The organism is Parabacteroides sp. Marseille-P3160, assembly GCF_900162725.1.
Taxonomy (GTDB): domain Bacteria; phylum Bacteroidota; class Bacteroidia; order Bacteroidales; family Tannerellaceae; genus Marseille-P3160.
The window spans coordinates 2,693,770-2,751,440 of sequence record NZ_LT799418.1 but is presented as its reverse complement, the minus strand read 5'-3'; the positions used below and the strand labels follow the sequence as shown (position 1 = coordinate 2,751,440).

Genomic DNA, 57,671 nt, shown 5'->3' with positions numbered 1-57,671 from the left:
TCTCCTTCTTTATAAAAGTTGGCCGAAACGAAATCACCGTTTTTATCTAACTGGTAAATTATTCTTTCCGTAGGAACATCGAATTCCTTTTTACGGTCGTTCCAAGTCGAATAGGAAACATCCATTGTTCCGGTTCTATTATTATACTCCCGGTCGATGCTGGACTGAGGAATCCACTTCTCCTTCTTATCGTCCCAACGGTAGGTTACCTTACGCGTCAAACGTCCGTCCGCATCATAGGAGAAATCGTTTTTTAACTGTTTCACATAATTTCCGTCATCTCCTATGACATATTTCATGGATTCAACTACTTTCCCGTTCACTTCCTTCTTGTCAAAGAAGAAATTTTCCGCATTTACGGATATTGCACTTGTCATTGTGAACGCTAAAACTGCGATTAACATTTTAATTCCTCTCGTTTTCATATTCGTTTTTTTATTGATTGAGATATTGTTTTTCTTATCACACCACAAACATAAGAATAAATATGGTACTATGCAACACATAGTACTAATATTTTATATATTCTTTGCATTGGAATGTTCTAAGCATAATACAATAGTCTATTTTTCATGTATTTAATCATTAAAACAAAAAGTAAATAAAAGAATAAAATGCGCATTTCTACATTCTTTGTACTATTATTAAGACGAAATAAAATGAGAATCGTTGCAAAATCGTTCTGTCATTTATACAAAAAATATTAAAACTAAGATTCGATGAGAAAGGAGGATTGATAATAATAAACAATAAAGTATAAACGATGAACAATAAACGATGAACGGTTTTAAACAAATGACTTACAAAAACTGAAAGTGTGTCAAAGTGAAGTGACCCCCCGAAAGTTTTTTGTCTAACTTTTTGGGGGCAGTACAAAGGCCTATGGAGAGGATGTGCAGGTGCGCATCACATCTGAAAGAGAATAATGATTAATAATTATTAACCAAGGAAAGGCATGTCAAAAGACCATAGGCGTGACTTGCCGGTTGCAAGAAATTGGTGGATGATGCTTAGGTTTTGGTTTTCGGTAAATCCGATTGAGTGTTTGACAGTAGTGAAACAGGTGTTCTACGGCTGTGAAACACGTGTTTGACGGCTGTAGAACACGTGTTCTATAGCCGTCAAACACTCAATTGCGTGGATAAGGAAAACGCATTTAAACTCCAGTTATGTTCGGTGTGGGGGGTAAGGGAAAAAGTTAATATAAGATATATATAGAAATACCTTTTAATTGCTTTATTCATAATGGTTTGATAGGTTTTTTGTTGTTTTGAATATGGACAGTCAAATTGTTAATACACTTGAATTAAAGGTGCATTTTCATGCCCTTTTGAGGGTAATAACGGGTCTATATTTTAATTTGAGGTTAATTTTTTGCTCAAAATAGTCTTATTTTAGATATGAATGTGTACATCAAGGATGCATATTGATGGCGCATTAAAGAGGTATCTACTATCTTATAGGATTATCTAATCCTTTGTTTTTAAAATATGCTTAACCGCATTTTCCATTAGAGGGTTATTAGTGGCTGCTAAAACTATAATTTCATGTATTGTCGGAATATATTTCTGATATTCATCATATACTTTTTTGTATTTTTCAATAATTTCATTCTCGCTTAAATCCATTGTTGTGATTGGATTACGCCCTTTACTTTTTAATAAAGATTCTATACTTTTTGATTCAAGTTCTCTCTTCATCCCTTCTCCTAAAAGGTTGAAAAAATTAGCAGCCAATGTGAGTTCTTCTGAAATGTTTTGAAACAAATCAACACTGAAATTAGTGTTATGTTCTATATTATATCGACTAATGGCGTATTTAGCAAGTGTATTTGCAATATCCACCATATTTATAATTCCTTCTTTATATAGAGGCTCAATATCTACTATTGAGTTATATCCTCTATTCTGATTGGACATATTGTTGACGTTTTTTGTGTACATATCTAAATTAGAATCAAAAGAAGGTAATTCGTCTTGAGATGGCGAGTAATACCAATCGGCAGGTACACCAATAGAAATTAATGAGTTGACGACTGTTGAACTTGCATTCTTCTCACCTCTCTCTATGGCAGAGTAATAAGATTGCTTTATTCCGAGCAAGTCTGAAAATTCCTTTTGTGTCATTTTCAAATGTTCTCTCACCTTTTTAAACTTAGCACCTTTTGCGTTATTTTTTGTGTCCATATTATTGCTTATATCAATATTAGCGTTATATTTGCGCATGAATAAACTATATATAACGCAAATATAAACAAAATCGTTATGGAAAGAACTGAATTGAGAAAAATGCTTTATAGAGGATGCCTCAAAGAAGTTGCTATTGAAGCTGGTGTTACAACCGTTTCAGTCTCCAGGTTTTTCAAAGGAGAGTTTGATAGCATAAAAATAGAATTAGCGGCTCTTAAAGTAGCTAAAAAATATAACGACCAAAAAAAAGAGCTGGAAAAGGGCTTATGGAATTATGCAAAATGAAATAATAAACAATAATAATGGATTATTTATTAGCCATTTGTATATTATAAAGGCTTTTAATATAAATAGGAACAGAGTATATAAATGGATAGAGAGAGGAGTTAATCACATTCCTTTGAATGGAAAAATCTACATAGAATATAATTCTATTCCCAATAATACACGGCGTAAACTCCCCTCTAAAGAAAATCTAATAGCCTTAACAAAGGAGCAGGAATTTAACGAGACAACACAGCAATACTATCGTCAATTAGAGAGAGCGTATCTAAAACAGTATTCTTCTTATTTGCCAGTATATAAGGATTTAAATATAGATTTAGAAAAGGCCATAGACTATGCCCGGCACCATGCCGTATGGGCTGAAATCCTGAATATTCACGGAGATAAAGGCGTACGACCCCAACTGCGTAACCTATGGGAAGCCTACAACCGCCTTTACCCCAGAAAATATGCTTACAACCGAATGAACCCATGTATCAATACATGTAAGAAAGAAGGGATTCAGAGACTCTTGGTACATCAATACAAGATTGATGGGTCTCATAATAAATATGATGAAATTTATACTTATTGGGTTGCTGAGTTACTTCGCAGCGGAAAAAAATACAGCCGTGCGTATATTCATAAGTTTATTTGTGAACTGGCTCGTGAAAACAAGAAAAAAGAACCCTCCCTTTCATCAATAAAAAATTGGGTTCGTCAACTTATGCCAGTTGTTGCTTCCGATCGCTATGGAAGTGATGCTTATAACTACGGTAAATTGCCTTATACATCAATGGAGAGAGCGACGGAATCGGATATCCAATGGCAGGTAGATGGATGGGATTTGCCTTTCTATATGGAAGGATTCCGGCGGCTTACTCTTTTCTGGGTGATAGATGCCTGTAGTGGTAAAGTGGTCGGTTATCAGATCGCACCATCTGAAAACACAGAAACGATATTGAAAGGTCTTGAAAATACTGTTGAAAACACATCCGTTTTGCCTTTGGAGATCGTTTCTGACTGTCACTCATTCAACAAAACAAGCGAGGCCGATTATTTTAAGGATATGCTCGAAAAAACAGCCGGAACGCAATGGACGGCTTCAAGTAACCCACGTTATAAATCATTGGTTGAGAGAAGTTTTAAAACCTTTGGTGAACAATACTGTAAAGATATGCCGGGCTATATCGGGGAAGGTGTAAAAACTAAAAATCCGGACGGCCGTACCTCTCAGGAATTACTGGATCAGTATCAGAAAGCCGGGAACTGGCTGACAGAAGAACATATCCGAATGATAGCCATCAAATGTATCACAGAGTATAACAACGCCAAAGGGAAAGACGGTTTAACCCGGAATGAAAGGTATGAGGCCAAGAAAAGCAAAAACGCAATTAAGATTGACATGCTCGACCGTTTACGTCTGTTTACCCGGACAGCAAAATATAAAGTAAGCCGGGGACAAATCAATATTATTCGTGAAGGCGTACTGTATGAGTTCCAATTAAGAGCATCCCTGTTCAATCAATGGAATGACAAATACGTGCATGTACGTTATGTTGATTTTGATGAAATCTACCTGTTTGAGGTTGAGAATGACCGGTATATAGGAACTGTTCCACGTAAACAAAAGATACACGGGGCATTAGCCGACCAGACGGAAGAGGACAAAGAAAAATTATTCAAGCATAAAGGCCGTTTAAACGGTATTAAAACCGGGAATAAAAAGACTTTCGAAGGCATTGCGAAAGATGCTTTTTCGAGGGATAAGGATGCCGCCTATTCCATCAACCCAAAGTTGAATAATAAGGACTTAATAAAAGAATTTGAGCGTGACGGGGAACTACGCCGGGAGTTGGAGAGACAGGGGGTTTCACTTGAAAATGTAACCAGTTTTCCGAAAGTAAAAGAGGTTAAAACCTATGACCCTGAAGAGGCGGACAGGAAAGCGGTTAAACGCCGTGAATCCCCGATGCTGGCAACAGAAGAGGAAGTAAGAAACTTTGATATTAATAAATACCTGGAGGAAGAATAAACCCGGTGTTACCGTTAATAACACCGGGTAAAGCTTTCCCATTAAAAACGTGAGCATTTATGAGAAATGAATTGACAAATTTACCTGAAAAGGTTGAGATTAAAAAGGCCGTGAACCTGTATTGCAAAGAAAAAACGATCAGTAAAGCTGAATTTGCTGTAAAATCCGGTATCAGTGATGCGACTTTGTCCAATCTTGAGGCGGAGCGCTGGGATAAGTTATCTAATCCTATGCTGATGAGAATCTGGAATTTCTGTAATCGGAATATGGTAGATGATCTATTCTCCACGACAGATTTTGTATCAACATTTAAAATCTGCGATAAAGCAAGAAAGTATCATTTTATGATCGGATTGACTGCTGATACCGGAATGGGCAAGACGACGGCTATCAGCGCATACAGTCGCCGAAAAAACGTTTTTTATGTCTGCTATGACAAAACGATGAATCCCCGGCAGTTCTTCCTGGCCTTGCTTCGTGAGTTGGCCTATCCCTTTGAAAGCAATTTGAATGAAATGATCAACCGGGCGGCAGATGAACTGAATAAGTTGGAAAATCCTTTGGTTATCATTGATGAAGCTGGGAAACTAAATCAGACAATGATCCTGTATCTGCATGTACTCCGGGATAAGGTTTCCGGTAATTGTGGTATAGTGCTGGCCGGGATGCCTTATTTCAAAGATAATATGGTAAAGATGGCGGCTAAGGAAAAAGAGGGCTACGCAGAGTTTTTACGCCGGATCAACCTTTGGCATTCATACGTAGGCCTACAGCCAAAGGAAATAGAGGAAATATGTAAGACACACGGGATCACTGATCCTGAACGTATAAAGGACTTGAAACGTAAACGCCGTTTCGGAGACCTGATGAATGAGATTTATTTGGAAAAAGTAATGAAGGAGGAAATTTGATCATGGAACATAAAGGAGTTGTCTTTAGTAAGAATGGAGTACTTGAAACATTTACTATAACTGTAAATGGCGGCAGTGTTGAATATTTAGATACAATAGATGTCTTATTACAGGCCTTGCATTCCGCCGTGGAAGGATTACAGGATGATAAAGAACGCTATTATATATGCAATATAATCAGGGCTATGCTACCATCAGATGAGCAAGTTGAGCTAATCCGGCAAAATTGTTTAAAATCCGAAACGAAATGAATATGAAAAGAAGCGATCTGAAGCCTACGTTATTCTTAATCCTGGCGATTATAGGAGTACCTATAATGATATTTTCTGTAATTCTGGAAGTTTTGGCGAAATGTATCAGAGCGTTGTCATACGTAATTGTGTCCGATACAGTTAGAGCTAAACGAGAAATTGATGATTTGCTGTATAATTTAATAGATTGACAAATAAAAATGAGACCGATAACATCCGCACAATTAAAGATTATCCATATGCTTTTAGGTCAATTAGATCTTATGGCCCGTAAGCCGGAAATTGTATACAGCTTCACCGATGGGCGAACGGAAAGTAGCCGGGAGATGACTTTAATAGAAGCAAAGTCCCTGATTGAATACCTGAAAGGATCACAGGAAAAGACAACCATTATACGGCGTATATGGCATTTGGCCTATGAATCCGGAATTATTGTACCCGGCGATCATGACGAAAGGTCTATGAATGCCGCCAAACTGGATAGTTTCTGTAAACAGTATGGAACGGTAAAGAAAGCCATCTCCATGCAATCCCTGAAGGAGCTCAAACGCACAGTAAAGCAGTTTGAAGCTATGTATCACAAAAGAAAAGACAAACAAGAGACTTTAGATCAGATAGAAGCATTAAAAGGATATATAAACATTTTCATAAAGCATGAAGACTATGAACGGGCGGCAGAGGCGAAAAAGTTTCTTGACAAACTTACAGAAGAAATCGCACCGAAGCGAAAGAAGGCCGCTAAGGCCGTTTGATTTATCCAAACAAGGCAGACCTCCGCCCGGATAATGATAATTGATTAGAAACGAGTTCAAACAGTGTTTAAACAGTACAAAGATAAAGAGATGAATAATGAAACTAAAAAGAGAACCGTTCGGCTATTTGGAAGTATAGGTAATGATATTGATGGTAGTCGGTTTGCTAATGATCTGGCTGAATTAGACGGAAAAGTAGATCAGATTGATCTACATATCAACAGTCCGGGCGGCAGTGTTGATCAAGGTTATTCCATTGTATCGGTTATGTTATCAATGAAATCAAACGTTGATGTATATATAGTAGGAATAGCTGCCAGCATGGCCGCTGTTATTGCTGTATGCGGAAACCGGGTTAAAATGTATGATTATTCAAAACTAATGATACATGATCCGTATTTTGAAGGAACTGCTTATGAAAAGCTAACGGATAAACAAAAAAAGAGTTTAGACAATATAACGGACAGCTTAAGAACGATTCTTTCCAGACGTGGAAAAACGAAAGAAGAAATAGCAATGTTAATGCGGGAAGAAACTTGGTTTTCTGCGCAGGAGGCTAAAGCTGCCGGATTAATTGATGAAGTCATATCTACTAAGCGCAAAAATGAATTTTCAGGATTATCCAGTGATGATATATATAGTCGTATATCCGCTGAATATCCTTTTAACAAATCAAAAAACAACAATATGGATTTACTAACAGAACTGGCCTCTTTGCTGGGATTAAACAATCCGACAGAGGAAGAAATTATTCAGGCGGTAAAAAAACTTATAGATGGTCAACCGTCCGAAGGTGTGGAAGAAAAATTAGGCAGTGCCCTACGACGAGGCATTATCAATCAAGATTCTTATGCTGATTTATTGGAGATGGGAAACAAAACGCCGGATTCTCTAAATATTTATTTAAGTAAACTTGAAAAGGAATATGAATCCAAATTAAACGAGAAAGTAGATAACTACTTTAAAGAAATCAGATCGAAATTGTATTATGTCAATTACAAGGATAAAGAGGAACTTAAGATACTGGCAAAAAACAACTTTGATTTATTTGTCCGACTAACAAATATCCTGCCCGACAGGAAACCTCTTTCAGAAGAAATTAAAGACACAGAAAAGTCTGGGAAAAACAGCTCCGTTTGGACTTTGGATGATTACCGGAAATATGCACCGGAAGAATTAAAAAAGAATCCTCAACTTTATGAGAGGTTGATAAATAAAGAGATTAAATAACATTTACAAACAATTAAAAAATCATTTAAAATGGAAACTTTACACAAGCAAGTCTGGATCAAACAAATATTAGAGGGTTTCTACCCGGACAGCTCATTTCTAAAATATACGCTTAACTTATCCAGTTTGGTAGAAAATGATGTTATAAATTTGGCAGAAGCCGGCGTTGATCCTAATGTCTTAATAAACAATACTACCTATCCTATAGGAATAATCCAGAGGGTGGATACGCCAATCTCTATTGAATTAGACAAGTTTGAAACAGAGAACACACTGGTTCGTAGGCCCGAAGTTATAGAATACTCATACGATCAGTTAGAAAGCGTCATCAAGGGTCATCGGGCGGCACTAAGATCAAAAACAGCAGAAAAGGCCGCACATGCATTCGCCCCCGGTAATGACACAATATTCACTCCGGTAATAAAAACGACAGGGGATGCGTTCCAAGGAAGGAAGAGGCTTATTTTTGAAGATATTATCGAACTCAAAAACAGATACGATATAGCCGAAATCCCATTAGAGAAACGTTATTTGGTTTTAGCCCCGCAACATGTTTCTGATTTGCTTTTACAAGACGTTAAGATGTTTAAGGATATTACCAACCTAAAGGATGGGAAGCCTTACAATTTTGCCGGATTTAACATGTTGCAGTTTTCCCGGATGCCCGTATATGAAATAGTTGAAGGAAGCTATAAAAAAGTCGCTTTTGGGGCAACGACAACCTCTACCTGCTTTTGTTCATTTTCCTTCCACGCAGATGAAGTGATGAAGGCTGATGGGGAATTATATATGTATGTTACGCGCGATGATCCTAAGGAACGTGGTACAATTATCGGTTTTGATAAGCGATTCATTGCCGTACCATTAAGAAACAAAGGTTTAGGAGCTATCGTTTCGGATAACGCCTAAGTATCTCACCACATATATGCTGACAGTTTGGAGAGAGGTTGATAATATTGACCTCTCTCTTTTGCTTGCATCTGTTGTAAGCATACCTTTGTGAAAAATAAATGGCAAATGGCTTTTGATAACGTAAATGTATTAAGGAGGATTATTGAAGTACAATCTATTGTATTGGAAAATAAGAAAAGGGGAAGAACCCAGAAATGGGTATATAATAACCTGATCAAAGATCAATTTTTCATTTCATTTTCAACCTTTAACCGGTATTTATCTTTAAACGCCAAAAGACTGATGAAAGAAAAGCAATTAAAGTGTAGGTAGATATTTACGTTATCCAGAGGAACCCTTAATTGCTTTTCGAATCAACTCAAAATATGATGCAAAAAAATATTGCATCGTTACGACAAAGGTAATCAAAGATTTATTTCAACCCAAAATCAAATAATAATTAGACGTAACCTTATTAACAAACCTGATTGCCCAATCTTAACTGTTTCGTTTGCCGCTTACATCGGCGGAAGCTCCAGCTTCCGTCGGTGATAAAAGCGAGGCTCCCGCCTCGCAATGATTCTTTTTTTTAAATGATAGGCAAAGCAAGAGCTTTGCTTCCAACACGACTTCATTTGTTCTGCCCCCTACTCCGTGTAAAATAAAAGGAGAAATTATATACCCTTCATATGGTATATGGATATACCTTATTTATGGGATTTCGGATTTATGATAAATAACTACTTTTGCAGCTACGGGAGTTTTCCGTAAAACATAAACCAAAATAGGATGTGATATGGGTATATCCATCAGGGAAGAAAACAGTAAACACCAGATTGATGAAAAAAGGAATCCTTTTATTAATGAGCGTACTTACGCTCCTGACTTCTTGCTCAAATAAGGGAAAACAGGAACAGGCCCCGGTGGGCGACGGATTGACCGGGGAAATACAATTATCCGGCGCATTTGCCTTATATCCGATGATTGTCAAATGGGCCGAAGAGTTTAAAAAATTGCATCCCCAGGTAAAAATCGATATTTCGGGAGGCGGAGCCGGAAAGGGAATGACTGATGCCTTGGCCGGCGTTGTCGATCTCGGCATGGTTTCACGCGAAATCTATCCGGAAGAAGTGGGAAAAGGCGCATTTGCCATACCCGTTGTAAAAGATGCGGTGGTCATAACAATCAATGCAAAGAACCCGGAAATCGAAGCGATCCGTAAAACCGGGCTGAAGCAGGAAGTTGCCCAACGCCTCTGGAACGAGGAAATCAAGACTTGGGGCGAACTGCTGGGAACGGGCAGCAATATCCCCGTACATGTTTTCACACGCTCGGATGCCTGTGGCGCGGCGGAAACTTTTGCCAAATGGCTCGGAAAAAAGCAGGAGAATCTGAAGGCGACGGCGGTTTACGGCGACCCGGGCGTATCGGGAGCCGTGCAGAAAGACCGTGTCGGCGTAGGCTTCAACAACATCGCCTATGCTTACGACCAGCAGAAAAAAGTTCCTTTTGAGAATCTGGATATCTTTCCAATAGACTTTAATGAAAATGGACAGGTAGACCCGGAAGAGAACTTTTACCAGAATACCGATTCGCTGATTCAGGCCATCAAGGACGGCCGTTACCGTTCGCCGCTGGCGCGCGAATTATATGTTGTATCCAAAGGAAAACCGGCAAAACCGGAAGTCATTGAATTCCTGCGTTACATCCTTTCCGAAGGGCAACAATATGCCGGGGAGACAGGATATATCTCCCTTCCGGCGGAGACGCTAAAAACCGAGACAGAACGGCTCAACCCTTAATCCCATCTTGACAAATGTCCATAAACCTACTTAAATTCAGAGTCCTCAAGGACAAGTCTGCCAGAGGGATCATGCTTATCCTGACAGGATTGTCCTTGTTTATCCTCGTCGCCATGGGCGCCGGGTTATATTGGAAATCCACGACCATCCTGTCCGACCAGTCACTATGGAAACTTTTATCCAGTTCGGAATGGAGCCCGATGAAAGGAGAGTTCGGCTTTTTCTCATTCATTGCCGGTTCGATCTATGTGACGGTATTGTCGGTATTGATCGCCCTACCCATATCGCTCCTCACAGCACTTTATGTGACGGAAAACGCGAAAGCGTGGGTAAAGAAACTCCTGTTTCCCGTACTCGACATTCTGGCAGGCATACCGCCGGTCGTTTACGGCGTATGGGGAACATTGGTGATTGTTCCCTGGATTGCCGACTCTGTGGGGCCGAAGTTTGTAGAGTATACGAACGGATATACGGTGCTGGCCGGTGGAATCGTGCTCAGCATTATGATTATTCCCCTACTCGTCAGCCTGTTTGTCGAGATATTCTCCACGGTTTCGAAAGACTATAAAGATGCGTCCGCCTCTTTGGGGGCGACACGCTGGCAGACCTCCCGGTTCATCGTTTTACGCAAAGCTTTGCCGGGGATCATCGCAGCTATTGTACTGGCTATCTCCCGCGCCTTTGGCGAAACGCTGGCCGTTCTGATGGTTTGCGGAAATGTGATCAACATTCCCCGCAACCTTTTTGAAGGTTGCTATCCCCTTCCGGCGCTGATTGCCAACAATTACGGGGAAATGCTTTCCTTGCCGCTCTATGAATCGGCTTTGATGTTTGCCGCGCTGGTTTTATTCGTCATCATTTTTATCTTTAATCTCCTCTCGCGGATTCTCCTGCAGGAGGTTGAAAAACAATTCAAACTATGAAATTCAAGTTTATCGAGGAAAAATTCTTCCATTTTCTCATGTTGGCGGCTACGTTATGCGTATTTGCCTTCTTCGGAAGCATCCTGTGGACAATCATAACCAATGGGATGAAGGCGATGAATTGGGAAATGATTTCGCAGGTACCCGGCGGAGGATTTTATTTAGGCAAGGATGGAGGCATACTGAATGCAATCGTCGGTTCCCTCTATATCGTCGGAGGATCAACGGTTTTGGGACTACTGATCAGCATCCCGGTCGTTTTTTTCATGAATGTATATTTAAAGAAGAAATCGAAACTGGCCTATCTGACGCGGCTCTCCTTCGATGTTCTTTTCGGCATCCCCTCGATCGTTTACGGGGCGTTTGCCTTTACCATCATGATTTTCTTCGGATTGAAAACCTCCCTGTTGGGCGGTATTATTGTCGTGACTTTTCTGATCATTCCGATTTTTATCCGGTCGATGGATGAAGTGGCGCAGTCGGTTTCCAAAGACCTGCTGGATGCCACCTATTCCCTGGGAGCGACCAAACTGGAAACGGGCAAAGTGATCATCCGCCAGATCGCGCCGGGTATTGCTACGGCGACCCTACTGTCCATCGGACGTGCGATCGGGGATGCGGCAGGAGTCATGTTCACCGCCGGATTTACCGACAGTATCCCGACATCTCTGACCCAACCGGCCGCCACGCTCCCCCTTTCCGTATTCTTCCAGCTGAGCAGTCCGATACCGGAAGTGCGCGAACGTGCCTATGCAGCCGCTTTATTGCTTACCATTATCGTATTAATAATAAGCATTATAAGCCGGTTTATCATGCATAAATTCTCTAAGAACAAAATAAAATAGGAATTATTCGTTTCTTTTATAGGGGTAAATATACCCTTTTTATGGTATTGGCGGTCTTTATAAGAGAGGCTAACTTTACAGGCGTAAACAGAATTCATACATGAACCAACAAATTGATCGAATATCGCCGCTTCGTGTGATAAGTCGTAAAAGTAAATTATCTTTGCTGCAGGTAAAAGAGGCATTTTCTTTTTTTCCCAATTTGGATTATCAGCTTGAGGCGATCGAATCATATGGAGATAAGCATAAGCATATTTCGCTAATGAGCAGGATTTCACCCGATTTCTTTACTCGCGAATTAGACCTCGCCGTGATCGGGGGAAGGGCGGATGTGGCCGTACATTCGGCGAAAGACCTTCCCTACCCATTACCGGCGGAACTGGAGCTCGTGGCCTTGCTTGAAGCGTTCGACAAGACGGATGCATTAGTCAGCCGGGACTCTATCCCCCTGCTCCAACTGCCGGCCGGTTCCCGCATAGGCACCAGTTCGGCTACCCGGAAGGCCGAAGTCCTGNGGAATCGTGCTCAGCATTATGATTATTCCCCTACTCGTCAGCCTGTTTGTCGAGATATTCTCCACGGTTTCGAAAGACTATAAAGATGCGTCCGCCTCTTTGGGGGCGACACGCTGGCAGACCTCCCGGTTCATCGTTTTACGCAAAGCTTTGCCGGGGATCATCGCAGCTATTGTACTGGCTATCTCCCGCGCCTTTGGCGAAACGCTGGCCGTTCTGATGGTTTGCGGAAATGTGATCAACATTCCCCGCAACCTTTTTGAAGGTTGCTATCCCCTTCCGGCGCTGATTGCCAACAATTACGGGGAAATGCTTTCCTTGCCGCTCTATGAATCGGCTTTGATGTTTGCCGCGCTGGTTTTATTCGTCATCATTTTTATCTTTAATCTCCTCTCGCGGATTCTCCTGCAGGAGGTTGAAAAACAATTCAAACTATGAAATTCAAGTTTATCGAGGAAAAATTCTTCCATTTTCTCATGTTGGCGGCTACGTTATGCGTATTTGCCTTCTTCGGAAGCATCCTGTGGACAATCATAACCAATGGGATGAAGGCGATGAATTGGGAAATGATTTCGCAGGTACCCGGCGGAGGATTTTATTTAGGCAAGGATGGAGGCATACTGAATGCAATCGTCGGTTCCCTCTATATCGTCGGAGGATCAACGGTTTTGGGACTACTGATCAGCATCCCGGTCGTTTTTTTCATGAATGTATATTTAAAGAAGAAATCGAAACTGGCCTATCTGACGCGGCTCTCCTTCGATGTTCTTTTCGGCATCCCCTCGATCGTTTACGGGGCGTTTGCCTTTACCATCATGATTTTCTTCGGATTGAAAACCTCCCTGTTGGGCGGTATTATTGTCGTGACTTTTCTGATCATTCCGATTTTTATCCGGTCGATGGATGAAGTGGCGCAGTCGGTTTCCAAAGACCTGCTGGATGCCACCTATTCCCTGGGAGCGACCAAACTGGAAACGGGCAAAGTGATCATCCGCCAGATCGCGCCGGGTATTGCTACGGCGACCCTACTGTCCATCGGACGTGCGATCGGGGATGCGGCAGGAGTCATGTTCACCGCCGGATTTACCGACAGTATCCCGACATCTCTGACCCAACCGGCCGCCACGCTCCCCCTTTCCGTATTCTTCCAGCTGAGCAGTCCGATACCGGAAGTGCGCGAACGTGCCTATGCAGCCGCTTTATTGCTTACCATTATCGTATTAATAATAAGCATTATAAGCCGGTTTATCATGCATAAATTCTCTAAGAACAAAATAAAATAGGAATTATTCGTTTCTTTTATAGGGGTAAATATACCCTTTTTATGGTATTGGCGGTCTTTATAAGAGAGGCTAACTTTACAGGCGTAAACAGAATTCATACATGAACCAACAAATTGATCGAATATCGCCGCTTCGTGTGATAAGTCGTAAAAGTAAATTATCTTTGCTGCAGGTAAAAGAGGCATTTTCTTTTTTTCCCAATTTGGATTATCAGCTTGAGGCGATCGAATCATATGGAGATAAGCATAAGCATATTTCGCTAATGAGCAGGATTTCACCCGATTTCTTTACTCGCGAATTAGACCTCGCCGTGATCGGGGGAAGGGCGGATGTGGCCGTACATTCGGCGAAAGACCTTCCCTACCCATTACCGGCGGAACTGGAGCTCGTGGCCTTGCTTGAAGCGTTCGACAAGACGGATGCATTAGTCAGCCGGGACTCTATCCCCCTGCTCCAACTGCCGGCCGGTTCCCGCATAGGCACCAGTTCGGCTACCCGGAAGGCCGAAGTCCTGAAACTCCGGCCGGATTTGACAATCATCGCCATCCGTGGAACGATAGAGGAACGTATCGCACAGGTGGACAACGGTTCCATCGATTCGTTAATTGTGGCCACCTGCGCATTGAAACGGCTTCATCTGACCGACCGGATCACTGAAATACTCCCCTTCAAAACCCATCCGCTGCAAGGAAACCTGGCCGTTATTGCAAGAAAAGGAAGTCCCGTAGCGCCCTATTTCCAGCAGAAGGATATCCGCCGGAAATACGGGAAGGTCATCCTGGTCGGTTTCGGCCCGGGAAATCCGGATTTGCTGACGATTGCGGGAGACAAAGCGCTGGCAGCGGCGGATATCATCTTTTATGACGATTTGCTGGATAAGGAGGCCTTGCATAAATACAAAGGAGAGAAAATCTATGTCGGCAAACGAAAAGACGTGCATAGCCGGTCGCAGGACGAAATAAACGAATTACTCTACGGGGCGGCTGTTTCCGGAAAACAAACAGTACGCCTGAAAGGCGGCGATCCCATGATTTTCGCCCATGGGCGGGAAGAGATCGATTACCTGAAAAGCCGCTTTGTCGAAGTAGAAGTAATACCCGGCATTTCTTCGGGGATCGCACTGGCGGCTTATACGCAGATCCCTTTGACACACCGGGGAGTAGCCTCCTCCGTCGCTTTCGTAACCGGGCATTCCGCCGCCAAACTCCAAACACCGGACGCGGACACGCTGGTTTATTACATGGGAGGCGCCAACGTCGCCTCGATTGCCCGCCGGTTGATCGCCGAAGGTTGGAAGGATACGACTCCGGTTGCTTTGGTTCATAAGGTTTCGCTCCCGGAACAGAAAACGTTCTTCTCTAACCTGAAGGAGCTGACGCATTCGGTCTTCACTTATCCGACCCCTCTGCTGGTCATTGTCGGTGAAGTCGTTTCGTTTGAGAACCGGCAGCCTCAAAACGTACTGGTAACGAGTACGAGCAAGGGTGAATACGAATCCCAACCCAATGTCGTCCATACGCCGCTGATCCAAATAGAAAAGATCCACCCGAACGAACCGCTCCGGGCTGTGTTAGACCGGCTTGATTCCATCGATTGGATCATTTTTACCAGCCGGTACGGCGTTTCCTGCTTTATGGAAGAGCTGAAAGAATATGCTGTGGATATCCGTTCCCTTTCCCATGTGAAATTTGCTTCCGTGGGGCCGGTGACGACGCAGGCGCTGGCCTCCTATTATCTTTATCCGGCAGTAGAATCGACCTCTGAATCTGCGGAAGGGCTGCTCTCCTATTTCGAACAGGAGAAACTGACCGCCCAGCGGATCCTGCTTCCCCGTTCGAAAATCGGGTTGAAACAGTTATCCGGGAAACTAACCCAAATGGGAAATCAGGTTTACGATATTCCCGTTTATACGAATACGGTAAATAGAAAAGCGGAAATCAAAGATCTATCGTCATTTCAGAAAATCGTATTCTCCTCTCCTTCCGGCATCGATGCTTTCACCCGTTTATATGGGAAGCTACCGGAAGGAATCCAATTCATCGTAAAAGGTAAAACGACTGAACAGTCATTAATCAAACATATCAAATGAAACGTTTCAGACCATATAGGGCTACACAGGAAATCAGAGACCAGTATGCAGATATCCATCTGTCGGTTGCGGATTTTATCTATCCCTATTTTGTTGTTGAAGGGACGGGAGTAAAAGAAGAAATTCCATCTATGAAAGGAATTTATCGTTTTTCCGTCGATTTATTACTTGAAGATATACGGGAGTTGCTTTCCGTAGGTGTGAATAAAATTTTGCTTTTCGGCGTTATACCTGCCGAAGAGAAAGATGAAAAAGGTAGCGCCGGCTTTGCAGCGGACAATATCGTCAGCCGGGCGGTACGCGCCATTAAGAAATCATTTCCCGAAGTGATCGTGTTTACCGACGTATGCCTTTGCGAATATACTTCGCATGGACATTGCGGATTGTTGCACAACCATGATGTAGATAACGACAGCACGCTTCCGCTATTGGCGGAGATGGCTTACCAGCATGCCGTTGCCGGAGCGGATTTTGTCGCTCCGTCGGCAATGATGGACGGGCAGGTGGAAGCCATCCGCAAACGCCTGGATAAAGAAAAGTTATCGACAAAAATTCTCGCCTATTCAGCTAAATACGCCTCCGCTTTCTATGGACCTTTCCGTGATGCGGCCGGTTCGGCGCCGTCTTTCGGTGACCGGAAGGCCTACCAGATGGATTTCCGTACCAAAGACCAGGGATTGGAAGAAATTGCGGCGGATATAGAAGAAGGAGCGGACTGGATTATGGTAAAGCCGGCTTTAGCTTACCTGGATATTATCCAGCGGGCATCGGTACGGTTTCCGGACTATCCGTTGGTTTCTTATCAGGTCTCCGGCGAATATGCCATGCTGAAAACCGGAGCCCAGGCAGGCTTTTTCGATGAAGATCGTATTTTCTTCGAAAGCCTGACCTCCATTAAGCGTGCCGGGGCGCAATATATTATTACTTATTACGCGAAAGAATTCGGAAAGAAAACGTCAAAATAAAACGAAATGAGTCAAAAATTAACACATCTGAAAGAGCTGGAATCAGAATCCATTTATGTGATCCGGGAGGTAGCCGCGCAATTCGAGAAGCCGGTTTTACTTTTCTCAGGCGGTAAAGATTCGATCGTGATGGCTCATCTGGCCTATAAGGCATTCTATCCGGCGGCGATTCCTTTTCCTTTTTTACATATCGATACGGGGCATAACTTTGAGGAGACCATCGCCTTTCGCGACGAATTGGTGGAAAGGTTGAACATCAAGCTCCTGGTAGGTTCCGTGCAGGAATCCATCGATTCGGGAAGAGCCGTGGAAGAACACGGATACAATGCCAGCCGCAACAAGTTGCAAACCGTTACTCTTTTGGATGCATTGGCCAAATATAAGTTCGACGCTGCTCTGGGTGGTGCGCGGAGGGATGAAGAAAAGGCGCGCGCCAAGGAACGATTCTTTTCCCACCGGGATGAATTCGGCCAATGGGATCCCAAAAACCAACGGCCGGAGCTATGGAACATCTTCAACGGGAAAAAGGATCTGGGTGAGCATTTCCGCGTTTTTCCGCTCAGTAATTGGACAGAGATGGATATATGGCAGTATATTCTGCTGGAAAATATCGAATTGCCCAGCCTTTATTATACGCATGAACGCGAGGTTTTCGAACGCGACGGAGTATGGTTGGCGGCCTATCCTTTTATGAAACTGAAATCGGACGAAAAAGTGATTAGGAAACGGGTTCGCTGCCGGACAATCGGGGATATTTCCTGTACGGGATTAACCGTTTCGGAGGCGCACAGCATAGAAGATATCATTGATGAAATCGCCTCTTCCCGCGTTACGGAACGTGGAGGACGCGCTGATGACAAGCGTTCGGAAGCGGCCATGGAAGACCGTAAAAAAGCAGGTTATTTTTAATTAATCAGTAGAAAAGAATATGAGTGGATATTTAGATATGGAACTGCTTCGGTTTACGACGGCAGGAAGTGTAGACGACGGAAAAAGCACGTTGATTGGACGGTTGTTATATGACAGCAAATCGATTTTCGAGGACCAACTGGAAGCGGTGAAGGCAGCGAGCGAACGTTTGGGCAATGAAGAAATCAACCTGGCCTTGTTGACCGACGGGCTGAGAGCCGAACGGGAACAGGGGATCACCATCGATGTGGCTTACCGTTATTTTGCCACCCCAAAACGGAAATTTATTATTGCCGACACCCCGGGACATATTGAATACACCCGGAATATGGTAACCGGCGCTTCCACGGCTGATGCGGCTGTCATCCTGATCGATGCCCGCAACGGAGTGATCGAACAGACCAAAAGGCATTCATACATCGCCTCCCTGCTGCAGATTCCTTATGTAATCGTGGCGGTCAATAAAATGGACTTAGTCGGCTTTTCGGAAGAAGTCTTTGAGAAAATTAAAGCCGAATACCAGCAATTGATTGACATATTGCATTTGAAAAATATATATTTCCTACCGATTTCAGCGCGGGACGGCGATAACGTGGTAACCAAATCGGAGAATACACCCTGGTATAAAGGAGAACCGCTGTTGCAATTGCTGGAAACGATTCCGGTGAAAGAAGAGATCGACGAGTTGCCCGCCCGTTTTCCTGTACAGTATGTGATCCGCCCCCAAAGTGACGAGTTTCACGACTACCGGGCGTATGCCGGACGCATAGCCGCCGGAAAATACACTGTAGGCGATGCCGTTACCATATTGCCTTCGCTGACACAATCGACTATCGCTGCAATCGACGAAGCGGACAAATCATTGGAGGAAGCTTCGGCTCCCCAATCCGTAGCCATCCGGTTGGCGGACAACGTAGATGTCAGCCGGGGGGATATGATTGTGAAAAGCGATAATCTGCCCCGGATCGATTCCAATATCTCATTGATGATTTGCTGGTTGAATCATCGCCCTTTAAGCATCGGAGGAAAGTATGTAATCCGCCATACGACGGACGAAGTGTTCGGTATCGTCAAGGATGTTTATTTCAAAGTGAATATAAACACATTGGAAAATATCAAGGATGACAAGACGGTGCAGATGAATGACATTGCACATATCCTGATCAAGACATCCAAACCTCTCAAATACGACCTGTATGCCGACAACCGCATAACAGGCAGTTTAGTCATCATCGACGAAGGTACTCATGAAACGGTTGGCGCCGGAATGATCGTCGATTCGTTATTAGAACAAACATTTGTCATCTGAAACCGCATGGACGAGTCATCTTTGAAAGAACAAATAAACCAATTAAACGAGACCTTCAACAAGCAATCACCGGAGGCAGTGCTATCCTATTTCCTGAAGGAGCATAAGGGGCGCGTAGCTCTTGCTTCCAGCTTAGGACTGGAAGACCAAGTGCTGACGGATATGATTCTCAATCTCGATCCGTCCGCACGGATCTTTACGATCGATACCGGCCGGCTGTTTCCCGAAACTTATTCGCTGATCGATAAGACGAACATGCGTTATAATACAAAAATAGAAGTTTTCTGTCCGGATTACAGGAATGTCGAGCCCTTCGTGAAGAAATACGGGGTGAATAGCTTTTATGAAAGCGTAGAAAGACGCAAGGAATGCTGCCGGGTAAGGAAGATAGAGCCGCTATTGCGCGCTTTATCCTCTTTGGACGCCTGGATTTGCGGATTACGCCAGGAACAATCGGTTACCCGTGTCGGCGAACAGATCGTCGAATGGGATAAAGCCAACGGATTGATTAAGGTAAACCCGTTGGTTTTTTGGACGGAACAGCAAGTGTGGGATTACATCAAGGAACGGAATGTTCCTTATAATAAATTGCATGACCGCGGTTTTCCGAGCATTGGCTGCCAACCCTGTACCCGCGCCGTTGCGGAAGGAGAAGATATTCGCGCCGGAAGGTGGTGGTGGGAAGATCCCAAATATAAAGAATGCGGTTTACACCGCCGTTAAAAGAGTTCTCCAATGAAAGAAAAACTTCAGTTTCTGCCTATATCCATCAATGTCACCGATCAGAAGATCCTGATTATCGGAGGCGGAAAGGTAGCTTATCATAAGGCAACTATCCTGAACCGTTTTGTAGACCGGGCGACAGTCGTATCGCCGGATTTCCATGAGGGGTTCGAAGCTTTGCCCTTTACGCTCATCCGAAAGAAGTACGAACCGGAGGACCTGAGCGGCGCATTCTTAGTTTATATCTGTACGGAAAACGAACCACTGAATGCGGAAATTAAACAGGCCTGTCGCGAGCGGGGCATTCTGGCCAGTGTTTGCGATAATCCGGTGCTCTGCGACTTCATTTCGCCGGCTATCCATAAAAAAGGACAGATGACAATTGCCGTTTCGTCAAACGCACAGGATGTTTACCGTTCCATCGAGGTACGGAACCAAATTAAAGAACTGATTGACCAAGGACTTTTAAATATATAAAAAATGATTTCATTTCAATCGATTAATCATACCGATTATTCGCTCGAAGAACGGGAACAATACTTTCGAAACCTGCGATTGGACCCGGAACAACCCCATGTTTTTCTTCAAACTTGTAACCGGATTGAAGTTTATTGGGGCGAAGGAGAAATTCCCGATGAAGTCGCCCGTCATCTTTACCGGGTTGCTTCCGGATTGGAATCCAGCCTGATCGGTGAGCGGGCGATCCAGGGACAACTAAAAAACGCTTATCAGGACGCTTGTGTCCGGTACAAACTATCCTCTTCCCTTAACCGTCTTTTCCAAACAGCGATTCATGCCGGAAAACGAGTACGCACGGAGACCAAAATATCCGAGGGGGCCATCTCCCATAGCCAGGCGACCGTAGATATCCTCTGCAATAAAAATATAGACCTGGAAAAGTCGGTGGTAACGATCATCGGAGTCAATAAGTTGACTGAAGATATCCTTAAATTCCTGAAAACAAGGAAGAGCGAAGGCATTTTCCTGGCCAACCGGAATTTTCCGAAAGTACAGGCGCTGGCGGAGAAATATGACTTTAAAGCCCTGCCTTTGAAAGATAAAAAACGATTTCTGGAATTTACCGATGTCTTGATCTGTGCCACTTCCGCCCCCCACTCTATTGTTCATGCCGATGAAATCGCCCCGGATAAGCAAATGCTTATTTTCGACTTATCCTTTCCCTGCGACGTCGATAAAGAGATCGGACTACGGGATACGATCGAGCTTTATAACCTGGAGGCAATTGAAAAAAGCGTACAGCTTCATCTTCAGCAACGCCATGATGAGATTGCCGGAGCAGAAAGTATTATCGAAGAGGAACTGGAAAAATTATACCAATGGTATGCCTTTTGTAAAAAGCTGCCTCATCTGATTGATAGAATATGAAAAGAGAATTATCCATACAAGCATTTAAGACAGCCTCCCAATACATTCCGGGGGGAGTCAACAGTCCGGTCCGTGCATTGAGATCGGTCGGAGAAACACCGCTTTTCATCCAACGGGCCAACAAATCCAAAGTGACGGATATCGATGGTAATGAATTCATTGACTTCTGCCAATCCTGGGGCGTTTTCATCCTGGGACATTCCCATCCCCAAGTAAAAAAAGCGGTGAAAAAGGCGGTCGGGAACGGAACGAGCTACGGAATTCCGACCGTACAGGAAACTACCTTGGCCCAACTCGTCAATCGTTTTTTCCCCAGCATGGAAAAGGTACGTTTTGTCAGTTCAGGAACCGAAGCCGTCATGAGCGCGATCCGTCTGGCCCGGGGGTATACCGGGAGGAATATCATCATCAAATTCGACGGATGTTATCATGGGCATGCTGACCATCTTCTGGTATCGGCCGGTTCGGGAGTCGCCAATCTGAATGCTTCGTCTTCATCCGGCGTACCTGTCGATTTCACGAAGTACACCATCAGCATACCCTATAATGATGAGGCTGCCGTACGCGCTGTTTTTGAGAAGGAAGGAGACGGCATTGCCGCCGTGATAATCGAACCGGTAGCCGCTAATATGGGAATCGTTTTGCCGAATGACGGTTTCCTGTCTTTTCTGCGCGATATTACCCACAGGTACGGTTCTTTATTGATATTTGACGAAGTCATCACCGGTTTTCGCGTATCCCTGGGTGGAGCGCAAGGACGTTTCGGAGTGGCTCCGGATTTAACAACACTCGGTAAAATCGTCGGGGGCGGATTCCCTGCGGCAGCTTTCGGCGGGCGAAACGATATCATGGCATTGCTTGCACCGGAGGGCCCCGTCTATCAGGCCGGTACGCTTTCGGGGAATCCGATTGCCATGACTGCCGGTATCGAAACGATCAAACTGCTTTCCGAACCTTCCTTTTATGAGGATCTGGAGAAAAAATCGAACGATTTCATCGAAGAGTTGCAGTTCGTTATCAGCGGAAAAGAAATGCAGTTGAATCATATCGGCTCGTTGTTTACCCTCTTTTTCAATCCGAATGAAGTCCATTCGTTTGAAGACGCCAAGCAATCCGATCAGGAACGATTTGCACGTTTTTTCCGCAAATTACTGGCCAGGAACATCTATATCTCTCCTTCGCAATTCGAGGCAAACTTTATCTCGGCGGCACATTCCCGGAAAGATCTGGATTATTTCCTGAAAGCTGTGAAGAAGAGCCTTTGAAAATGAATGGGATGAAACGATTATCAGGCAAAAATATACCCTCCATAGGGTATTTGCGCTATAAACGACTTCCTCTACTTTTGCAGAAAGACTAAACAGATTCAAACCGATAGAAGCATATGTCAGCAGTTCATTCTATTCTTGACCAGGCTTTCCGGTCGATTCCTTTCATTCATGTGAAGAAGGAATTGGCGACGGATCCGGACAATAACGAGCGTATACTTATTCCTGACCATAAAGGAAATTCGAGTATTAAGATCAGTCACCTGAACGTAAGGATAAAAGATAATCATATACTTAAAGATATCAATCTGGAAATACCGGATCGAAAAATCACCTGTATCATAGGGCCTTCGGGATGTGGAAAATCGACACTTCTTAAAACGATCAACCGCTTGATTGATGATGTGGACAATGTGAAAGTAGACGGGAGAATATGGGTAGACGGTGAAGATATTTATGACCGGAAAGTAGAAATCACCCACATTCGTAAAAAATTAGGCCTGCTCTCCCAGCGTCCCACTCCTCTACCCATGTCGATCTATGACAATATCACGTACGGATGTAAAATACACGGCGTCAGGAATAAGAAAAGATTGGGGCAGATTGTAGAATTCAACCTGAAAGCCGCCGGTTTGTGGGAGGAAGTCAAAGACCGCTTGCATACGCCCGCTTCCAGTTTGTCGATCGGACAGCAGCAGCGTCTCTGTTTGGCCCGCGGCCTGGCCGTGGAGCCCCAATTTATTCTGGGAGATGAAGCGACATCGGCTTTGGATCCGATTTCCAGCCGTCATATCGAAGATATGTTCCTCAAGTTAAAAGAGAAATACGGAATTATTCTCGTCACGCATACGTTACGCCAGGCCTTACGGATCGCAGACCACGTGGTTTTTGTCTATTTGGGTGAAATCATCGAAACAGGTTCTGCCGACCAGGTTTTCAATAATCCTAAAAACGAATTAACAAAACAATATCTGTCCGGGGTATTCAGCTAAATGAAGAAGCCGGACCTATAAACCAATAATATGTATATTCTACCGGAGACACTGTCTCAAGATATTACCAAATTCAGCGAATTAGCGGAACAGTTTGAACAGGGGAAAGTAGAACCTGTAAAGTTTAAGATTACCCGGGTGCCGATGGGCGTCTACGAACAGCGGAAAGACGGGGTTTATATGGTGCGTATCCGTACCACAGGCGGAGTCATCTATCCGAAACAACTCCTAAGACTGATTGAAATAGGACAGACTCATCATTCCAACCTGCTTCATATTACGACCCGACAAGAAATCCAAATCCAAAATCTGGAACTGAAGGAAGTCGAGCCGATCCTACTCGAACTGAAAGAGATCGGATTGGCGACAAAAGGCGGCGGAGGAAATACGGTCCGTAATATTCTGGTCTCGATCCATAGTGGAATCAGCAGTAAGGACGTCTTCGACCTTACTCCACACGCAATGGCAATTACGAGCAAACTCATCGCCGAACCCGATTCGTTTACGCTTCCCCGTAAACTGAAATTGGCATTTTCCACGAATGAAGAAGATACCGATTATGCCGGTGTGAACGATCTTGGTTTTATTGCTAAGATAAAGGATGGCCAACGGGGATACAAAGTTTACCTGGGAGGTTCTGTGGCTTCGAATCCAACAGTCGGATGGCTTTTGTCCGAATTTATTCCCGAAAAGGATTTGTTTGCGTTGGCAGAAGCAACCAAACAGTTTTTTTCCCAATACGGTAACCGGAAGAACAAGCACAAAGCGCGCCTGCGTTATATATTCTACCGCTTGGGAAAAGAAGAAACGCTTCGGCTTTTCAATCAATTCTTAGAGGAAGCAAGAAAGACGACGCCTCCTTTCATCCCGGAAGAAAAAGAAGAAACAGCAAAAAGCAGTTCCTATACACCGTTGGCCCGGTCTCAGGGCCCGGCTTATGATTTATGGAAGGAGCGATACGTAACCCCGCAGGTGCAACCCGGCCAGAGCAGCGTCCTGATACCGTTCATCCACGGCAATATTCCTCTCGACCAGCCGGAGGAGGTGGAAGCTGTCCGCGCACTACTCACTTTTGTTTCCCGGTTTGGAGAAGATACCGTTCGTTTCTCTACGATGCAGAATGTACATCTCCGGAATATCCCGAATGAGGCGCTGCCCGACGTATATAGCTATGCGGAAAAGCTTCTTGTCAATGTAGACCAGCCGGTATTGATCAACAATATCGTCTCTTGTACCGGAGCCAGCACCTGCCGTTTGGGTATCGGATTATCCAAAGGGCTGGCGGCGGCGATCCGCCGTGCATTGGCTAAGAGTTCGTTGGATCTGGATAAGCTCGCCGGCTTCAGGATCCATATTTCCGGTTGTCCCAACTCTTGTGGACAACAAGCATGGGCGGACCTGGGATTCTCCGGGAAAGTGCTTCGTAACAACCGGATTTATCCGGGTTATCAGATCTATGCCGGAGCAAATCGCGGCAAGACGCCGCAACTGGCTGAGATTATAGGCGACCTGAACGCCCATGACATTCCTGAGTTCGTCGTTGCCTTATTGGGGGATTATATTGGTAAACTTCAGGCTTACGCTACCTTCCGGGCCTATTTGGATGCCGAAGGAAAAGACTTCATAAGGAAATACCTGGCCGGCCATAAAGAGATCCCCGCCTTTGAAGAAGATAAAAACTATTATTTCGACTGGGGAGCGGAGACGCTGTTCAGTATCGCTGACCGGGGGGTAGGCGAATGCTCCGCAGGCCTGTTCGATATGATCGATCTGGACTTGAAAACGATCAACAAGGATCGAAAAGCCCTGGAAACGGAACAAGATCCGAAAAAGACCAATGAGTTGTTATATGAAGTGACCTTTGCCGCCTCGCGTATGTTACTGATCACTCGCGGAGCCGAACCGAAGACGACGAATGAGACGTTCGACCTCTTCCTCTCCCACTTTATAGAGGCCGGATTGGTAAGCGCTTCTTTCCGTCCGGTTGTAGAGTTAGCCCGGGACAATAAAACGTTCGATTTTTCGACCCGTAAAGACGAGATTTATAAATTGGCGGACACGGTAATCGATCTTTACCAAAATATGGATGATTCACTTCAATTTAAAAATATTCTGGCCGTTGAGCAGGCTCCGGAAACCGTAAAAACGGAAACGGCGGCAGAGCCTATCCAAACGGGTGCCTCCGAGGCAAACAAGTTTAAGGATTTACGCGGTGTCGCCTGCCCGATGAATTTTGTACAAACCAAGATTCTCCTTTCCGGAATGCAGTCCGGAGAAATACTGGAAATTCTTTTAGACGACGGCCAGCCGATAGCCAATGTTCCGGGTTCTGTACGCAGTGAAGGTCACGAAGTACTGGAACAAACGTCCGTCGACGATTATTGGAAAGTCGTTATCAAGAAAAAATAAGCAATAAAAGTTGAATAACTCCTAAGAAAAAGGAGGATGTGTAAAAGGAAATCCTGCAAAAATTGATAACTATGATTGCGTTCATTCATAGTTATGATTACGGTTGTTCATAGTTATGACTGCGTTCACTCATAGTTATCAATTTTTTAAGTAGATACGCGATGATTTTAACGCATCCTCTTTTTTTATCTCCCAGTACGGATCTTTTCTAAATTGTATTTTAACGATTAGAGGATTCCTTTATGGATTTCCCTATTTTATATCCTTCGCCGTAAATCCCTTCGATCCGGAGGTAAGGGGAAGAAACCAATACCTCCCTCAACGAATGGATGGTGTGATCCAGCGTACTGTTCAACTCATGCCGGTCTTCCTTCCAAACCGAATTCAACAATGTATTACGGCGCACCGTATATCCGTATCGATCCAATAAGATCTCGAATACCTGCGCCTCTTTCTCACGCAGCTTTAATTCCCGGCCGTCTATCCATACCTGCTGCTTATGCTTCACGATCTCATGCCTGCCAATCCGGTAATGCTTTAGGGCCGGCATCGACAGAAGTGTCCTTATCTGAGCCAATACGGCTTGCGGAGCCACAGGCTTCCTCATGTAACCGATTGCCCCTGATTCATAGCCCCTGACTTCGCTCCCAACGGAAAGCTCGCTACCCGTCATCAATAAGATCGGCGTTTGAAAATCGTATTTCCGGATCTCTTCGATGATCTCGAAACCGGATTTATGGGGTAAGACAATGTCCATCAAAAGTAGGGAGGGCATTTCTTTCTTATAGATCGGGATTACTTCCGCTCCGTCAGCCGTATGAACCACCGAAAGCCCGTTGTCTTCAAAGAATTCTTTCAATGGAATGGCCAATCCCAAATCATCCTCGACCAGTAAAATTTTAGGTTTCAACATAAGCCGTCCAAGGTATTTCTATTATAAATTCACTCCCTTCGCCCAACCGGCTTTTCACCCGTATCGTGCCGTCATGACCTTTTACAATTAATTTTACATAGGTAAGGCCCAGTCCGAATCCGGGTTTCTGCTGTACCTCCTTATGGTTGCTCCGGTAGTATCTCTCAAATATATGATTTTTATCAATCCAACTCATCCCTACTCCTTTGTCTTTAACCGAAATTAACAAGCGCCCCTTGCGTTCAAATACATGAACCGTAACATTGGCTTTTCCTTCGGAATATTTAATCGCATTTTCCACCAGATTATCCATTACATTGGCAAAGTGCACGGGATCGATATAGAAAGATTTTCTTTTCACTTCCAGTAGGATCTGCAGGTCGGCTTTATCATTCTCGGTTCCGGTATATTTTGTTTTCAGCGCACTGAAGAAATCCCGGATATTGACCTCCGATTTATTTAACTGAAGCTCCGCTTTTTCACTCTTGCTGATTTGCTGGATTTGTTCCGTGTAAGAGGTTAATTTATTTAATTCCTGGCATATATTCTTTGAATATCGATCCGTTTTATTCTTATCTTTTTTATATATGGGAATCAAATTGGCCAACGTAACGGCAACGGATATAGGTCGTTTAAACTCATGCGTCATGGCATTTACAGAACTCTGCCGCATTTTTTCAATTTTTTTCTGTTCGGATATGATATAAAATAGATAAAAAATACAACAAAGCGTTATCAGAATAAGGCTTCCGGACAAAATCAATTGAATCGTCATATCCCGAAGTATAGCGTTCGACGGAACTTCGGCGTAGGCACGGATACCTTGTGAATTATTGATATCGATAGGGATTTCCCGGGTCGAAACGTATGAGCCGCTTAAGGATTTCGGTTTATCGCTCCGGATAATCCGGTTGTCCTTCAAATCAATATATTCCATATACGTATTCCCAATCTGATATCTACTATTGCCAATTTCCTGCCGGAAAAGGGTATCCAACTTTGCTATATCTATAGGAAGGAGGTCTTTTATTAAAAATTGGGCTAATTTTAAGGTAGAGTACTTATCATATCGATCGATATTTACCCAGAAAACGGTATCTGCTGACGTAATTTTTTTTCGTATATATCGACTGGTATCCTGAACATCGTAGGGTGCGAAACTGATTACTCCACCTAATTGTTCATTCCTTCCGGAAATTTCCATATAAACGGCATTTGCCAATGAATTTTCAATTGTCCAGACAAATTCCTGTTTGTATGATTCATACATATAATAAATCCAGACTCCTTGTCCGAGCATAATACTTAAAAGGACAAAGAGAACAAGTCGCCATAAGGATTTCATGCGGATTTTCATTTCCTTGGAATTAGTGTTTCACAAAGTTATTTTTTTCGTGTAAGAATTGAGCAAGAATTGAGTCTTTTTATCCTTCCCTTCCTTACATTTTTTTTGCTTGTTTTGCAAAATAACCATCATAAAAACAGAATAATATGAAAAAGATTTTTTTGACTTGCATCTCTTTAGTAATCCTTACAACAACTTTTAGTACGGATTTGAACTCAGCCGGCAGGCCTACGGGGGGAGTGATCGATAACATTGAAGCGCTAAGCAACGGAGAAAACCCAGTGCATTTATGTCTTTATATAGGAAGTCTTGATTGTCCGACAAGTTCTATTAAAGTAATGTATATTGTTGAATAATACAGTTAATACCTATTTGCTTATCTTTTTATTGGTATTGTTTTCCTGTCAAGAGGAGAATAATACCGATAAAATGATCGAGTTCCCAAAGGTCGTAGCACTCGTAGCAACAGAATTGAGAACAGAAGGAGTTTATATGCGCTATCCTTTCCGTATAAGGATCATGGACTCTTGTTTATATGCAATGGATTTGCACGCCAGCGAATATTTTTGTCATCGACTGGACTATCCTTCCATGAAGTATCAACGTTCGCTCATGAGATTTGGAAGAGCCCCCGGAGAGTACTCGGATGCTGAAAATATCAGGATCGACCGGCACCGACGGCTCTGGACGTTGGATGCAAATAAAAGGCAATTAATGGCGTTTACTCCCGGAACTGATACGCTGCTTTGTGAGATCAAACTTTCGGAAGAACTGATCCGCCCACTCGATTTTGACTTTTACGATGACTCCACCTTTATTATACCAGACTATAGCGGCCAGCATCGTATCTGCCTGGTAAACCGGGAAGGGGAAATCGTAAAAAGACTGTTTTCCGTTCCGACGCGGAAGTCTCACAAGGCGGATATTCCTTTGGCACAAGCCTGGAGAGGTTTTATTGATTACAATCCGACCAACCATCTGTTGGCAATAGCCACTCAATTGGGGGAAGTGATCGAACTTTATAATTTAAAGGAGAATAAATTGCTTAAGGTGATTTACGGAAAAAGCGGCGAACCGGTCTACAATACCAAGGAAGGATATGCTATACCCGACGGAATCATGGGCTATAGTGACGTCTCGGTCGGACGAAAACATATCTACGCCCTCTTTTGGGGACATACGTTCAAAGACATGAAAAAGGGATTGATTAAGAAAGAAGGCGGGCGCATCCTCCGTGTTTTCGACCTGAAAGGGAATCCGGTCTGCCAATATCTTCTGGATCGTCATGTCACCTGCTTTACGGTCAACGAACAAACCCATATCTTCACGGCTCTTGATGTCAACAGCAACCAGCCGATTGTGGAATACAAGCTCGAATAGTAATGTAAAAATAATTGATTTAAATTATGAATATGAAAAGGTTAATTCTATTTATCCTGACCGGAATATTCTGTCTTTCCTGCCAGGACGAAAAAAGAACAAAGAGTGAAAACATCGTGAAGGAATGGATAGGAAAAACCATCCTCCTGCCTTCCGATGTGGAATTGTATCATCCCGAAGGGGACAGTGTCGCTCCACAACCGCCGGATTCCCGTTACAAAATCTTCCTCTACACCGATTCGACCGGTTGCACAAGCTGCAAATTGAAGCCGTATCTTTGGAGTCAATTTATCGAAGAAATAGATTCGCTGATGCCCGGACAGGTAGAGTTTATCTTCTATTTTCATCCGAAAGACCGGAGAGAGCTGACCTTTTTACTGAAACGGGATGGCTTCCGTTATCCGGTATTCATAGACGATGAAAATAAAATTGATAAACAGAACCACTTTCCTTCCGAAATGGAGTACCAATGTTTTTTACTGGACAGAGAAAACCATGTGCTTTCCATAGGCAATCCCACACTAAACCCCAAAATCGGCGATTTGTACAAACGGATTATAGGCGGGGATGATGCTGCAAAAGGAGCTCCGCTCACAACGGTAGAGGTTGGGAAGCCCCATTTGGAAATAGAAAATTTAAAGAAAGGACAAGAATCGTCTGCCGTCTTCACGCTGACCAATACCGGTCAGCAGCCCTTAGTCATAGCCCGGGTGGACGCTTACTGCGGATGTACGGTACCTCTCTGGGACAAGCAGCCGATTTCCCCGCAGCGTTGGACAGAAATAAAGGTAAAAGTAACGCCGGAGCAGCCGGGATTCTTCGAGAAGACCGTCACGGTCTATTGTAACACAAAAGAGCAGTCGGTCGTATTAAAAATCAGCGGAATGGTCGATCAATAAAAGAGATCGAGATTAAGTAAGAATTGAGTAAGAATTGAGTAAGAATTGAACCCCAATTTTGGGACCTATTACCCATTTATTATTTGTTTATTTACTAAAAATTACTAAGGGAAAAAGGGGCGGAACATTGTCTATACTGGAACCTGAGACAATACCTCCCGCCCCCGCTCCCTCCTAAAAGAAAGGAGGTTTGCCTGGCAAAAGTAGAAATTAAATTTTGAAATCAGTTGATTTCGTTCCGTTGAAAGGATAAAGACGGGACAAAAGGAATTAAATTATTAATTATCAAATTTGTTTATTATGAAAAAGAAAATTTTCGGCGGTCTCGCCGTTTTAGCAATAGCTGCTATGGCAGCATTTAATGTGAACCTCAGTGCACAAGAGGAAAATCTTTCAACCATTAGTTTAGCTAATGTGGAAGCATTAGCTGGTGGAGAAGGTGAAGATTTTTTATGTACCTATTCATATGCAGATTACTGCATTTATGGAGATATTTATGTGATTAATGTCAGACGTGTTTGATACTTAAACTTGTAGGGAAATGGTTATCCATTTCCCTACATTTCAAAATCAATGATTTTATTCTAAAACTTTATGATAAGTAAAATTTTATTCCATACGATCTAATCGAAAATGGTATAAGATAGAAAACAACTAATTTAACATTTATATGAAAATCAAGCTAAAACTTCTTTTATTCCTTTTGTTGTATTTTATTACATCTTGTAAAGATAGGCCTATTAGTTCTATTACAGAGCTTTTCAACGCTCCCCAATCTATAAAACACCAGACCGTCGAGATCTCTAATTTCTCGACAAATGTATTAAATCCTGTAGCCTCTTTAGTACACGGAAACTTACTCATCTTATTAGATGTTCAATCTCCTATTTCATTTTCAGCAGTGGATCTAAAACAGGGCCGATATATAAAAAGTTGGGGAAAACGAGGAGAAGGACCAGGAGAAATAATTGGTATAATGGATTTCTATAGTAACTATACAGAAAAAGGTATTAATTATTGGGATGCCATGCTCAAAAGACTTTATTTTTGTTCGTATGACAGCCTGTTATTTGAATCAGAAATAATCAATGTCAATCTTATCGAAAACATAAAAAACAAAGAATTATTCAATCATTTCTTTCCTAATGTATTACAAATTAGGGAATCGCTTTTTTTAGGTATAGGGGATAGTGGGGACAAACGCTTTTCAATAATTAATACTGAACAAAACACAATAACCCAAACTGGCGATTATCCGCTTCAAGATAAAATTTCAGGAGTCCAGCCTTTTGTAAAAGCTTCGGCTTATAATGGCTTTATACGCTTCAATGCAGGAAAAAAGAGAATTGCATACATTTCTAGAAATAGTGAAATGTTTGAGATATTCGATATTAGTACAACAGAGTTGAAGTTATTCTATGGAAATTACACAACAATACCTAAATATCAACAAATCTCATCTAATATGGGCATAACGGTAAAAACAGATTATTATACAAATGGAAGAAACATATGCGTGTCAACAACAGATGACTATATCTTCATCTTAGGTAAACCACATAATGTTAATATTGATAAGGAAAATGTACAAAAAGCAACGGATACAGTGAATCAAGTTTTTATGTTCGATTGGGATGGAAGGCCAATCGCTCATTATCTCTTAGACTGCAATCTAACTTCTATCTCAGCAACAGAGGATTCCAAACGTTTATACGGGATACTAAATGAGGAGGAAGCTCGCATTGTTTATTTTGATTTGTAAAAAACATAGGAATGATAATCCTATAATGAAATATAATTTGAAACGATTGCTACGGCAGCTATCGTCAATAATCTCGATCGCATACTATATTACTATACTAGGATAAACTAAAAAAGATCATGAAACATCATTCGACTTATTTCTTGCTGATTTTGGTTCCGTTTCTTTTCTCCTGCAATCAGAAAAGAACAAATGACAGCCCGCCGAAGCATCCTACGGGGGCTTATATCTTGGAGGAGATGAAAGATTCTACGCTCACGATTGATAATGCTATCGATCCTATCAGGAAATTAATGTTTCCTTTCCGGGACAGGGACGGAAGAGAGTATCTTACGTTCCAAAATATCGATGCAAATGAAATAATATTTTATGACATGCATGACGGAGCTTGGCTGTTTACGATTCCCTTCAATACGGAAGAAGAGAATTGGGTCGGAACATTCAAGGGATATTCGATCGTTAGCCTTGACAGCATCTTTCTTTGCCGTGAAGGGGAGTCGGCAATTATCCGGACGGATACTTCCGGGAGGATTGCCGGGAAATACAATTATCAGGCAGACGATAGGAACCGTCCATTGTTGCCGTGCTATTCCTTTTCTTTCATTAACACCCCTTTGCAGTTTTTCGACGGTAAAATTTATCTTACGCAACAGGCTCCTAATAGAAGACTGGGTAAGAACCCTGTAGCCGCGACAATCGATATTGAAACAGATAAAGTCGAAATACTTCCTTTCAACAATCCCATTTCGGAAAAAATACAACAAGCGGATTCCCTGGTCGGCATAGAGTTTGCATTCAGCCGCTGTTTCGACCGGACGAATTTTATTTATTCCTTCTATTTTGATGAAAACATCTATGTCACTTCACCTGATCATTCCAATGTAAAAAAGATTGCTTGCAAAAGCCGGTATATCGACAGCCTGCAGGTCATAGACGGGCGGAACCTAAGAGATGAAGAGGCTCTCAGGAAAATGAATGAAGCGCCTATGTATGGAAATCTGATCTACGATCCGTATAGGGACTTCTATTATCGAATCGCCTACCCTCCTACCCGGATGGCCTCGGGTGAAAAACAGGAAAAGACTTGGAAGTATGGCAGGAAACGGTTTTCAGTGATAATCATGGATAAGAATTTCCACCAAATCGGGGAGACTTTATTCCCGGAATATGAATATGTCTCCACCCTCCTGTTTGTCAGTAGGAAAGGTCTGTATATCGGGATCCATCCCCAAAGTCCACGCTCGGTTCCGGGCAAGATCGTATTTAACTGTTTTCAGGTCGTACCTGAAATGATCTGAAAGAATAAGAGTGCATAAGTATAAAAAATAAAACTCAATATGAAATCTTATAATTTATATTTATCTATTCTCATGGTAATGTTTTTCCTTCTCTCTTGTAAAAAAAGAGCAGATCAAAACATTTCTCTAAAATTTGCAGAAACTATGGTAAGTGAAGAATTACCTATCGATTTTATGTTGGGTAAACCATACCAATTAAAAATATCAGATAGTCTCTTGTTAATTGCAGACCACGTCGATGAGAAAGCCATTACAATTTACAATTATAAAAATAATAAATATCTGAAAGAAGTTATAAACATCGGACAAGGACCTAGCGAAATAATTCTGCCTATTCAGTTGACTATTAGAGAAAAAGATACAATCGGAATTTTAGAACGCCAAAAAGGGTTGTACTCTACATTTCTCATTTCCGATATATTAACCAACACCGTACAATGCTTAAATCAAATTAATTTTGGAAATATTGATCGGATTACCGAAACCAATAATGGATATATTAGCGCTGGGTTTTACGAAGAGGGGTCTATAGGAATTCATAATATACGAGGAGAATTAATCAATGTTATAAATATTTATCCCGATTACCTAAATAAGATAAACGATATATCAATAAAATACCGTTATGGGCAAGGCTCTATCGCTTTTAATAAGGAATCTGATATTTTTGCCTTTGCAGGGTATTTTATAGGAGAAATAAAATTTTATTCTCTAAATGATTCGAATAAATTAGAGATAAGGAATTATTATAATCTATCTCTATCGTCTGATCTTCAAAGAAGGATAAATGCAAGTACAAATACTACTATAGAAAGAACAGATATAGAATACTTTACAGATATATACACAACAGATCACTATTTCTATGTTTTATATAGTGGAAAAAGTATGGATGAGAGAGAGAAAGCCAGAGAAAGTCATATTCTCCTTTTTAATTCTGCGGGCAAATACGTCAAATGTTATAAATCAGACAGGAAATTATACAAGATTTGTGTAAGCCCTGATGACAAACACTTATATGCATTATCCCTATCTGATGAATTAGATTATATATTGGTACAATTGAATCTTTCATGAAACATAAGAAATCGTATATATAGATTGAATAATAAATTTATAAAATGTTTTTAGATAGTGAATAACGAATGTTTCGTATATTTGTTTCGTCTCACTTCTTATTCTCTTTATTTCTAATTAAAAAAAGAGAAGTAAAATTTGAAAAGCCGGGGAAGAACTTTAAAACGGAAATAGAAGAATGAAAAAAGGTCTCGGATCATGGAAAACAGAAAATATTCAGCTATAATTTGAAATGATTCCTTAAAATACAAAGCTGCTTGTTTTCTGATTAAAAATATACCTTACTATTATTCTATAATGGAGAGGAACTAAAGGTAAAAGTAATGCTGAAGTAGCTGGGATTCTTCAAGAAGACCGTCACGGTCTATTGTAACACAAAAGAGCAGTCGGTCGTATTAAAAATCAGCGGAATGGTCGATCAATGAAAGAGATCGAGATTAAGTAAGAATTGAGTAAGAATTGAATCCCAATTTTGGAACCTATTACCCATTTATTATTTGTTTATTTACTAAAAATTACTAAGGGAAAAAGGGGCGGAACATTGTCTATACTGGAACCTGAGACAATACCTCCCGCCCCCGCTTTCTCCTAAAAAGAAATGAGAATGCCCGGCAAAAGAGAACATTAAACGATAAATGATGAATGATAAACTATGAATAACATGTGCATGAAAAAGCAAAATATTGGCGGTCTCGCCGTTTTAGCAATCACCGCAGTAGCAGCATTTAATATAAGCCTAAATTCACAAGAGAATAAACTATCCGCCATCTCTATGGCAAATATTGAAGCTTTAGCACAAAGTGAAGAACCAGGTATTACATGTAGCCGTTCTTGTTCCGATGGAATAGGACAATGTTGGACATGGGATGGTATGATGGGTTGCAGGTTTGAAGGCTACATGTGGCTTTCTTGCAGATGTTGAGATTAATTATTCATTCGCAGGGAGAGTATTCTTCTTACACAAAACTATAATTCATGAAAAAACTATTTTCTCTATTAATAATTATCTTCTTTTCTTCTTGCCAGGGGGAAAAAATGAAGAAGCTTTACAGATCATTAAAGCTTCTTTGAATGAAGTAAATATATCTATTTCGGATCTATTCGAAAGCGCCCGTGTCGTTCCTCTGGAGACAACGGATAACTCGCTGATTATGTCTCTAAAGAAAATTATTTACTATAATAATCAATTATACATCTTTGATGATAAATTGTCTGGAGTTTTTATTTTTGACAAGAACGGGAAATTTATAAATAAAATAGTGAGAGTCGGACAAGGAGAGGGAGAATATACTTTAATCTATGATTTTGTTATTAATGAGGCGGAAAATCAAATCGAAATGCTATCACCTTTCGGAGCAATCTACTGTTATGATTTGGAAGGCGCTTTCCTAAAAAAATACAACCTCCCCTCTCCTCCTCCCAACTACCAAAGAATGGAATTCTTGGATGCCAAACATATTATAACATGGTCTCATGTTACCTCCGACGAGAATGGGCTAAGTATCTTATCAAGGACAACTAACAGCACTATCAATAGTTTCTGGAAAAACGATATGATTATGAATATGCTCACGAATAATGTCTTTTATAAATACAATGACGATCTTTATTTTAACATCTGCCTATCCGGCAAAATTTATAAAATTACACTGGGCGGTTATGCTTTAGCTTATGAATGGAATTTGGGAAAAGATGATTTGAATATAGGGAAATATAAATTAGTTTCAAGAAAAGATATCGCAACGAATGAAGACATAAATAGGTTGAGGCGATTATTAGAGAAAGGAGAAATGCCTTTCTATTTCTTCAAGCAAGGTCAAACAGATAGATATTACTACACTCAATTATTTTTCAACTTAAAAACGATGAAGAATCTGTTTTACGATAAGAAAACAGGGAAAAGCTTTTTCTTTGAAAAAACAAAAGAAGGAATCGGAATTGATCCCTTGCTTATTTCTAATGACTATCTGATCAGCGAAATCAAGCAATCCGATATTCAGTACCTTGCCAATAGTAAGATCATAACAAAAGAGGACCGGAAGAAACTGATAGTCCATAATAGAGAAGAAGAAAATCCAATACTTGTATTATATAAATGATAAAAACAGCATTTTTTCATAAAAAAGAAATGATATGAAAAGAAAATATTTATTTGTAAATAATTTATTGTGCATAGTCTTTTTTTTTATTGCTTGGGGTTGCTCTCATAATACCCAAACTGAAAAACATCAGGGTAAGCGGGATAAGGTTATTCATGTCCGGGAGCAAGTCAAAACAATAAGAATAAATGAAGAAGATGTTATGATTGGTTCCGTTTCACGATTATATTTAATCGACAATTATTTATTGATTAGCTCTAAATCAATAGATAATAAACTCATTCATATTTTTGACAGAAATAACTTCAAGTTCATTACAAGTATATGTGATTTTGGGCAAGCCCCAGGTGAGATTACAAATATCGGGCACATCGCGATAAACGAATCTAATCGATCATTTTATGTTTCAGATCACGGAAAACAGAGGATATTTAGTTATGACTTAGATAGTGTTTTAAATAATCCTTCCTATTTGCCCCAGGTAAAAATGGTAATGAATAAATCACAATTTCCCAGTAAATATAAATATATAAACGATACTCTATCTATAGGTTTGGTTATAGAACCAATAGGAACAGGTGATTATAAACAATCCATTGCAAGATGGAATATGAATACTGAAAAATTAGAACCAATGAAGTATGAACATCCGGATATAAAGAAAAAGCGTGTTGTCTTTGATGTATCTGAGGATTATGATATTTATGTTGAGTGTTATTCCTATTATGATTTAATGACCATTTGTAATTTAAACGGAGAATTGAAGTATACTATCTATGGACCTAATTGGGAGAGCAATCCCATAAAAAGAACTTATCATTATAATAAAGTTTCATTCTGTAAAGATAAAATATTGGCAATTTATTCAGGAAAGGAAGATCGACACCCTGATGATTATTATCCAACTATATTTTTTGTTTTTGACATCAATGGCAACTATATTAAAACGATAGATGTAGGATATAAGATAAGCGATTATTGTTACGATGAAAAAAACAATAGAATCATATTGAGTGTGAAAGATGAAATCCAGTTCGCTTATTTTTCTCTCGACGGAATAATCTAATTGTCGTTCATACAAAAAACTAATACCTCTTTCCTCCGATCTTGGCAAAAACAGATTCCATTTTATCTATTTATCAGAGTAAAAGGGATTCACTTTATTATTATATTTTTAATTAAAACATAATTAAAATTAGATGAAATATCTTTGTTTTTTATTACTCTCTTTTTCTTTATTCCTGGCCTGTTCCAAACCCTCCGAATTGGAACAGGCATTGGAGATCGCCGGAGATAACCGTAAAGAACTTGAAAAAGTATTGGAACGTTATCGTATAAATCCGGTAGATTCTTTAAAATACAAGGCAGCCTGTTTTCTGATAGAAAATATGCCGGGATATTATTATTATGAAGGAGAATATTTGGAAAAATATGCGGAGTATTTTAAACTGTTGGGTGAAAGTTCAAGCCAACCTGTAGAAATTCTGGATTCCTTATCGAATGTATATGGGCCTTTCAATCGTTCATACCTCGAAATGAAACAAGATATTGAAGAGATCGATTCGGCCTATCTATGTGAGAATATTGATTTGGCTTTTAAGGTATGGATGGAAAAGCCGTGGTGCAAAGATGTTTCTTTTGAAGATTTCTGTGAAAATATTTTACCTTATCGAATAGGAAACGAAAAATTAACCTATTGGAGAAAAAATTATTTAGAAGAATACAGTCCGTTTATTGAAAATTTAGATATAAAAGATCCTATTGAGGTCTCTATAATTTTAAGGCATAGGATCTTAGAGGAAATGTGGCCAAAAAAATTCACAACGAAAAACCCTCCCGGCTATCCGAGTTTGGATGCTTACACAGCAAAAAACTTAACTGGTTCTTGCGATAATATGAATCAGTTTGTAGTTTTTTTGTTAAGATCTGTGGGTATCCCTTGCTCAATAGACTATATGCCTATCAGGGGAGATCAGAACATCGGTCATTCCTGGGTTTCTTTAAAAAATAACAAGCATGAATATTATACAATCGATTATTTGGGAGATGCCGCTTATATCTCGGGTACGGAACTAAATCATCGTTCAATAAAATCCAAAGTATATCGCAAAACTTTTTCAAGAAATTCCATCGATTATAATAGACTTTCAAGAAAAACAGAATCAATCCCGGCTACATATACCAAATACAACTACCGATTTTATGATGTTACTCCTTTATATTCTAATGGATTGATGGACTTATCTATTCCCAAAAGCATGATCTATAAAGATAAATTTATTTCTAACGCCGTTTTTTATTTGTGTACGCCATGTAGATTAAGCTGGGTACCTGTTGCTTGGACCGATATTTATAAAAAAGGGGCAATCCTGTTCAAAGATGTTGAAGCCGGATGTACCTTCCGGGTGGCGCAATATGAGAATAATCAATTCACCTATATAACGGATCCGTTCACGATGCATAACCAAACAAAAGAAATAAAAGTATATACGCAAGGAATAAAGGCTGATACATTGGTTTTGTACTCAAAATATTCATTGGAAAGTGAGAATGAATTCAGGGATCGAATGATAGGAGGCGTATTTGAAGGCGCTGATAATCCAACCTTTGAAAATCCAGACACACTCCATATAATTAAGAACAGACCGTATCGTTTGTTTCATAATGTCGATGTCTTTTCAGACAAAGCCTATCGGTATGTACGATATAAAGGCCCTAAGCTTAGTAATTGCAATGTATCGGAGATCCAATTTTTCTCTGATACTCTTCTCTTAAAAGGAAAAGTTATTGGGACACCCGGATGTTGGCAAAACGACGGGTCACATGAATATACCAATGCTTTTGACGGAACAACGGAAACGTCCTTTGATCACAACACTTCGGATGATGGATGGACGGGCATGGACCTTGGACAACCTTTTATGATAAGTCAAATCATTTATTCTCCCCGAAATAATGATAATTATATCAAAAGGGGAAATAAATATGAATTATTTATAAGTGATCGGGAGGGTTGGAAGTCATTGGGTTATCAAATAGCTTCTGCCGACTCTTTAAGATATGAGAATGCGTTCGATGGCGGTTTATTTTATCTAAAGAACCATACGGGAGGAAATCAGGAACGTCCATTTACAATGGAAAAAGGAAAATCGATTTTCTTATAAAAAGAGGAGAATACACGATTTATTGACAAGGAACTTCAGACATTATTTTGTTTTAATGAAAATGGGCAATATTTATTTAAGGTATCACAAAGAAGGACAAGGACCTCAGGAATATACATATATGGAAGATTTTAATATTGATCCCTCCAGCATAGAAATATTAATTTGGGTGCTTTTTGGTGAAATACTAAGTTCCTGTTTAGATGGAAGTTTCATCAGAAAAGTACAACTACCCAATGATATAATAGCATATAATGAAGTTCATGTATTGAATCAAGATACCTTATTATTCGTATTGATGGGAGATTTATTTACAATTAGTATATGCTCATGCTCACATACTACTCCAGATCAGGTTAGTTATAAAGACTTAGCATCTAAAAAAATAAGTCTGATAGAAAAAAAATATATTGGATTAAATATCGAGAACCAATTTGTCTTTTTCGGAAAGGATTCACTAAATCGCATATCATTAAAAAAATAGCACAGAATAAATGTCTTTGGTCATAGCCCGTGTGGACGTTTCCTGCGGCTGTACGGTACCTCTCTGGGACAAGCAGCCGATTTCCCCGCAACGTTGGACAGAAATATAGGTAAAGGTTTCGCCGGAACAGACTGGATTCTTCGAGAAGACCGTCACGGTCTATTGTAACACAAAAGAGCAGTCGGTCGTATTAAAAAAAAATCAGCGGGATGGTCGATCAATGAAAGAGATCGAGATTAAGTAAGGATTGAGCAAGAATTGATTTTATTTTTTTAGATCTATTACCCATTTATTATTTGTTTATTTACTAAAAATTACTAAGGGAAAAGGGGCGGAACATTGTCAACGCTGCAAACCGAGACAATACCTCTCGCCCCCGCTGCCTCCTAAAAAGAAAGGAGGTTTGCCTGGCAAAAGTAGAAATTAAATTTTGAAATCCTGTTGGATTTCGTTCCGTTGAAACGATAAATACGGAACCAAAGGAATTATTAATTATCAAATTTATTTAGTCATGAAAAAGAAAATTTTTGACGGTATCGTCATATTGGCAATAGCTGCAGTAGCCACATTTAATATAAATTTAAGCTCACAGGAAAATAAGTTGTCTGGCATTGCTTTGGCAAATATCGAAGCATTAGCCTCTGGTGAATGGACCGGAGATGGCTGGACCTGTTTTATAAATAGTTATGATGATTATTCCTCTGGCTTGTTTTTTACTTATATACGTTGTTTTGATTGTTATACCAGCAGCGCTGTAAGTGTTTGGAATCCAAGTATCTGTAGACATTAACGTGATAGCATTATATCTTTCTGATAGGAAAGGTATATTGTTGGGATTAATAAATTTGCAGCATGTTTGTTCCATGATTCTATTAAAGAAAGAATAGCATGCTGCAAAATGAAGATGCTACATTTAACAAACCTATTTTGTCAATAAGCGAAAAGATAGTGGATTTTTCAAAAGGGCAAATTCTTATATTAATTGAGATTGAACCAATGGGCAAGAAATAATAAGATTTAATTATGACACGGATTAAAAAAAAATGGATTTATATTTTTGTTGGCGTTGATATTGGGTGGATGTTCCGATAGCAAAGAGGGTACAATTGTTGTTTCGAAATTTGAGAAGAGCGGAGAATTAATCGCAAAAGTACAAAAAATGCCTGCTCCTATCTTCTTGCCTCGAGCAATGCTTATTGCAAATGATAAATTATATGTATATAAAGAAAAGGAAGCCGAGTTGTTTGCCGTTTTCAATCTTCCCGATTGTACATATATGGGTGATGGAGGCAATCGTGGTCAGGGGCCAGATGATTTTGGACTTTTAGACACACGCAGTTTCCATGTCTTGAAGAATGGCTTTAACGTATTGGAGTCAGGAAGCAATATCCTCAAAACCGTCATATTTGAAAACAATCGTTTATCGGTAGTGAACTCAGAGAGAATTTTTGATGATTATGCTCCAAACAATGGGTTTTATCATTTAGCAGACAGCATGTATTTAACCTTGGGTAATATCGGGGAATCGAATGAATATTGCCTTTTCAACAAGAAGAAAAAATTAATTGTAAAGATTGGAGAGTATCCTCAATGGGTTCCGGTAACGACAGATAATCCGATGGCTCCTCCTGTTTTTGTTACCTACATTAAAACTTGCGTTGTCCATCCGAATGGCAGAAAGTTTTCAGCCTTTTATGGCAGATTTAAACGTTGGAGGATATATGATTACTCTGCGAACTTACTGCATGATATTGATGTCCGGGTAAAACCTTATGCCACAAACTTTGAGGAAGAAGTAAAAAATCAACCGGTATATTATATCGGTCAACCACAGACAATCAGAAATTATATTTATGTCCTTTGTGCAAATAGCAAAGGCAACGATCCGGATGCTCCCGTCGCTTCTGAATTACAAGTATGGGATTGGGAAGGAAGGCCTATTGCCACTTATCGATTTGATAGAAAAATATCTTTAATGGCGATAAGCGAGAAGTATAACAAAATATATGCGCTCAACAATTCTATTGAGGATGAATTTTACATTTACGATATCCCCCTACTTAAAAACTAAGCTATCATGAAAAGCAAACAATACATTCTTCTTTCGATTCTTCTTTTTTTTATTTTTTCCTTTACAAATGATAACGGCAATAACAAAAAGAGAAAAATAATTAATTCTTTATATTCTATTGAATTACCTTTACAGTGGGAACCCATGAAAGGAATGCCGGGAGATGGAACCATCCCGGGTGAGCGGGAGATAAAGTTCTTTCATTTATATTATCTGGCTTGGTCCACTCCCATAAGAAGTCTCGAAGATCGTTTTCATACTATAAGTTTAGACATACAAAGTTATCAAAGAACGGACGGCAATCCTCTTTCTGTAAAAGACGTGGAAGAATTAAGCCTCTCTAAATTGAACTCGCCCAATATTGCAATACTAAAAAAAATCGATCTAAAAGGAAAAGCCAGGCAAAGAAGATTAGTTCTGATAAAAAACAGCAAAGAAATGGATGGAAGCATCGTAAAGTACCGTGATTTCTATTTAATGCAAAAGAATAGGAATATTGTTCATTGTGTAAATGTCTGTTTAAGGGAAAAGCAATACCATGTTTCAGGAACGCCATCAATAATAGAAGATATACTGGATTCATTTTCAATAGTTGTCAAAACAGAAGGAAGAAAAAACATTGAATGAAACATTATTTCCCGAATACGAGTATATATCAACCTTCCTATTTGTCAACCAGAAAGGATTATATATAGCCCTACGCTTAAATGAAATCAACATCTATGTAAGCCCTGATGACAAATACTTATATGCATTACTCCGATCTGATGAATTAGATATATATTGGTACAATTGAATCTTTCATGAAACATTGAAGATTCTATTCGTTTAGATTTTCAAGGATTAGATAACAATACAAATCAGCATATAACTTGGTTTGAGTCTCAAATAAACGAAAATGATAAAATAACAATCAAAGTAATTAACGTAAATCAAGTTGCAGAGGTAATTAAATTAGAACCCAACGAAAGAAACTTATTAAAAAATAAATTAATAGAATATAGAGGGATAAAAAACTATTTGGAAAAGGAAGGATTAATAGAAAAAGAAAAATAACATGCTGGGATTTGAACTGAAAATTAGAGATAAAATTTTGTATTTACCTTTTGAAGCTAGCTTTATTATATCACGAAAGAGTACAAGTGAAGAAGAGGATATGTACATAAATGTAGGGCTTTACGACCCGCTGACAAATAATATAGTTAACTGGGTAAAAGAAAATTTATATTTGAATGATTCGATTGAAATAACGCTAAAACAGATAGAAAAAACTTCTGCACCTTTGAAAATTTTCGATTTCCACGAATATTTTGGAACAACAAAAGAAGAAGCAGACAAAAAAACTCTTGAAAGATTCTTAATCCTCAAAGAAGAATTAAAAAACGAAGGATTAATCTAGCAAAACCCCTATCTTTAGAAATAAAGCAAAGATAGGGGATTTTAAATAGACATAATGATATATATAAATCAAGTAAAGAACGTTAAACCTGTTGAAGGAAGGAATATATATCCATATAATATTCCTTCAATAGCAAATTTAAGGGAGTTGGAGTTTCGTAAAAGTGTAACCTTTATCATAGGAGAAAACGGTTCGGGTAAATCTACTTTGATTGAAGCTATTGCGATAAATTCAGGATTGAATCCTGAAGGTGGAACTCGCAATTTTAATTTTAATACACAAGAATCTCATTCCTGTTTATTTAACGATTTAAGGTTGGTAAGATCAGCGTATCGAGAAAAGGATGGCTTCTTTCTTAGAACAGAAAGTTTTTACAATGTGGCTACTGAAATCGATAAGGTTTTTCAACTTGATAAATACAAACGTGATTTGTATTATGGTGGTTCACTACATGAATGCTCACATGGCGAAAGTTTTTTAGCATTAGTTAAAAATAGATTTTCAGGAAAGGGGTTGTATATCTTTGATGAGCCGGAATCAGCCTTGTCAATTAACAGCCAACTAACGCTATTAGTTATGATGAAGAATTTAGTTGATAAAGATTCACAATTTATAATTGCAACTCATTCACCAATATTAATGGCTTATCCTGATGCTGACATTTATTGTGTTACAGATCAGGGACTACAATTGGCAGCCTACGAAAAAACAGAACAGTATATGTTGATGAAATACTTTATAAATAATCACAAAAAAATGATTGCCGACTTAGGATTGCTCTAAGGTTTATATGTTGTGAATGATATATATACTCGCCTAAATCAACCATCTATGACCAAATGACAAATATCAGTGGATGATTCAGGGAATTTATTGATAAATTAAGAATTTAATCTTTCAATTTATGAATCATTCAATCAAATGCATGTAGTACATGATTCTATTTTAATTTATAGTGCCATACCTGATGAGTTTTCTATAAAAAAATATGATCTGTTTAATCATAGGGAAATTGATAAAATCAAAATAAAAACGGATGATCACAAGGAATCTTTTTTTTATTCAGATCGAGGTTTAGTTGCTGCGAATGATTCCTTTATCGTTTATTCTTATGTATTCAAAAAACAGATCGATATTTATAACATCAGTGATTTGAAATTGAAAAAGCGAATTATAGGAAAGTCTCAATTGGAAGGTATTGCAGTCGGTGATTTTGAGAACAGTATATATCAATACATATCAATTATAGCAAAAGAAAAATATTTCTATGCCCTATATCAGGGAAATAAAGCGGAAAATAATCATGATTGCATAATAGAAGTATATGATTACGATGGAAATCCTATTATAAAATATGACTTTGATATCATACCTTTTCTTTTTGAAGTCGATGAGAAGAACCAATTTATATATGGTTTCAATAATAATTATGAGAATTTTCTACTAATATATAAGCTGAACTAACTGGAAGATTGTTGGGCAACAGCCACGTCCTCATTCCGTCGTGTTGGAAGCAAAGATCCTGCTTTGACTATCAAAAAAGGAGAATCATTGCGAGGCGGGAGCCTCGCTTTTATCGCCGGCGAAAGCTCCAGCTTCCGCCGAACATAACAGGAGTTTAAATGCGAGTTTGCTCTGTGGTGGTAATGACGTGAAAGAGCAGTCGCTCGCATTAAAAGTAAGCGGGATGGTTGAATAAATGTAGGGGTTGAAAGCGTGTAAGAATTGAGTAAGAATTGAGTTGATTTTTTCCACCTATTACCCGTTTATTATTTGTTTATTTGTTACTAAGGGAAAAAAAGATAAATGTTTAGTAGCTATTTAAATTTTACTCGTTCATTTGCTTAGCTCTGTTTTTAGGAGAGTTGATTCATTTGTGAAGTGAGGAAGCGGGCTATTTGAACTGAGCAAAGGGAGCAAATACACAAAAACAGGACAAACAAATAACGAAATTGTCTTTCTTAAAATGCTTTTGGAAATTTAAACAGTTACTTAATATGGTGAATCATAGAATAGGCCATTCCATTTACCCGAACAAAAAACAATAAAAATGAATGGACAAAAACAGACTGGAAAATACGTAAAAGCAGTGAAGATCCTGAAATATTTCGGCTGCTATCTTTTGTTGGGGATAGGTACGGTTTTGTTTGTGATACTGCTCAGGATCTTCCTCATTGCTTCCTTTAAGATACCTTCGGCTTCTATGGAACCTACTATATTGCCGGGAGATTTTATCCTTGTCAATAAATTGATTCCGGGGCCGCGGATATTAACGAGCCTGAATTTGAAAGATGGCGTCAAGACAAAGCGTCTGAAAGGCTATCGTCCGATCCGGAGAAACGATATCCTGGTTTTCAACTTCCCTTATGCTGGTTCCTGGGATAAAATCAAGATGAATCTCGGACAGTATTATGTGAAACGTTGTGTCGCTATTCCCGGAGATACGTTCTATATTCAAAATGGTTTTTACAAAGTCGCCGGCTGTTCGGAGACCTTAGGTTCATATGCTAACCAAGCGGCTCTTTCGGAACTCAAAGAAGAAGAATTGCAGAAAATAGGAGGCATATACCATACCTTTCCTTATGATACGATCCGCTATTCCTGGAATATAAAAAACTTCGGACCGCTGTACATTCCCCGGCAAAATGACCTCCTGCCGGTCGATAGCGCAACGATCCGGCTTTATAAAAACCTGATCGAATATGAAACGAAAAAAGAGATCACCTTCGCGGGAGGAACCGTCCTTTTAGACGGGAAACAGATCGACCGCTATCTTTTCCGGCAGAATTACTATTTCATGTGTGGCGATTGGGTGCCGGACTCACGCGACTCCCGTTACTGGGGGCTATTACCCGAAGACCATATCATCGGGAAAGCTTTTCTTATATGGAAATCCTGGGATCCGGATTCCGGGAAATTCAGGTTCAATCGATTTTTTAAGACAATGAAATAAGATGAAAAAACTACTATTAACACTCAATATTCTCTGCCTGGTACCCTTTATCATGGTATTAAGTACGGTTTTGGTAATCGCCCCCGACTTGCCGAACGGGGTAGTTTCCGGTAAATATTTCTGGTTTTACCTCTCCATGGGACTTAGCCTGGTTGCAATGGTCGTTTCTTATGCGATAAACCATAAGAAAGTCCGGTTTTCGCCGGTCGATTTCCTGTTGACGCTTTTTTATTTATTCAGTATGGCCAATAATTACTTTTTGTGGAGAACATATCCTTTCAATTTCTCTACCAGGATGATTTTATTCTCCCTGCTATTTGTCCTTTATTTTCTATTCCGTCTTTTCCTGTCCCAAAGCAAAAGGAATGCCTATGTATTGACTTTATGCTTCCTGGCGACCGGATTGATAGAGATCGTCTGGGGATTGGGGCAGTTGTATGGCTTCAGCCATTCGCAGCACAACCTTTTCAAGACAACAGGGTCGTTATTCAATCCGGGGCCCTACGCCGGATACCTGGCTGTCGTTGCTCCCGTTGCACTCTTTTATATCCTTAGGGAATGGCATTTATTTAAAGGGAAATTCAACCGTCACTATCTTCCGTTTTATATTCGTACGAGCATCGCTTCGGCCGTTTTGCTCGGGACGTTTCTCATTCTTCCCGCCACCCAGAGCCGGGCGGCATGGATCGCTGCGTTCGTCGGCTGCCTGGCGGCGCTTCTTCTTTACTATATACAAATTAAATACACTCCGGAAAGCGCCTGGGCTTTTATCCAAAGGCATAAACTGAAAATCCTTGGGATTACAACTGTTTTGCTGCTCGCGGGAGCAGCCGGCTTATCCGGCATCTATCATTTAAAGGAGGATTCAGCCGACGGCAGGGCTTTGATATGGAAAATATCGATGAAAGTCACTGACAAGTATTCTTTTGGATGCGGCATAGGCCGTTTTGCCGGCACTTACGGAGAGGAACAGATTCGATATTTCCAATCGGGACAGGCAAGCGAGCGGGAGAAGCAGCTCGCAGGGAATCCGGAGTATGCTTTCAACGAATACCTGCATATCTATATCGAACACGGCTTATTTCCGTCCATTGCCTTTTTCATTATGATCATCTGGGCCGTGTGCGCAGGAATCAAGAGGAGGCGGGGCGCTGCTGTGGGAGGACTCCTGGCATTGCTGGTTTTTGCTTTCTTTTCCTATCCCTTCAATCTGTTGCCTTTTGTGATTGCGTTTGTTTTCCTGATGGCCTTAGGTATTTCACAGGAACATGACATTACTTATTTCCAGGATTTGGAGCGCTTTTATCTCCATCCGTTCCAGACGCGCAGGCGCCTGAATACGGCGGGAGTTCTCTTCCTATTGATTCTCTTTACAGGAATGACAGCTTTCTGCCTCTACAACCGGTATCCGACCTATCGAGCCTATAAAGAGTGGAACCAGGCAAGGGCGTTGTATCATGCCCATGCGTTTAAAAAGAGTTTTAAAATATACGAGAGACTGCACCCCTATCTTCAGGATCAAGTTGATTTCCTGTTTGAAGAAGGGCAAAGTTTGTCGAAGACCGGCCGTTACGAAGGGAGTAACCGGATATTCATTGAATGCACCCGGATCAGTTGCGATCCGATGATCTATAATATGATAGGAAAAAATTACCAGGCAATGGGGAAATACAGAGAAGCGGAAGCGTCTTATTATAATGCCATGAATCTTGTGCCCCACCGTCTATATCCTTATTATCTATTGGCCAAGATGTATATGCAAACAGAAAACCGGGAGAAGGCGCAGCAAATGGCTGCAGAAGTACTCGGGAAAGAGGTGAAAGTCGATTCCCCGGCCGTAAAGGAAATGAAAGATGAAATGAGAAAATATTTGGAAGAAACGAGAAATACCATTCTATTTTGATAAAAAAGGATTCCTTTATATTTAAATTCAGTATCTTTGGAAGATCGATACTTGCATACTGTAAGTATAATTAAGCCTTTGTCTTATGGGAAGAAAACTGAGAAAAGGAATCAGTATCTCTTTTTTTTCGCTGGCCCTGCTGTTATTGGCAGGAGTTGCAGTGAACTGGATTTTGATTGCCCGTATCGAAAATGCTTTAAGAAAAGAGTTAAGTCAAACGATTATTAAAGCGACCGATGGTTTTTACCAGTTTACCTATAAGGATCTTTCCGTCGGTTTCTGGGACGGCGAATTGAAAATCAATAAGATCGAATTAAAGCCGGATACTGCTGTTTATCAACGATGGGCGGAACATGACAGTTTGCCCGAGACTTATCTTAATCTTTCCATTGATTATATACATTTCAAAGGAGTAAACCTTGCCTGGAAATTTAACTTTGTAAAGCTCAACTTTGAGTTGTTTGAAATCCACCGTCCGACTATTGAAATTCATTATACCCGGGATCCGGGTATGGTTGAGGAGAAGGATAAGGAATACGAGTTTAAGACGCTCTATGAGATGTTACCTCCTTTTATACATGAAGTGAGTGTAGAAACAATGAATTTGAATCATGCAAACATAACTTGCATCACTTCCGATTCGATCAGCTCAACTCGTTATAGTTTGGAAAATGCGGCCTTCCATGCGTATTCTTTCCGTTTGGACTCTTTATCGTCGAAGTCCGGCAAACTATTATATTGCGATAACTTTGATTTCTCCGCCACACAACCGCAAGTACTATTGTCTAATGATCTCTTTTCGCTGAATACCCAAAGTATACAGTTGAGTACGGTTGATTCAATAATCATGATTGTCGGCGCGAAATTAGTACCACAAACGGATTCGTTGACCTATAAATTGGCGAAAAGCTATATCAAATCAGCCGTAGATACAATTGCTGTCCGTGGCATTGCATTTACCCGGATCAATTCTAAAAGTCATCTGGAAGCTCGATTGTTTGCGATTTCCTCTCCGGAAGTAGAAATATATACGGTTGTAAACAAGAATGCGGACAAGTTGGAAAAACAGAAGAATGAAAGAGAGGCGGATGAGGCAACGGAAGACAATCGTCCTTTTTCATTATATAGAATGTTTTCCCCGATCCTGAGTTCGATCCTGATTCATTCGGTTCGGTTAGATCAGGCTAAATTTCAATATTCGATAGAGAAAAAGACCGGCACAGATGTATATCAGATGAAACGCCTGGATCTCTTGGTACAAAACTTCCTTATAGACTCCTTATCGGAAAAGAACAAACAGTTTCTATATGCCGAGAGTTTTGGTGTGTTGATTGATCAATTCAATGGAACTATGCCGTCCAAAAACCATGTGATCAGTTTTGACCGGCTTGAGCTTCATACGGGCGGGCAGAACTTCCGGGTGGATAATATCAAATTATCTCCTTTCTCGACCCATACCTCCTATGATTATTTAGATGCTTCTATTACTTCCATCCAGGCCAAAGGACTATCTTATGAACAGGGTATCACTGTAAATCAACTGACCATAACAAGGCCGCAAGTCTCGTATTATCGAATTTCCGATGGAAAGAAACAGGTGAAAACCACATCTGTTGCCGGAAATAAACAAAATGTCATCGATTTGCTCTCTCCTTTTTTAAATCATCTGCTCATTCGTGAAATAAATCTGAGCAAGGGCTATTTCTCTCATCATGATTTAAAGTCGGGAGAAAATGAAGAGTTGAAGAACCTCAATTTCTATGCCACTGATTTCCTAATGAATGAAGAGACAATCAATCGTTCTTTATTATTACCTTTTCATTTTGGAAAGGCTGAGGTTAAGAACTTTGATAATTGGTTTTTTAAAGGTAAATACCATTTGTTATTCAGCGATTTAAAGCTGACAAATACGGGGAAGGATATACAATTGAAAGATGTCTCCTTTTCTTCACCCGATCCAGATGTCTCTTTTTCGATCCTCACTCCGCAAATAGAGGTGAAAGGGTTTGATTATGAACAATATTTTAATACGGGAATAGTCTCTGTCGATGCTTTTAAATTAATAAAAGCAACGGTCAACCGGGCAAAACCGGGGGAAGGGCAGGACAGTTTGCATGCTTCCGTAGATCATTTACTCCTGAATTCATTTTTCATGTCTGATTCAATGCATGAAGTAAAGTTAAAGCAGATGGTTCTCTCTGACTTTGCCTTTTTACATAAACAAAATGAATCCAGGCAAAGCCTTCATCTAAAGGAATTTCGTTTGGACGATGTCTCCTGGTCGAAAGAGCTTCTTTCGTTAGGTCTATTGAATATAATCAGTCCGTCGGTTAGTTTGTCATTGGCAAATAAAGACAGCATCCCCACTGACTCTATATCTGTAAAGAAAGATCTCTATGATCGATTGAAAAACTATGCCGGGCAAATGAAGGTTGCGGATCTGGAAATAGCGGATATTAACTTGGATTATACGAATACCCGAAATGGAGATAATCGGAAACAAGCGATCCATCAGGCCTCTTTCGGCCTCGAAGGACTGGCTGTTAATAATGAAACGAAAAAGCTGGCTTTCACTAATATCCATTTGAATATGCAACAACTGAGCCTTCCGGTTGATAGTGGTATGTTCACGTTGGAAATTGGAGGCATTGATTTAACAAAACATACGAACGAATTGACCATCGATCGGATTCATTTGAAAGCTTTATATCCTAAAATGGAGTTTTCCTATAAACATCCCCGGAACAAGGACTGGTTTGATGTGACGGTAGGACAGGTGAAACTATCTGGAATTGATTATCCGGCCTCTTTCGCAAACCATAAATTACAGGCGAAAAGCCTTCTGATAAAAGATGTCCAGCTGGATAATTTAAAGAATCAACAGATTATTGTCCCCCATCTATCCCAACCGATGATCTATGAAGGTTTGCAGAAACTTCCGTTGAAGTTAAATATAGCGGATGTGAATGTGCAAAACTTTAATGTCGTCTACGAGGAATTGCCTAAGGAAGGAGTACGTACCGGAAAAATCCTGTTCAGCAACCTGAACGGACATATTTCCAACTTTACGAATGTGGCCTCAACACCCGGTCAATTCCTAAAACTGGATATTGACGGTATCTTTATGGATAGCGGTTTCTTTACGGCAGTTTGGCAAATTCCGATCGATCGGTCACATGATCAATTTCTGTTGGATGCACATATGCCCGCCTTTGATTTGCGAGAATTAAATCAGATTTTTATTCCATTGGCATCGGCGGAAGTAAAAAGCGGCCTTCTGAAAAACATGACTTTTGCCATGGATGCGTCCAGTATAAGAGGAAACATTCGTATGCTCCTTTTATACAATGATTTAAATGTCAATTTCCTTAAGAACTCAAATAAAGATACGCCTAACAAATTTATTTCCTCTTTGGCAAATCGTGTCGTTCGAGATAATAATCCTTCAAATGAGACTTCAAAACCCCGGGAACCCGATTTGTATATAGAACGGGATCCTTATCATTCTACCTTCAATTACTTTTGGCAATTATTGCGCCCTCCCCTGGTTGAAACCGTGGGCATCCCCAAATCAACGCAAGACTTTGGAAAAGGTGTTTCTTCTTTTTTTCAGAAGGTCAAGAAGTTTTTCCGATTCGGAAAGGAAGAAAATGAACAAACACAGCCGATGCCGGAAAGCTTCAAACAATAGTCACTAACTTATCAGTTACTCAATAGAGCATTCTGAATTTTGTTTCTGATAATAGACAAATTGAATTTTCAGTAGTGACACTTTAGCTTTCTCTGGAGGGTCTCGAAGATCTTCGAATCACTAGGAAAAGATCTTCGACCAGTGGGGAAAAATCAGGTTGGCAGGCATAAAACACCCTGGTTGGCTTAATTTTTCCATTGTTCAAAAACTCTGCTATAAAATAAAGATAACAGCTATTTTTATAGTTTCATTTTTTTATGTTCTTATGTCTTTCTCCCCAGTCTCCTAATTGTTCCAATATAGGGATTAATTCTTTGCCAATAGGAGTTAATTCATATTCAACTTTTGGAGGTACTTGAGCATAAACAGTTCCTTTTATTAAATTATTTTCTTTCATTTTTCGTAACTGTAATGTCAGCATTCTTTCCGTTATATTGGGAATGCTCTTTTTAAATTCACCAAAACGCATTACTCCTTCTGCTAATTGACAACAGATAATTAACGTCCATTGTCCTCCAATAATATTTGCGGCATAGTATTGGTCGCATTTGGTTGAAAGGATATTTTTGTTTTCAAAATTTGTTGATGTCTCTTTTATTTTTCCCATTACTTACATTTTTGTTAGTATCATACAATCAGGAGTAAATATACATCAAATGAGGTAAAATATCTATTTTTGAATTATCCTTTAATTTGTTCGACAATGATTAAGCTTGTTTTTTATTTCCAGATACATTATAATTTATTTATTTTCAAAATATTACAAAAATGAGAACAGCATTAATAACAGGTACAAGTTCAGGTTTAGGAAAATCATTAACGGATTTTTTTGCTGATAATAATTGGTATGTCATTGCGACAAGTAGGAATCCCAAAGGCAGTTGGAAAAACAATAAAAACGTTTTGGAAATATAACTGGATTTATCGGACAGAAAAAAAATGCAACGAACATTAGAATCTGTCTTTGAAAAAGTTAAACAGATTGATTTAATTGTAAATAATGCAGGAAAGGCAATAATGGGGTCATTGGAAAATACGACAGAAGAAAGTATTAAAGAAGTATTTGATGTGAATGTACTTGGAGCAATCAGGATGATTCAAATAGCAATTTCCTGTTTCCGTAAACAAGGCTATGGGAAAATCATTAACATCAGTTCTTTGATAGGATTAAGTGTAGATATTCCGCTCGCATCCATATATGCCATGTCAAAATTTGCAGTTGAGGGTTTAACGGAAGGTCTTTATTATGAATTAAAAGCCCAAAATATTGACATTCATTTAGTCGAACCGGGAGGTTTTAAATCTTCATTGGGTACAAACGCCTTATTCTTTCCTTCTAAAAAAGACTCGGTATATGCAGAAATCAATGAACATTTAGACGCTTATTTAGACAGTAAATCTACGGACATCAATAGTCCACATACAAATATAGAGGATGTTGTCAGCACAGTTTACAAGTTGGCAACAGGTGAAATTAATTCGTTCAGGAATCCAGTAGGTCGTGATTCGGAAGAAATCCTGAATTTACGTTCTAATAAATCAATTGAAGAATATTTAAAAATAGTCAGTAGTCGTTTTATAAAATAAGCATAATGAAATAAAGAATATGTTTTATTTCCGGTGTACGACAGAGCGGAAACGCTCCGCCGCATACCGGAAAGATTAGTTCAAGGCTCCGCGTATCCGGTCTTCAAAGGCAGATAGAGCAGCTTTAGCTCCTTCTCCCATGGCAATGACGATTTGCTTATAAGGAACCGTACTTACATCACCTGCAGCATAAATTCCCGGAACATTCGTACGTCCATGGGAATCGACTACAATTTCTCCCGGGCGAGTCGTTTCGACCAACCCTTTCACAACTCCGCTATTGGGAGACAATCCAATTTGTACAAAAATACCGTCCAGTTCGATCACCCGCTCTTTATCCGTTGCCCGGTCTTTAATGCGTATCGCCGTAACCTTATCTCCATTCCCCAGTATTTCCGAAGTCTGTGAATTAACGAAAATCTCCACATTGGATAAGCTTTTCGCTTTTTCTTGTAATACCTGGTCCGCTTTTAACGAATCCATAAATTCCAGTACCGTTACTTTCGAACAGATCCCCGCCAGATCGATGGCCGCTTCAATGCCGGAGTTCCCCCCTCCTACCACAGCCACCTTTTTATCCTTGTAAAAAGGTCCGTCGCAATGAGGGCAAAAAGCGACCCCCCGGCCGATATATTCCGATTCTCCAGCCACATTCAAACGCCTCCAACTGGCCCCGGTAGCGATAATTAATGCCGGAGCAATAAATTGCTCGCCCCCAGTGGTTGTCAGCACTTTTTCTTTGTCCCGGTTCTCCACTTTCTCTATTTTACGATGTTCCCAAAGATCAATAGGATAAGCATTCATGTGAGTCTTTAAATGATCTGCCAATTCTTTACCGACAGTATACGGCACGGAGATAAGATTCTCAATGCCCAACGTTTCCGTAACCTGTCCGCCGATTTTCTCGGCTACAACAGCAACTTTCAAACCTTTACGGGCGGAATAGATCGCGGCCGAGGCCCCTGCAGGACCACCTCCGAGTACAACAACGTCGTAATTACGCACCACCGCCTCTACTTTTTCCTCATCGATGCCATATATTTCCTCCAATTTATTCAAAAGTTCTCCGAACTCTCCACGTCCTGAGTGGATCAGCTTTCCTTGGGTGAAAACAGCGGGTACTCCCTGGATCTTCAAGGCCTCTACCTCCGGTTGGTTGATCGCCCCGTCTACCGTCTCATGCTTAATATTCGGATTTAACGTAGTCATCGCATTCAATGCTTGTACCACATCAGGGCAGTTGGTGCACGTCAGCGAAACATATGTCGTCAGACGGATATCGCCTTTCAATGCTTTCACCCGCTTACAGATGCTTTCATCCGGAAAGTTTTTACCCTTGCCGTCGGCATTTAAAACGGCTAACAGTAAGGAGCTGAATTCATGCCCGTTAGGAACCGCCCGAAAACGGATGCCGGTGGGTTCGCCGTTTTTCAATAAAGTAAAAGCGAGCCCTTCCCCTTCCGTCACCCGGCAGGATAATTTATCGGAACAGGCCGACACATCATTTAAAAGCTCCAGTAACTCCGAACGGCTTTCATGTGATGGAGATACAGTTATGTCAAAGGTATATTCGCCATCCAAATTAGCGAATATACCTTTTAATTGTTCTTTTAATGCAGAATCCAACATGGCTTAAATCTTACCTACCAAATCGATGCTGGGTTTCAAAGTAGCTTCTCCTTTTTTCCATTTTGCCGGGCAAACCTCCCCTTCATGGGTAGCTACGAATTGGGCGGCTTCTACTTTACGCAACAATTCGGAAGCATCACGTCCGATGCCATTGTCATGTATCTCAACCACCTTAATGGCTCCTTCCGGATTAAAGAGGAAAGTACCGCGGTAAGCAACCCCTTCCTGTTCAATATATACTCTAAAAGCCCGGCTCAATGCTCCGGTAGGATCAGCTAACATCGGATATTGAATCTTATGCACGCTCTCGGAGGCATCATGCCATGCTTTATGCACGAACTGAGTGTCGGTGCTTACGGAATAAACCTCTACGCCCAAAGCCTTAAACTCTTCATATTTTTCGGCCATATCTTCCAATTCGGTAGGGCATACGAATGTAAAATCAGAAGGATAAAAGAAGAATATCCCCCACTTACCCTTAACATCTTTGTCTGTAATTGTTTTGAATTTTCCTTGATAGAAAGCCTGAACACTGAATTCAGGAATTTGAGAATTGATAATCGGTTCCATACGCTTAATAAGTTAATTTGTGTTTTATATATGATTTGTATTTAGTAACTATTTAAACTTTTCGTATGACAAATATATATCGATACTATTTATTATAAGCATTATTGCGATCGGTTATATCTATCAATTCATAGAAAACATCAAAATCATATAGGTATTTAACTTCCCAATGCACCGAAATATGCAAATTATATTAATCTTTGAAATAAAAACATGTAAACAATCTTTGTCCGTTGTTTTTTTGTTAAATTTAGACAGATAAACACATACTTTAAATCTATTCTATTCTCATGATAAAAAAAGCATATTTTTACTCTATCGCATTGATTTTTATAACCTTCTGCATATTCTTCCCAATATTAGGAAATGATTTCCTCTATATTGCATGTTATATCGGTTGTTAAATTATAGTTTTAAAAACATTAAATTATGGTTACAAATCGCCCCATTCTTTATATTGTCTATATTTTTCGGAATACTAACCATGTGGTCGCAAGCCGATGTTGGACCGGAGTATTGGGCTAGTAAACTTTCTTTATCCTTTAAATCACCTAACGATAATACAAATAACAATGGTAATGAGAATAATAATATTATTTGCTTTTATAATAATAGCATTAAATGGATGTAATAACGATGAGAGAATCAAAGAAGGCGAGATTATTAAGTCCAGTAATTATGAAATCATAAAGCCCAATATTTCTTTTGATAATAAAATAAATATTCTACCATATATTGATTCTATTAAGTATGTAACTCTCGAATTAACGGATGAGTCAATAATTGGTAATATTCAGAAACTTATTGTTTATAATGACCGCATTTATATTTTAGATACACAAAGTTCTTCCTTATTCGTTTTTGATATAAAAGGAAAATATCTATTTAAAATAGACAAAATTGGATCCGGTCCAGGAGAGTATACACAACTTGATTTTTTTGATATTGACTATAAAAACAATCATATTATTCTAACGGATTTAATGACCTATTGGGCCATAAGATATGATATGAATGGTCAGTACTTATACAGGAAAAAAATACCTGTATGGATAGAAGGCATAACTCCTTTACCTAATAAAGGTATGGTTGCCTATGCTAATTATCGAAACAATAAGGAAACATTAAAACAGGAATGCAATTTGCTGTATCTTGACTCTTTGATGCAAATCCGTAAAGTCTATTTTCCATATAATTCCGATCTTTATAAGCCAAATGGCATTTCTTTTACGACACCTCAAACAGGTTGTTTTTATACATATAATGATTCCACTTTCTTTTTCACTCCATATAACAATGAAATATGTAAAATCTCGGAAAACGAACTAATATTAAAATATTCTTTTGATTTTGGAGAGAAAAAATTCAACACAAATCTTCTGGAACAACCTGAAAAGCTAAAAGAATATATGCGCAGAGGAGAATTTTATACTCTTACACAAGTCTTTGAAAATGATCAAATTTTATTTTTTTCAATTAGTGAACCGGCTTTCCCTTTTACTTTTA

Annotated in this window: 55 protein-coding genes (2 of these 55 only partly in view); 48 read left to right on the top strand and 7 right to left on the bottom strand. The window is 40.2% G+C overall.

Annotated elements, in window-relative coordinates; translation table 11 throughout:
- On the bottom strand, nucleotides 1-425 hold the 5' portion of the coding sequence (locus BQ8014_RS10935) for a DUF3836 domain-containing protein (RefSeq protein WP_160150080.1). Its footprint begins 70 nt before the window's first position; the window shows 425 of its 495 coding nt (coding positions 1-425); the start codon lies at nucleotides 423-425; its stop codon lies beyond the left edge, outside the window.
- Between the two features lie 1,044 nt (nucleotides 426-1,469).
- Nucleotides 1,470-2,186 (bottom strand): helix-turn-helix domain-containing protein, encoded by a 717-nt coding sequence (locus tag BQ8014_RS10930; RefSeq protein ID WP_160150079.1) that lies wholly within the window; start codon nucleotides 2,184-2,186, stop codon nucleotides 1,470-1,472.
- Nucleotides 2,187-2,264: 78 nt separating this feature from the next.
- Between BQ8014_RS10930 and BQ8014_RS10925 the strand changes: the two genes are divergently transcribed.
- From BQ8014_RS10925 to BQ8014_RS10805, 23 genes are all read left to right on the top strand, one after another.
- Nucleotides 2,265-2,474, top strand: coding sequence for a LacI family DNA-binding transcriptional regulator (locus tag BQ8014_RS10925; RefSeq protein WP_080904368.1), 210 nt, complete (start codon nucleotides 2,265-2,267; stop codon nucleotides 2,472-2,474).
- A 115-nt stretch (nucleotides 2,475-2,589) separates the two neighbouring features.
- Nucleotides 2,590-4,488, top strand: a complete 1,899-nt coding sequence (locus BQ8014_RS10920; protein WP_160150078.1) for an integrase catalytic domain-containing protein — start codon at nucleotides 2,590-2,592, stop codon at nucleotides 4,486-4,488.
- Between the two features lie 59 nt (nucleotides 4,489-4,547).
- Nucleotides 4,548-5,399 (top strand): AAA family ATPase, encoded by an 852-nt coding sequence (locus BQ8014_RS10915; protein WP_080904366.1) that lies wholly within the window; start codon nucleotides 4,548-4,550, stop codon nucleotides 5,397-5,399.
- Between the two features lie 2 nt (nucleotides 5,400-5,401).
- Nucleotides 5,402-5,650, top strand: coding sequence for a hypothetical protein (locus BQ8014_RS10910; protein WP_080904365.1), 249 nt, complete (start codon nucleotides 5,402-5,404; stop codon nucleotides 5,648-5,650).
- Nucleotides 5,651-5,850: 200 nt separating this feature from the next.
- Nucleotides 5,851-6,402, top strand: coding sequence for a hypothetical protein (locus tag BQ8014_RS10900; protein WP_080904363.1), 552 nt, complete (start codon nucleotides 5,851-5,853; stop codon nucleotides 6,400-6,402).
- Nucleotides 6,403-6,492: 90 nt separating this feature from the next.
- On the top strand, nucleotides 6,493-7,632 hold the full coding sequence (locus tag BQ8014_RS10895; RefSeq protein WP_139785115.1) for a head maturation protease, ClpP-related: 1,140 nt from the start codon (nucleotides 6,493-6,495) through the stop codon (nucleotides 7,630-7,632).
- A 30-nt stretch (nucleotides 7,633-7,662) separates the two neighbouring features.
- Nucleotides 7,663-8,541, top strand: coding sequence for a hypothetical protein (locus BQ8014_RS10890; RefSeq protein WP_080904361.1), 879 nt, complete (start codon nucleotides 7,663-7,665; stop codon nucleotides 8,539-8,541).
- Between the two features lie 821 nt (nucleotides 8,542-9,362).
- Entirely contained in the window at nucleotides 9,363-10,325 is a 963-nt protein-coding gene (locus BQ8014_RS10880) for a PstS family phosphate ABC transporter substrate-binding protein (RefSeq protein ID WP_080905929.1), read from the top strand.
- Between the two features lie 14 nt (nucleotides 10,326-10,339).
- Entirely contained in the window at nucleotides 10,340-11,248 is a 909-nt protein-coding gene (gene pstC / locus BQ8014_RS10875) for a phosphate ABC transporter permease subunit PstC (protein WP_087880504.1), read from the top strand.
- On the top strand, nucleotides 11,245-12,093 hold the full coding sequence (locus tag BQ8014_RS10870) for a PstA family ABC transporter permease (RefSeq protein WP_080904356.1): 849 nt from the start codon (nucleotides 11,245-11,247) through the stop codon (nucleotides 12,091-12,093). Before pstC ends, BQ8014_RS10870 begins: the two co-directional genes overlap by 4 nt.
- 100 nt (nucleotides 12,094-12,193) lie before the next feature.
- Nucleotides 12,194-12,691, top strand: coding sequence for a type 2 periplasmic-binding domain-containing protein (locus tag BQ8014_RS10865; protein ID WP_080904358.1), 498 nt, complete (start codon nucleotides 12,194-12,196; stop codon nucleotides 12,689-12,691).
- Nucleotides 12,627-13,046, top strand: a complete 420-nt coding sequence (locus BQ8014_RS10860) for a PstC family ABC transporter permease (RefSeq protein ID WP_080904357.1) — start codon at nucleotides 12,627-12,629, stop codon at nucleotides 13,044-13,046. Before BQ8014_RS10865 ends, BQ8014_RS10860 begins: the two co-directional genes overlap by 65 nt.
- On the top strand, nucleotides 13,043-13,891 hold the full coding sequence (locus BQ8014_RS10855) for a PstA family ABC transporter permease (RefSeq protein ID WP_080904356.1): 849 nt from the start codon (nucleotides 13,043-13,045) through the stop codon (nucleotides 13,889-13,891). The genes BQ8014_RS10860 and BQ8014_RS10855 overlap by 4 nt, the downstream gene beginning before the upstream one ends.
- 100 nt (nucleotides 13,892-13,991) lie before the next feature.
- A complete protein-coding gene (gene cobA / locus BQ8014_RS10850; protein WP_080904355.1) occupies nucleotides 13,992-15,980 on the top strand; it encodes a uroporphyrinogen-III C-methyltransferase in 1,989 nt (662 codons plus the stop codon).
- On the top strand, nucleotides 15,977-16,945 hold the full coding sequence (hemB, locus tag BQ8014_RS10845; protein ID WP_080904354.1) for a porphobilinogen synthase: 969 nt from the start codon (nucleotides 15,977-15,979) through the stop codon (nucleotides 16,943-16,945). Before cobA ends, hemB begins: the two co-directional genes overlap by 4 nt.
- A 6-nt stretch (nucleotides 16,946-16,951) precedes the next feature.
- Complete coding sequence (cysD, locus tag BQ8014_RS10840) at nucleotides 16,952-17,854, top strand: sulfate adenylyltransferase subunit CysD (protein WP_080904353.1); 903 nt, start codon at nucleotides 16,952-16,954, stop codon at nucleotides 17,852-17,854.
- Between the two features lie 19 nt (nucleotides 17,855-17,873).
- Nucleotides 17,874-19,163: a sulfate adenylyltransferase subunit 1 gene (locus BQ8014_RS10835; RefSeq protein ID WP_080904352.1), complete on the top strand. Its 1,290-nt coding sequence runs from the start codon at nucleotides 17,874-17,876 to the stop codon at nucleotides 19,161-19,163.
- A gap of 6 nt (nucleotides 19,164-19,169) precedes the next feature.
- On the top strand, nucleotides 19,170-19,886 hold the full coding sequence (locus tag BQ8014_RS10830; protein WP_080904351.1) for a phosphoadenylyl-sulfate reductase: 717 nt from the start codon (nucleotides 19,170-19,172) through the stop codon (nucleotides 19,884-19,886).
- A gap of 12 nt (nucleotides 19,887-19,898) precedes the next feature.
- Nucleotides 19,899-20,363, top strand: coding sequence for a precorrin-2 dehydrogenase/sirohydrochlorin ferrochelatase family protein (locus tag BQ8014_RS10825; protein WP_080904350.1), 465 nt, complete (start codon nucleotides 19,899-19,901; stop codon nucleotides 20,361-20,363).
- A gap of 3 nt (nucleotides 20,364-20,366) precedes the next feature.
- Nucleotides 20,367-21,272 carry a glutamyl-tRNA reductase gene (locus tag BQ8014_RS10820; protein WP_080904349.1) on the top strand — a complete coding sequence of 302 codons (906 nt, stop codon included), beginning with the start codon at nucleotides 20,367-20,369 and terminating at the stop codon, nucleotides 21,270-21,272.
- Nucleotides 21,269-22,537 (top strand): glutamate-1-semialdehyde 2,1-aminomutase, encoded by a 1,269-nt coding sequence (gene hemL / locus BQ8014_RS10815; protein WP_080904348.1) that lies wholly within the window; start codon nucleotides 21,269-21,271, stop codon nucleotides 22,535-22,537. The genes BQ8014_RS10820 and hemL overlap by 4 nt, the downstream gene beginning before the upstream one ends.
- 119 nt (nucleotides 22,538-22,656) lie before the next feature.
- Nucleotides 22,657-23,532 carry a phosphate ABC transporter ATP-binding protein gene (locus BQ8014_RS10810; RefSeq protein WP_080904347.1) on the top strand — a complete coding sequence of 292 codons (876 nt, stop codon included), beginning with the start codon at nucleotides 22,657-22,659 and terminating at the stop codon, nucleotides 23,530-23,532.
- Nucleotides 23,533-23,562: 30 nt separating this feature from the next.
- Nucleotides 23,563-25,941, top strand: a complete 2,379-nt coding sequence (locus BQ8014_RS10805) for a sulfurtransferase TusA family protein (protein ID WP_080904346.1) — start codon at nucleotides 23,563-23,565, stop codon at nucleotides 25,939-25,941.
- Between the two features lie 220 nt (nucleotides 25,942-26,161).
- Here the strand turns inward: BQ8014_RS10805 and BQ8014_RS10800 are convergent, their stop codons facing one another.
- A complete protein-coding gene (locus BQ8014_RS10800) occupies nucleotides 26,162-26,854 on the bottom strand; it encodes a response regulator transcription factor (protein ID WP_080904345.1) in 693 nt (230 codons plus the stop codon).
- On the bottom strand, nucleotides 26,841-28,211 hold the full coding sequence (locus tag BQ8014_RS10795; protein ID WP_080904344.1) for a sensor histidine kinase: 1,371 nt from the start codon (nucleotides 28,209-28,211) through the stop codon (nucleotides 26,841-26,843). The genes BQ8014_RS10800 and BQ8014_RS10795 overlap by 14 nt, the downstream gene beginning before the upstream one ends.
- Nucleotides 28,212-28,345: 134 nt before the next feature.
- On the opposite strand from BQ8014_RS10795, the gene BQ8014_RS19725 reads away from it, so the two are divergent.
- The 22 genes from BQ8014_RS19725 to BQ8014_RS10675 all read left to right on the top strand — a co-directional run bounded on the left by BQ8014_RS19725 (nucleotide 28,346) and on the right by BQ8014_RS10675 (nucleotide 52,379).
- Complete coding sequence (locus BQ8014_RS19725) at nucleotides 28,346-28,555, top strand: hypothetical protein (protein ID WP_080904343.1); 210 nt, start codon at nucleotides 28,346-28,348, stop codon at nucleotides 28,553-28,555.
- A 73-nt stretch (nucleotides 28,556-28,628) separates the two neighbouring features.
- Complete coding sequence (locus BQ8014_RS10785; protein ID WP_139785114.1) at nucleotides 28,629-29,579, top strand: BF3164 family lipoprotein; 951 nt, start codon at nucleotides 28,629-28,631, stop codon at nucleotides 29,577-29,579.
- 32 nt (nucleotides 29,580-29,611) lie between these two features.
- Nucleotides 29,612-30,478 (top strand): DUF1573 domain-containing protein, encoded by an 867-nt coding sequence (locus tag BQ8014_RS10780; protein ID WP_160150077.1) that lies wholly within the window; start codon nucleotides 29,612-29,614, stop codon nucleotides 30,476-30,478.
- A 300-nt stretch (nucleotides 30,479-30,778) separates the two neighbouring features.
- Nucleotides 30,779-31,000, top strand: coding sequence for an NVEALA domain-containing protein (locus tag BQ8014_RS10775; protein ID WP_080904340.1), 222 nt, complete (start codon nucleotides 30,779-30,781; stop codon nucleotides 30,998-31,000).
- Nucleotides 31,001-31,148: 148 nt separating this feature from the next.
- The gene (locus BQ8014_RS10770) at nucleotides 31,149-32,240 is read left to right on the top strand and encodes a BF3164 family lipoprotein (RefSeq protein WP_080904339.1); all 1,092 of its coding nucleotides are present in this window, start codon (nucleotides 31,149-31,151) and stop codon (nucleotides 32,238-32,240) included.
- Nucleotides 32,241-32,359: 119 nt separating this feature from the next.
- On the top strand, nucleotides 32,360-33,538 hold the full coding sequence (locus BQ8014_RS10765; RefSeq protein WP_080904338.1) for a DUF4221 family protein: 1,179 nt from the start codon (nucleotides 32,360-32,362) through the stop codon (nucleotides 33,536-33,538).
- Between the two features lie 39 nt (nucleotides 33,539-33,577).
- On the top strand, nucleotides 33,578-34,615 hold the full coding sequence (locus BQ8014_RS10760) for a BF3164 family lipoprotein (RefSeq protein WP_080904337.1): 1,038 nt from the start codon (nucleotides 33,578-33,580) through the stop codon (nucleotides 34,613-34,615).
- Nucleotides 34,616-35,282: 667 nt separating this feature from the next.
- The gene (locus BQ8014_RS10750) at nucleotides 35,283-35,537 is read left to right on the top strand and encodes an NVEALA domain-containing protein (RefSeq protein ID WP_160150076.1); all 255 of its coding nucleotides are present in this window, start codon (nucleotides 35,283-35,285) and stop codon (nucleotides 35,535-35,537) included.
- On the top strand, nucleotides 35,503-36,714 hold the full coding sequence (locus BQ8014_RS10745) for a 6-bladed beta-propeller (RefSeq protein WP_080904335.1): 1,212 nt from the start codon (nucleotides 35,503-35,505) through the stop codon (nucleotides 36,712-36,714). The genes BQ8014_RS10750 and BQ8014_RS10745 overlap by 35 nt, the downstream gene beginning before the upstream one ends.
- A gap of 34 nt (nucleotides 36,715-36,748) precedes the next feature.
- Nucleotides 36,749-37,780: a 6-bladed beta-propeller gene (locus BQ8014_RS10740; RefSeq protein WP_080904334.1), complete on the top strand. Its 1,032-nt coding sequence runs from the start codon at nucleotides 36,749-36,751 to the stop codon at nucleotides 37,778-37,780.
- Nucleotides 37,781-37,913: 133 nt separating this feature from the next.
- Entirely contained in the window at nucleotides 37,914-39,878 is a 1,965-nt protein-coding gene (locus tag BQ8014_RS10735; protein WP_080904333.1) for a discoidin domain-containing protein, read from the top strand.
- A gap of 55 nt (nucleotides 39,879-39,933) precedes the next feature.
- A complete protein-coding gene (locus BQ8014_RS10730) occupies nucleotides 39,934-40,362 on the top strand; it encodes a 6-bladed beta-propeller (RefSeq protein WP_080904332.1) in 429 nt (142 codons plus the stop codon).
- 10 nt (nucleotides 40,363-40,372) lie between these two features.
- On the top strand, nucleotides 40,373-40,471 hold the full coding sequence (locus BQ8014_RS20050) for a DUF1573 domain-containing protein (protein ID WP_080904331.1): 99 nt from the start codon (nucleotides 40,373-40,375) through the stop codon (nucleotides 40,469-40,471).
- A 402-nt stretch (nucleotides 40,472-40,873) separates the two neighbouring features.
- Nucleotides 40,874-41,152, top strand: a complete 279-nt coding sequence (locus tag BQ8014_RS10720) for an NVEALA domain-containing protein (RefSeq protein WP_080904330.1) — start codon at nucleotides 40,874-40,876, stop codon at nucleotides 41,150-41,152.
- A 276-nt stretch (nucleotides 41,153-41,428) separates the two neighbouring features.
- A complete protein-coding gene (locus BQ8014_RS10715; RefSeq protein ID WP_160150074.1) occupies nucleotides 41,429-42,433 on the top strand; it encodes a BF3164 family lipoprotein in 1,005 nt (334 codons plus the stop codon).
- A gap of 6 nt (nucleotides 42,434-42,439) precedes the next feature.
- Nucleotides 42,440-43,060, top strand: a complete 621-nt coding sequence (locus tag BQ8014_RS10710) for a hypothetical protein (RefSeq protein ID WP_080904328.1) — start codon at nucleotides 42,440-42,442, stop codon at nucleotides 43,058-43,060.
- A 430-nt stretch (nucleotides 43,061-43,490) separates the two neighbouring features.
- Entirely contained in the window at nucleotides 43,491-43,832 is a 342-nt protein-coding gene (locus BQ8014_RS10700) for a hypothetical protein (protein ID WP_080904326.1), read from the top strand.
- A gap of 54 nt (nucleotides 43,833-43,886) precedes the next feature.
- Nucleotides 43,887-44,615, top strand: coding sequence for an AAA family ATPase (locus tag BQ8014_RS10695; protein WP_080904325.1), 729 nt, complete (start codon nucleotides 43,887-43,889; stop codon nucleotides 44,613-44,615).
- Between the two features lie 138 nt (nucleotides 44,616-44,753).
- On the top strand, nucleotides 44,754-45,296 hold the full coding sequence (locus tag BQ8014_RS10690) for a TolB-like 6-bladed beta-propeller domain-containing protein (RefSeq protein WP_080904324.1): 543 nt from the start codon (nucleotides 44,754-44,756) through the stop codon (nucleotides 45,294-45,296).
- Between the two features lie 586 nt (nucleotides 45,297-45,882).
- A complete protein-coding gene (gene lepB / locus BQ8014_RS10685) occupies nucleotides 45,883-46,785 on the top strand; it encodes a signal peptidase I (RefSeq protein ID WP_080904323.1) in 903 nt (300 codons plus the stop codon).
- Nucleotide 46,786: 1 nt separating this feature from the next.
- Nucleotides 46,787-48,688, top strand: a complete 1,902-nt coding sequence (locus BQ8014_RS10680; RefSeq protein WP_080904322.1) for an O-antigen ligase family protein — start codon at nucleotides 46,787-46,789, stop codon at nucleotides 48,686-48,688.
- An 85-nt stretch (nucleotides 48,689-48,773) separates the two neighbouring features.
- Nucleotides 48,774-52,379 carry a hypothetical protein gene (locus BQ8014_RS10675; RefSeq protein WP_080904321.1) on the top strand — a complete coding sequence of 1,202 codons (3,606 nt, stop codon included), beginning with the start codon at nucleotides 48,774-48,776 and terminating at the stop codon, nucleotides 52,377-52,379.
- Nucleotides 52,380-52,626: 247 nt separating this feature from the next.
- Here the strand turns inward: BQ8014_RS10675 and BQ8014_RS10670 are convergent, their stop codons facing one another.
- Nucleotides 52,627-52,986, bottom strand: coding sequence for a winged helix-turn-helix transcriptional regulator (locus BQ8014_RS10670; RefSeq protein WP_080904320.1), 360 nt, complete (start codon nucleotides 52,984-52,986; stop codon nucleotides 52,627-52,629).
- Nucleotides 52,987-53,147: 161 nt separating this feature from the next.
- On the opposite strand from BQ8014_RS10670, the gene BQ8014_RS19390 reads away from it, so the two are divergent.
- Nucleotides 53,148-53,294 carry a hypothetical protein gene (locus BQ8014_RS19390; RefSeq protein WP_160150073.1) on the top strand — a complete coding sequence of 49 codons (147 nt, stop codon included), beginning with the start codon at nucleotides 53,148-53,150 and terminating at the stop codon, nucleotides 53,292-53,294.
- Nucleotides 53,295-53,966 (top strand): SDR family NAD(P)-dependent oxidoreductase, encoded by a 672-nt coding sequence (locus tag BQ8014_RS10665; protein ID WP_255376326.1) that lies wholly within the window; start codon nucleotides 53,295-53,297, stop codon nucleotides 53,964-53,966. It abuts the gene before it with no gap.
- Between the two features lie 75 nt (nucleotides 53,967-54,041).
- Here the strand turns inward: BQ8014_RS10665 and ahpF are convergent, their stop codons facing one another.
- Together ahpF and ahpC are read right to left on the bottom strand one after the other, a co-directional pair.
- On the bottom strand, nucleotides 54,042-55,595 hold the full coding sequence (gene ahpF / locus BQ8014_RS10660) for an alkyl hydroperoxide reductase subunit F (RefSeq protein WP_080904318.1): 1,554 nt from the start codon (nucleotides 55,593-55,595) through the stop codon (nucleotides 54,042-54,044).
- 3 nt (nucleotides 55,596-55,598) lie between these two features.
- Nucleotides 55,599-56,165: an alkyl hydroperoxide reductase subunit C gene (gene ahpC / locus BQ8014_RS10655; protein ID WP_080904317.1), complete on the bottom strand. Its 567-nt coding sequence runs from the start codon at nucleotides 56,163-56,165 to the stop codon at nucleotides 55,599-55,601.
- Nucleotides 56,166-56,743: 578 nt separating this feature from the next.
- Between ahpC and BQ8014_RS10650 the strand changes: the two genes are divergently transcribed.
- Nucleotides 56,744-57,671 carry the 5' portion of a 6-bladed beta-propeller gene (locus BQ8014_RS10650; protein WP_160150072.1) on the top strand. Its footprint extends 281 nt past the window's final position, so 928 of the gene's 1,209 nt are visible here — the first part of the coding sequence; the start codon lies at nucleotides 56,744-56,746; its stop codon lies beyond the right edge, outside the window.

Excerpts from the sequence above, each read along its gene's own strand:
- hemL (WP_080904348.1), top strand. The coding sequence starts at position 21,269 with ATGAAAAGAGAATTATCCATACAAGCATTTAAGACAGCCTCCCAATAC.
- BQ8014_RS10805 (WP_080904346.1), top strand. The coding sequence starts at position 23,563 with ATGTATATTCTACCGGAGACACTGTCTCAAGATATTACCAAATTCAGC.
- BQ8014_RS10925 (WP_080904368.1), top strand. The coding sequence starts at position 2,265 with ATGGAAAGAACTGAATTGAGAAAAATGCTTTATAGAGGATGCCTCAAA.
- BQ8014_RS10760 (WP_080904337.1), top strand. The coding sequence starts at position 33,578 with ATGAAATCTTATAATTTATATTTATCTATTCTCATGGTAATGTTTTTC.
- BQ8014_RS19390 (WP_160150073.1), top strand. The coding sequence starts at position 53,148 with ATGAGAACAGCATTAATAACAGGTACAAGTTCAGGTTTAGGAAAATCA.
- BQ8014_RS10675 (WP_080904321.1), top strand. The coding sequence starts at position 48,774 with ATGGGAAGAAAACTGAGAAAAGGAATCAGTATCTCTTTTTTTTCGCTG.
- BQ8014_RS10855 (WP_080904356.1), top strand. The coding sequence starts at position 13,043 with ATGAAATTCAAGTTTATCGAGGAAAAATTCTTCCATTTTCTCATGTTG.
- BQ8014_RS10720 (WP_080904330.1), top strand. The coding sequence starts at position 40,874 with ATGAAAAAGAAAATTTTTGACGGTATCGTCATATTGGCAATAGCTGCA.
- BQ8014_RS10835 (WP_080904352.1), top strand. The coding sequence starts at position 17,874 with ATGAGTGGATATTTAGATATGGAACTGCTTCGGTTTACGACGGCAGGA.
- BQ8014_RS10750 (WP_160150076.1), top strand. The coding sequence starts at position 35,283 with ATGAAAAAGCAAAATATTGGCGGTCTCGCCGTTTTAGCAATCACCGCA.
- BQ8014_RS10775 (WP_080904340.1), top strand. The coding sequence starts at position 30,779 with ATGAAAAAGAAAATTTTCGGCGGTCTCGCCGTTTTAGCAATAGCTGCT.
- BQ8014_RS10800 (WP_080904345.1), bottom strand. The coding sequence starts at position 26,854 with ATGTTGAAACCTAAAATTTTACTGGTCGAGGATGATTTGGGATTGGCC.
- BQ8014_RS10915 (WP_080904366.1), top strand. The coding sequence starts at position 4,548 with ATGAGAAATGAATTGACAAATTTACCTGAAAAGGTTGAGATTAAAAAG.
- BQ8014_RS10670 (WP_080904320.1), bottom strand. The coding sequence starts at position 52,986 with ATGGGAAAAATAAAAGAGACATCAACAAATTTTGAAAACAAAAATATC.
- BQ8014_RS10820 (WP_080904349.1), top strand. The coding sequence starts at position 20,367 with ATGATTTCATTTCAATCGATTAATCATACCGATTATTCGCTCGAAGAA.
- BQ8014_RS10860 (WP_080904357.1), top strand. The coding sequence starts at position 12,627 with ATGATTATTCCCCTACTCGTCAGCCTGTTTGTCGAGATATTCTCCACG.
- BQ8014_RS10700 (WP_080904326.1), top strand. The coding sequence starts at position 43,491 with ATGCTGGGATTTGAACTGAAAATTAGAGATAAAATTTTGTATTTACCT.
- BQ8014_RS10910 (WP_080904365.1), top strand. The coding sequence starts at position 5,402 with ATGGAACATAAAGGAGTTGTCTTTAGTAAGAATGGAGTACTTGAAACA.
- BQ8014_RS10890 (WP_080904361.1), top strand. The coding sequence starts at position 7,663 with ATGGAAACTTTACACAAGCAAGTCTGGATCAAACAAATATTAGAGGGT.
- cysD (WP_080904353.1), top strand. The coding sequence starts at position 16,952 with ATGAGTCAAAAATTAACACATCTGAAAGAGCTGGAATCAGAATCCATT.
- BQ8014_RS10825 (WP_080904350.1), top strand. The coding sequence starts at position 19,899 with ATGAAAGAAAAACTTCAGTTTCTGCCTATATCCATCAATGTCACCGAT.
- BQ8014_RS10900 (WP_080904363.1), top strand. The coding sequence starts at position 5,851 with ATGAGACCGATAACATCCGCACAATTAAAGATTATCCATATGCTTTTA.
- BQ8014_RS10690 (WP_080904324.1), top strand. The coding sequence starts at position 44,754 with ATGCATGTAGTACATGATTCTATTTTAATTTATAGTGCCATACCTGAT.
- BQ8014_RS10695 (WP_080904325.1), top strand. The coding sequence starts at position 43,887 with ATGATATATATAAATCAAGTAAAGAACGTTAAACCTGTTGAAGGAAGG.
- pstC (WP_087880504.1), top strand. The coding sequence starts at position 10,340 with ATGTCCATAAACCTACTTAAATTCAGAGTCCTCAAGGACAAGTCTGCC.
- BQ8014_RS10810 (WP_080904347.1), top strand. The coding sequence starts at position 22,657 with ATGTCAGCAGTTCATTCTATTCTTGACCAGGCTTTCCGGTCGATTCCT.
- BQ8014_RS10785 (WP_139785114.1), top strand. The coding sequence starts at position 28,629 with ATGATCGAGTTCCCAAAGGTCGTAGCACTCGTAGCAACAGAATTGAGA.
- BQ8014_RS10895 (WP_139785115.1), top strand. The coding sequence starts at position 6,493 with ATGAATAATGAAACTAAAAAGAGAACCGTTCGGCTATTTGGAAGTATA.
- BQ8014_RS10770 (WP_080904339.1), top strand. The coding sequence starts at position 31,149 with ATGAAAATCAAGCTAAAACTTCTTTTATTCCTTTTGTTGTATTTTATT.
- hemB (WP_080904354.1), top strand. The coding sequence starts at position 15,977 with ATGAAACGTTTCAGACCATATAGGGCTACACAGGAAATCAGAGACCAG.
- cobA (WP_080904355.1), top strand. The coding sequence starts at position 13,992 with ATGAACCAACAAATTGATCGAATATCGCCGCTTCGTGTGATAAGTCGT.
- BQ8014_RS10880 (WP_080905929.1), top strand. The coding sequence starts at position 9,363 with ATGAAAAAAGGAATCCTTTTATTAATGAGCGTACTTACGCTCCTGACT.
- BQ8014_RS10795 (WP_080904344.1), bottom strand. The coding sequence starts at position 28,211 with ATGAAAATCCGCATGAAATCCTTATGGCGACTTGTTCTCTTTGTCCTT.
- BQ8014_RS10680 (WP_080904322.1), top strand. The coding sequence starts at position 46,787 with ATGAAAAAACTACTATTAACACTCAATATTCTCTGCCTGGTACCCTTT.
- BQ8014_RS20050 (WP_080904331.1), top strand. The coding sequence starts at position 40,373 with ATGTCTTTGGTCATAGCCCGTGTGGACGTTTCCTGCGGCTGTACGGTA.
- BQ8014_RS10710 (WP_080904328.1), top strand. The coding sequence starts at position 42,440 with ATGAAAAGCAAACAATACATTCTTCTTTCGATTCTTCTTTTTTTTATT.
- BQ8014_RS10870 (WP_080904356.1), top strand. The coding sequence starts at position 11,245 with ATGAAATTCAAGTTTATCGAGGAAAAATTCTTCCATTTTCTCATGTTG.
- BQ8014_RS10730 (WP_080904332.1), top strand. The coding sequence starts at position 39,934 with ATGAAAATGGGCAATATTTATTTAAGGTATCACAAAGAAGGACAAGGA.
- BQ8014_RS10735 (WP_080904333.1), top strand. The coding sequence starts at position 37,914 with ATGAAATATCTTTGTTTTTTATTACTCTCTTTTTCTTTATTCCTGGCC.
- BQ8014_RS19725 (WP_080904343.1), top strand. The coding sequence starts at position 28,346 with ATGAAAAAGATTTTTTTGACTTGCATCTCTTTAGTAATCCTTACAACA.
- ahpC (WP_080904317.1), bottom strand. The coding sequence starts at position 56,165 with ATGGAACCGATTATCAATTCTCAAATTCCTGAATTCAGTGTTCAGGCT.
- ahpF (WP_080904318.1), bottom strand. The coding sequence starts at position 55,595 with ATGTTGGATTCTGCATTAAAAGAACAATTAAAAGGTATATTCGCTAAT.
- BQ8014_RS10930 (WP_160150079.1), bottom strand. The coding sequence starts at position 2,186 with ATGGACACAAAAAATAACGCAAAAGGTGCTAAGTTTAAAAAGGTGAGA.
- BQ8014_RS10830 (WP_080904351.1), top strand. The coding sequence starts at position 19,170 with ATGGACGAGTCATCTTTGAAAGAACAAATAAACCAATTAAACGAGACC.
- lepB (WP_080904323.1), top strand. The coding sequence starts at position 45,883 with ATGAATGGACAAAAACAGACTGGAAAATACGTAAAAGCAGTGAAGATC.
- BQ8014_RS10740 (WP_080904334.1), top strand. The coding sequence starts at position 36,749 with ATGAAAAGAAAATATTTATTTGTAAATAATTTATTGTGCATAGTCTTT.
- BQ8014_RS10780 (WP_160150077.1), top strand. The coding sequence starts at position 29,612 with ATGAAAAGGTTAATTCTATTTATCCTGACCGGAATATTCTGTCTTTCC.
- BQ8014_RS10765 (WP_080904338.1), top strand. The coding sequence starts at position 32,360 with ATGAAACATCATTCGACTTATTTCTTGCTGATTTTGGTTCCGTTTCTT.